At 62.7% G+C, this 55,977-nt stretch carries 54 protein-coding genes, 4 tRNA genes and 1 riboswitch (1 of these 59 only partly in view); of the genes, 30 read left to right on the top strand and 28 right to left on the bottom strand.

Annotated features, from left to right (window positions below; all coding sequences use genetic code 11):
• The 16 genes in view from C8K18_RS00285 to C8K18_RS00210 are tightly spaced (at most 5 nt apart) and all read right to left on the bottom strand, a layout consistent with a single transcriptional unit that may run on beyond the window.
• A protein-coding gene (locus C8K18_RS00285) for a beta-ketoacyl synthase (protein ID WP_107710720.1) crosses the window boundary here: on the bottom strand, positions 1-847 show its 5' portion. Its footprint begins 407 nt before the window's first position; 847 of the gene's 1,254 nt are visible here — the first part of the coding sequence; the start codon lies at positions 845-847; the stop codon falls past the left edge of the window.
• The gene (locus C8K18_RS00280) at positions 844-2,070 is read right to left on the bottom strand and encodes a beta-ketoacyl-ACP synthase (RefSeq protein WP_107710719.1); all 1,227 of its coding nucleotides are present in this window, start codon (positions 2,068-2,070) and stop codon (positions 844-846) included. Before C8K18_RS00280 ends, C8K18_RS00285 begins: the two co-directional genes overlap by 4 nt.
• Positions 2,070-2,795: a 3-ketoacyl-ACP reductase FabG2 gene (locus tag C8K18_RS00275; protein WP_006050206.1), complete on the bottom strand. Its 726-nt coding sequence runs from the start codon at positions 2,793-2,795 to the stop codon at positions 2,070-2,072. Before C8K18_RS00275 ends, C8K18_RS00280 begins: the two co-directional genes overlap by 1 nt.
• The gene (locus tag C8K18_RS00270) at positions 2,792-3,277 is read right to left on the bottom strand and encodes a hotdog family protein (RefSeq protein ID WP_107710732.1); all 486 of its coding nucleotides are present in this window, start codon (positions 3,275-3,277) and stop codon (positions 2,792-2,794) included. The genes C8K18_RS00275 and C8K18_RS00270 overlap by 4 nt, the downstream gene beginning before the upstream one ends.
• Before the next feature lie 5 nt (positions 3,278-3,282).
• Positions 3,283-4,479 (bottom strand): beta-ketoacyl-[acyl-carrier-protein] synthase family protein, encoded by a 1,197-nt coding sequence (locus tag C8K18_RS00265; RefSeq protein ID WP_107710718.1) that lies wholly within the window; start codon positions 4,477-4,479, stop codon positions 3,283-3,285.
• Positions 4,476-6,941: an MMPL family transporter gene (locus C8K18_RS00260; RefSeq protein ID WP_107710717.1), complete on the bottom strand. Its 2,466-nt coding sequence runs from the start codon at positions 6,939-6,941 to the stop codon at positions 4,476-4,478. The genes C8K18_RS00265 and C8K18_RS00260 overlap by 4 nt, the downstream gene beginning before the upstream one ends.
• The gene (locus C8K18_RS00255) at positions 6,941-7,621 is read right to left on the bottom strand and encodes an outer membrane lipoprotein carrier protein LolA (protein WP_107710716.1); all 681 of its coding nucleotides are present in this window, start codon (positions 7,619-7,621) and stop codon (positions 6,941-6,943) included. Before C8K18_RS00255 ends, C8K18_RS00260 begins: the two co-directional genes overlap by 1 nt.
• A complete protein-coding gene (locus C8K18_RS00250; RefSeq protein WP_107710715.1) occupies positions 7,609-8,040 on the bottom strand; it encodes a thioesterase family protein in 432 nt (143 codons plus the stop codon). Before C8K18_RS00250 ends, C8K18_RS00255 begins: the two co-directional genes overlap by 13 nt.
• Positions 8,037-9,650: a histidine ammonia-lyase gene (gene hutH / locus C8K18_RS00245; RefSeq protein ID WP_107710714.1), complete on the bottom strand. Its 1,614-nt coding sequence runs from the start codon at positions 9,648-9,650 to the stop codon at positions 8,037-8,039. Before hutH ends, C8K18_RS00250 begins: the two co-directional genes overlap by 4 nt.
• Positions 9,637-11,361 carry a glycosyltransferase gene (locus tag C8K18_RS00240; RefSeq protein ID WP_107710713.1) on the bottom strand — a complete coding sequence of 575 codons (1,725 nt, stop codon included), beginning with the start codon at positions 11,359-11,361 and terminating at the stop codon, positions 9,637-9,639. The genes hutH and C8K18_RS00240 overlap by 14 nt, the downstream gene beginning before the upstream one ends.
• The gene (locus C8K18_RS00235; RefSeq protein ID WP_107710712.1) at positions 11,361-13,067 is read right to left on the bottom strand and encodes an AMP-binding protein; all 1,707 of its coding nucleotides are present in this window, start codon (positions 13,065-13,067) and stop codon (positions 11,361-11,363) included. Before C8K18_RS00235 ends, C8K18_RS00240 begins: the two co-directional genes overlap by 1 nt.
• Entirely contained in the window at positions 13,067-13,729 is a 663-nt protein-coding gene (locus C8K18_RS00230; protein WP_107710711.1) for a hypothetical protein, read from the bottom strand. The genes C8K18_RS00235 and C8K18_RS00230 overlap by 1 nt, the downstream gene beginning before the upstream one ends.
• Complete coding sequence (locus C8K18_RS00225) at positions 13,729-13,986, bottom strand: acyl carrier protein (protein ID WP_006050196.1); 258 nt, start codon at positions 13,984-13,986, stop codon at positions 13,729-13,731. Before C8K18_RS00225 ends, C8K18_RS00230 begins: the two co-directional genes overlap by 1 nt.
• Positions 13,983-14,282, bottom strand: coding sequence for a phosphopantetheine-binding protein (locus C8K18_RS00220; RefSeq protein WP_006050195.1), 300 nt, complete (start codon positions 14,280-14,282; stop codon positions 13,983-13,985). The genes C8K18_RS00225 and C8K18_RS00220 overlap by 4 nt, the downstream gene beginning before the upstream one ends.
• Positions 14,257-15,051: a 1-acyl-sn-glycerol-3-phosphate acyltransferase gene (locus tag C8K18_RS00215; protein ID WP_006050194.1), complete on the bottom strand. Its 795-nt coding sequence runs from the start codon at positions 15,049-15,051 to the stop codon at positions 14,257-14,259. Before C8K18_RS00215 ends, C8K18_RS00220 begins: the two co-directional genes overlap by 26 nt.
• Positions 15,035-15,739 (bottom strand): beta-ketoacyl synthase chain length factor, encoded by a 705-nt coding sequence (locus C8K18_RS00210; protein WP_107710731.1) that lies wholly within the window; start codon positions 15,737-15,739, stop codon positions 15,035-15,037. The genes C8K18_RS00215 and C8K18_RS00210 overlap by 17 nt, the downstream gene beginning before the upstream one ends.
• A gap of 522 nt (positions 15,740-16,261) precedes the next feature.
• Positions 16,262-16,479, top strand: a riboswitch (yybP-ykoY riboswitch).
• Between the two features lie 11 nt (positions 16,480-16,490).
• Between C8K18_RS00210 and C8K18_RS00205 the strand changes: the two genes are divergently transcribed.
• Complete coding sequence (locus C8K18_RS00205) at positions 16,491-17,063, top strand: TMEM165/GDT1 family protein (RefSeq protein ID WP_006050192.1); 573 nt, start codon at positions 16,491-16,493, stop codon at positions 17,061-17,063.
• A 76-nt stretch (positions 17,064-17,139) separates the two neighbouring features.
• On the opposite strand, the gene C8K18_RS00200 is transcribed toward C8K18_RS00205, so the two are convergent.
• Positions 17,140-17,835 carry a DUF4136 domain-containing protein gene (locus C8K18_RS00200; RefSeq protein WP_107710710.1) on the bottom strand — a complete coding sequence of 232 codons (696 nt, stop codon included), beginning with the start codon at positions 17,833-17,835 and terminating at the stop codon, positions 17,140-17,142.
• Between the two features lie 270 nt (positions 17,836-18,105).
• Between C8K18_RS00200 and pepN the strand changes: the two genes are divergently transcribed.
• From pepN to C8K18_RS00175, 5 genes are all read left to right on the top strand, one after another.
• Positions 18,106-20,811, top strand: a complete 2,706-nt coding sequence (pepN, locus tag C8K18_RS00195; RefSeq protein WP_107710709.1) for an aminopeptidase N — start codon at positions 18,106-18,108, stop codon at positions 20,809-20,811.
• 197 nt (positions 20,812-21,008) lie between these two features.
• The gene (locus C8K18_RS00190; RefSeq protein WP_029967972.1) at positions 21,009-21,290 is read left to right on the top strand and encodes a type II toxin-antitoxin system RelE/ParE family toxin; all 282 of its coding nucleotides are present in this window, start codon (positions 21,009-21,011) and stop codon (positions 21,288-21,290) included.
• 16 nt (positions 21,291-21,306) lie between these two features.
• On the top strand, positions 21,307-21,762 hold the full coding sequence (locus tag C8K18_RS00185) for a HigA family addiction module antitoxin (RefSeq protein ID WP_107710708.1): 456 nt from the start codon (positions 21,307-21,309) through the stop codon (positions 21,760-21,762).
• 178 nt (positions 21,763-21,940) lie between these two features.
• The gene (locus C8K18_RS00180) at positions 21,941-22,957 is read left to right on the top strand and encodes a class 1 fructose-bisphosphatase (protein ID WP_006050187.1); all 1,017 of its coding nucleotides are present in this window, start codon (positions 21,941-21,943) and stop codon (positions 22,955-22,957) included.
• A 54-nt stretch (positions 22,958-23,011) separates the two neighbouring features.
• Positions 23,012-23,087 (top strand) — tRNA-Thr (locus tag C8K18_RS00175).
• A 126-nt stretch (positions 23,088-23,213) separates the two neighbouring features.
• Here the strand turns inward: C8K18_RS00175 and C8K18_RS00170 are convergent.
• Positions 23,214-23,414: a hypothetical protein gene (locus tag C8K18_RS00170; protein ID WP_171800576.1), complete on the bottom strand. Its 201-nt coding sequence runs from the start codon at positions 23,412-23,414 to the stop codon at positions 23,214-23,216.
• A 675-nt stretch (positions 23,415-24,089) separates the two neighbouring features.
• On the opposite strand from C8K18_RS00170, the gene C8K18_RS33155 reads away from it, so the two are divergent.
• Positions 24,090-24,239 (top strand): hypothetical protein, encoded by a 150-nt coding sequence (locus tag C8K18_RS33155; RefSeq protein ID WP_006050185.1) that lies wholly within the window; start codon positions 24,090-24,092, stop codon positions 24,237-24,239.
• A gap of 277 nt (positions 24,240-24,516) precedes the next feature.
• The gene (locus tag C8K18_RS00165; protein WP_029967978.1) at positions 24,517-25,113 is read left to right on the top strand and encodes a chorismate mutase; all 597 of its coding nucleotides are present in this window, start codon (positions 24,517-24,519) and stop codon (positions 25,111-25,113) included.
• A 91-nt stretch (positions 25,114-25,204) separates the two neighbouring features.
• Here the strand turns inward: C8K18_RS00165 and C8K18_RS00160 are convergent, their stop codons facing one another.
• Together C8K18_RS00160 and C8K18_RS00155 are read right to left on the bottom strand one after the other, a co-directional pair.
• Positions 25,205-26,359 carry an exonuclease domain-containing protein gene (locus C8K18_RS00160; protein ID WP_107710730.1) on the bottom strand — a complete coding sequence of 385 codons (1,155 nt, stop codon included), beginning with the start codon at positions 26,357-26,359 and terminating at the stop codon, positions 25,205-25,207.
• A gap of 191 nt (positions 26,360-26,550) precedes the next feature.
• Entirely contained in the window at positions 26,551-26,754 is a 204-nt protein-coding gene (locus C8K18_RS00155; RefSeq protein WP_107710706.1) for a cold-shock protein, read from the bottom strand.
• A gap of 428 nt (positions 26,755-27,182) precedes the next feature.
• Between C8K18_RS00155 and C8K18_RS00150 the strand changes: the two genes are divergently transcribed.
• Positions 27,183-27,446 (top strand): hypothetical protein, encoded by a 264-nt coding sequence (locus tag C8K18_RS00150; RefSeq protein ID WP_006050181.1) that lies wholly within the window; start codon positions 27,183-27,185, stop codon positions 27,444-27,446.
• A 538-nt stretch (positions 27,447-27,984) separates the two neighbouring features.
• Positions 27,985-29,130 (top strand): porin, encoded by a 1,146-nt coding sequence (locus C8K18_RS00145; RefSeq protein ID WP_006050180.1) that lies wholly within the window; start codon positions 27,985-27,987, stop codon positions 29,128-29,130.
• A 124-nt stretch (positions 29,131-29,254) separates the two neighbouring features.
• On the opposite strand, the gene greB is transcribed toward C8K18_RS00145, so the two are convergent.
• Positions 29,255-29,824 (bottom strand): transcription elongation factor GreB, encoded by a 570-nt coding sequence (gene greB, locus C8K18_RS00140; RefSeq protein WP_029967984.1) that lies wholly within the window; start codon positions 29,822-29,824, stop codon positions 29,255-29,257.
• A gap of 120 nt (positions 29,825-29,944) precedes the next feature.
• Between greB and C8K18_RS00135 the strand changes: the two genes are divergently transcribed.
• Together C8K18_RS00135 and C8K18_RS00130 are read left to right on the top strand one after the other, a co-directional pair.
• Positions 29,945-30,021 (top strand) — tRNA-Arg (locus tag C8K18_RS00135).
• 68 nt (positions 30,022-30,089) lie between these two features.
• Positions 30,090-30,166, top strand: a tRNA-Arg gene (locus tag C8K18_RS00130).
• A 132-nt stretch (positions 30,167-30,298) separates the two neighbouring features.
• Here C8K18_RS00130 and C8K18_RS00125 read toward each other — a convergent pair.
• From C8K18_RS00125 to C8K18_RS00105, 5 genes are all read right to left on the bottom strand, one after another.
• Positions 30,299-30,790 carry a phage protein NinX family protein gene (locus C8K18_RS00125; RefSeq protein ID WP_006050178.1) on the bottom strand — a complete coding sequence of 164 codons (492 nt, stop codon included), beginning with the start codon at positions 30,788-30,790 and terminating at the stop codon, positions 30,299-30,301.
• Positions 30,791-30,882: 92 nt separating this feature from the next.
• Positions 30,883-33,246, bottom strand: a complete 2,364-nt coding sequence (locus tag C8K18_RS00120; RefSeq protein WP_006050177.1) for a bifunctional (p)ppGpp synthetase/guanosine-3',5'-bis(diphosphate) 3'-pyrophosphohydrolase — start codon at positions 33,244-33,246, stop codon at positions 30,883-30,885.
• 129 nt (positions 33,247-33,375) lie between these two features.
• On the bottom strand, positions 33,376-33,579 hold the full coding sequence (gene rpoZ, locus C8K18_RS00115) for a DNA-directed RNA polymerase subunit omega (protein ID WP_006025620.1): 204 nt from the start codon (positions 33,577-33,579) through the stop codon (positions 33,376-33,378).
• Between the two features lie 60 nt (positions 33,580-33,639).
• The gene (gene gmk, locus C8K18_RS00110) at positions 33,640-34,323 is read right to left on the bottom strand and encodes a guanylate kinase (protein WP_006050176.1); all 684 of its coding nucleotides are present in this window, start codon (positions 34,321-34,323) and stop codon (positions 33,640-33,642) included.
• 17 nt (positions 34,324-34,340) lie between these two features.
• Positions 34,341-35,264, bottom strand: coding sequence for a YicC/YloC family endoribonuclease (locus C8K18_RS00105; RefSeq protein WP_107710705.1), 924 nt, complete (start codon positions 35,262-35,264; stop codon positions 34,341-34,343).
• A 220-nt stretch (positions 35,265-35,484) separates the two neighbouring features.
• Here C8K18_RS00105 and rph point away from each other — a divergent pair, with 220 nt between their 5' ends.
• The 5 genes from rph (at position 35,485) to C8K18_RS00080 (ending at position 38,765) form a co-directional block, all read left to right on the top strand.
• On the top strand, positions 35,485-36,225 hold the full coding sequence (rph, locus tag C8K18_RS00100; RefSeq protein ID WP_006050174.1) for a ribonuclease PH: 741 nt from the start codon (positions 35,485-35,487) through the stop codon (positions 36,223-36,225).
• Positions 36,218-36,865, top strand: a complete 648-nt coding sequence (gene rdgB, locus C8K18_RS00095) for an RdgB/HAM1 family non-canonical purine NTP pyrophosphatase (protein ID WP_107710704.1) — start codon at positions 36,218-36,220, stop codon at positions 36,863-36,865. The genes rph and rdgB overlap by 8 nt, the downstream gene beginning before the upstream one ends.
• The gene (gene hemW, locus C8K18_RS00090) at positions 36,862-38,091 is read left to right on the top strand and encodes a radical SAM family heme chaperone HemW (protein ID WP_006050172.1); all 1,230 of its coding nucleotides are present in this window, start codon (positions 36,862-36,864) and stop codon (positions 38,089-38,091) included. The genes rdgB and hemW overlap by 4 nt, the downstream gene beginning before the upstream one ends.
• Positions 38,092-38,146: 55 nt before the next feature.
• A tRNA-Ser gene (locus tag C8K18_RS00085) sits at positions 38,147-38,236 on the top strand.
• 157 nt (positions 38,237-38,393) lie between these two features.
• A complete protein-coding gene (locus C8K18_RS00080; protein ID WP_006050171.1) occupies positions 38,394-38,765 on the top strand; it encodes a DUF3800 domain-containing protein in 372 nt (123 codons plus the stop codon).
• Positions 38,766-38,788: 23 nt separating this feature from the next.
• Here C8K18_RS00080 and C8K18_RS00075 read toward each other — a convergent pair whose 3' ends face one another.
• Together C8K18_RS00075 and C8K18_RS00070 are read right to left on the bottom strand one after the other, a co-directional pair.
• Entirely contained in the window at positions 38,789-39,019 is a 231-nt protein-coding gene (locus C8K18_RS00075; RefSeq protein ID WP_006050170.1) for a hypothetical protein, read from the bottom strand.
• 162 nt (positions 39,020-39,181) lie between these two features.
• Positions 39,182-40,402 (bottom strand): Bcr/CflA family multidrug efflux MFS transporter, encoded by a 1,221-nt coding sequence (locus tag C8K18_RS00070; protein ID WP_107710703.1) that lies wholly within the window; start codon positions 40,400-40,402, stop codon positions 39,182-39,184.
• 250 nt (positions 40,403-40,652) lie between these two features.
• Here C8K18_RS00070 and C8K18_RS00065 point away from each other — a divergent pair, with 250 nt between their 5' ends.
• From C8K18_RS00065 to C8K18_RS00005, 13 genes are all read left to right on the top strand, one after another.
• On the top strand, positions 40,653-41,228 hold the full coding sequence (locus tag C8K18_RS00065) for a hypothetical protein (protein ID WP_107710702.1): 576 nt from the start codon (positions 40,653-40,655) through the stop codon (positions 41,226-41,228).
• A gap of 166 nt (positions 41,229-41,394) precedes the next feature.
• Positions 41,395-42,678, top strand: coding sequence for a glutamate-1-semialdehyde 2,1-aminomutase (gene hemL / locus C8K18_RS00060; RefSeq protein WP_006050167.1), 1,284 nt, complete (start codon positions 41,395-41,397; stop codon positions 42,676-42,678).
• 58 nt (positions 42,679-42,736) lie between these two features.
• A complete protein-coding gene (ribD, locus tag C8K18_RS00055) occupies positions 42,737-43,894 on the top strand; it encodes a bifunctional diaminohydroxyphosphoribosylaminopyrimidine deaminase/5-amino-6-(5-phosphoribosylamino)uracil reductase RibD (RefSeq protein ID WP_107710701.1) in 1,158 nt (385 codons plus the stop codon).
• Between the two features lie 15 nt (positions 43,895-43,909).
• Complete coding sequence (locus C8K18_RS00050) at positions 43,910-44,545, top strand: riboflavin synthase (RefSeq protein ID WP_107710700.1); 636 nt, start codon at positions 43,910-43,912, stop codon at positions 44,543-44,545.
• A gap of 746 nt (positions 44,546-45,291) precedes the next feature.
• Positions 45,292-45,669, top strand: coding sequence for a hypothetical protein (locus C8K18_RS00045; protein WP_107710699.1), 378 nt, complete (start codon positions 45,292-45,294; stop codon positions 45,667-45,669).
• Complete coding sequence (locus C8K18_RS00040) at positions 45,666-48,158, top strand: Hsp70 family protein (protein ID WP_107710698.1); 2,493 nt, start codon at positions 45,666-45,668, stop codon at positions 48,156-48,158. The genes C8K18_RS00045 and C8K18_RS00040 overlap by 4 nt, the downstream gene beginning before the upstream one ends.
• A 3-nt stretch (positions 48,159-48,161) precedes the next feature.
• The gene (locus C8K18_RS00035) at positions 48,162-49,598 is read left to right on the top strand and encodes an ATP-binding protein (protein ID WP_107710697.1); all 1,437 of its coding nucleotides are present in this window, start codon (positions 48,162-48,164) and stop codon (positions 49,596-49,598) included.
• A 453-nt stretch (positions 49,599-50,051) separates the two neighbouring features.
• Positions 50,052-50,465, top strand: a complete 414-nt coding sequence (locus C8K18_RS33000) for a hypothetical protein (RefSeq protein ID WP_132384525.1) — start codon at positions 50,052-50,054, stop codon at positions 50,463-50,465.
• An 80-nt stretch (positions 50,466-50,545) separates the two neighbouring features.
• Positions 50,546-52,174 carry a hypothetical protein gene (locus tag C8K18_RS00025; protein WP_132384524.1) on the top strand — a complete coding sequence of 543 codons (1,629 nt, stop codon included), beginning with the start codon at positions 50,546-50,548 and terminating at the stop codon, positions 52,172-52,174.
• 111 nt (positions 52,175-52,285) lie between these two features.
• Positions 52,286-53,422 (top strand): bifunctional 3,4-dihydroxy-2-butanone-4-phosphate synthase/GTP cyclohydrolase II, encoded by a 1,137-nt coding sequence (ribBA, locus tag C8K18_RS00020; protein WP_107710694.1) that lies wholly within the window; start codon positions 52,286-52,288, stop codon positions 53,420-53,422.
• A 48-nt stretch (positions 53,423-53,470) separates the two neighbouring features.
• Positions 53,471-53,977 (top strand): 6,7-dimethyl-8-ribityllumazine synthase, encoded by a 507-nt coding sequence (gene ribH / locus C8K18_RS00015; RefSeq protein WP_006050161.1) that lies wholly within the window; start codon positions 53,471-53,473, stop codon positions 53,975-53,977.
• Positions 53,974-54,408, top strand: coding sequence for a transcription antitermination factor NusB (gene nusB, locus C8K18_RS00010; protein ID WP_006050160.1), 435 nt, complete (start codon positions 53,974-53,976; stop codon positions 54,406-54,408). The genes ribH and nusB overlap by 4 nt, the downstream gene beginning before the upstream one ends.
• Before the next feature lie 152 nt (positions 54,409-54,560).
• The gene (locus C8K18_RS00005) at positions 54,561-55,757 is read left to right on the top strand and encodes a pyridoxal phosphate-dependent aminotransferase (RefSeq protein WP_053858632.1); all 1,197 of its coding nucleotides are present in this window, start codon (positions 54,561-54,563) and stop codon (positions 55,755-55,757) included.
• Positions 55,758-55,977: the final 220 nt, after the last annotated feature.

The raw sequence follows: 55,977 nt of genomic DNA, 5'->3' as shown, positions 1-55,977 counted from the left end.
GCATCGCCCTCGCGATGCCCGCCGCGCGCGGCGTGACCATGCCGGCGTCGGTGCAATCACCGAATCCCGTCAGCTCCGCGTAGATGCGTGCGCCGCGCGCCAACGCGTGATCCAGCGCCTCCAGCACGAGCACGCCGCCGCCCGACGCGATCACGAAGCCGTCGCGCTCGCTGTCATAAGGACGCGACGCACGCTGCGGCGTATCGTTGAAGCGGCGCGACAGCGCGCCCATCGCGTCGAACATCAGCGTCATGTTGTCGTGCAACGACTCGCTGCCGCCCGCGAGCACGATCTGCTGACGGCCGGTCTGGATCAGTTGCATTGCCTGGCCGATCGCGAGCGCGGACGTCGTGCACGCCGACGACGGCGAATAGCTGACGCCTTCGAGCCCGAACACCTGCGCGACATTCGCCGACGCGGTGCTGCTCATTGCATGCGGCACCGTATAGGGCGGCACTTTTTCGACGCCGCGCGTGTTCGCAACGGCCATCGCCGCGTCGTAACTCGACATGGTGCCGACGCCCGAGCCGATCACCGTGCCCGCGTGCGGCGAGCGCAACATCGCGGCGTCTACGCCGGCATCGTGAATCGCTTTCTTCGCGGCGTGACACGCGAAACGCGCGGTATCCCCCATGAAGCGCTCGAGCTTGCGCTCGAACGGCGGCTCGCTATCGACCGATGCAACGCCCGCGACCTGCGAGCCGAAACCACGCTCGCGCCATGCGTCGATCCGCTCGATGCGCGACGTGCCTGCACGCAACGCGGCCGACACTTCGTCGAGCGTATTGCCGAGGCACGACACGATGCCCATGCCCGTGACCACGACGCGTTGCAGCTTCACGCTCATCGAACGCGCCTGAAAATCAGCGACGTATTGATGCCGCCGAACGCGAAGTTGTTGCTCATCACGAGTTCCGCGTCGATCTCGCGGCCCGTGCCGACGATGTAGTCGAGCGGCGCGCAAGCCGGATCGACATTGTTCAGGTTCAGCGTGGGCGCGTACCAGTTGCGCTTCATCATCTCGATGGTCCACCACGCCTCGAGCGCGCCGCACGCGCCGAGCGTATGCCCGACATAGCTCTTGAGCGAACTGATCGGCATGCGTTCGCCGAAGGTCTGCGCGGTCGCGTGGCTTTCGGCGACATCGCCGCGATCCGTCGACGTGCCGTGCGCGTTCACATACCCGATTGCGTCGGGCGGAAGCTGCGCGTCGTTCAGCGCGAGCTGCATTGCGAGCGCCATCGTTTCGGCGGTCGGCTGCGTCATGTGTGCGCCGTCCGAATTGCAGCCGAAGCCGACAATCTCCGCGTGAATCCGTGCGCCGCGCGCGAGCGCGTGTTCGTATTCCTCGAGGACCAGCGTGGCCGCGCCTTCGCCGACCACGAGGCCGTCGCGTGCGGCATCGAAAGGACGCGGCGTGAAATGCGGCTCGTCGTTGCGCGTGCTCGTCGCATACAAGGTGTCGAACACGGCGACGGCGGGCCCCGACAATTCTTCGGCGCCGCCTGCAAGCATCAACGTCTGCTTGCCCGTCTGAATCGCTTCATACGCGTAGCCGATCGCCTGGCTGCCCGACGCGCACGCGCACGAGGTCGGAATGATGCGCCCCTTGAGGTCCCAGAACAGGCTCACGTTGACGGCCGTGGTGTGCGGCATCATCTGCACGTAGCTGTTCGATGTGACGTCGCTCATCGAGCCGGTTTCAAGCATCGTGCCGAACGCGCGGATCGGCTGCACCGAACCCGACGACGAACCGTAGGCGACGCCCATGCGGCCGTCCTTGATGCTGGCGTCGTCGGCGAGGCCCGCATCGGCGAGCGCGAGTTCGCTTGCGCGCACCGAATACAGCGACACGGGGCCCATCGAACGCGTTTTCTTGCGCGGATAATGCGCGGGCGCGACGAAGCCCGGCAACGGACACGCGAGCCGCGTATGCAGCGATTCGAAGTAATTCCACTCGGGCATGCGCCGCACGGCATTCACGCCGCTTTTCAGGCGCGCTTCGATGGCATCCCAACTATCGCCGAGCGCGGTGACGCCGCCCATGCCGGTAATGACGACTCGCTTCATCAGATCATCCCGCCGTTGACGCCGATCACCTGGCGCGTGACATACGAGGCCGCATCCGACATCAGGAAGCTGACCACCGACGCGACTTCCGCAGGCTGCCCGACGCGGTTCATCGGCACCGTCTTCAGCGCGTGTTCGAGCTGCATCTCTTCGAGCATGCCGGTTTCGATCAGACCGGGCGCCACGCAATTGACGGTGATGTTGCGCGTCGCCAGTTCGACCGCGAGCGCCTTGGTCGCGCCGATCAGACCCGCCTTCGCCGCGCTGTAGTTCACCTGGCCGCGATTGCCCATCACGCCCGACACCGATGCGATGGTGACGATGCGCCCGCCCTTGCGCGCGCGGACCATCGGCATCGTCAACGGATGCACGACGTTGTAGAACGAGTCGAGGCCGGTTTCGATCACGATGTCCCAGTCTTCGTCGCTGAGCGCGGGAAACGCGGCGTCGCGCGTGACGCCCGCGCTGCATACGATGCCGTAGTACGGGCCATGCGCCGCGACATCGGCTTCGAGCACTTCGCGGCACACCGCGCGCTCGCGCACGTCGAACTGCAGCACGCGCGCGGTGCCGCCCTGCGCGGCGATGCCCGTCGCGACCGCTTCGGCCTCGGTGCGTCCGGTGCGGCAATGCACGGACACCGCGAAGCCGTCGGCGGCCAACTGGTACGCAATCGCGCGGCCAATGCCGCGGCTTGCGCCGGTAACGAGAACACGCCGGCTCATGAACTGAAACTCCCCTCAATGAATGACTGAAAATCGGCTGGCTGAAACACCTTGATCACGGCCTCGGCGCAGCACACGTCGCCGTCGTGAATCGTGCATTCGTACGCACCGTGGCCTTCCTCGCTGCGCAAAAGTTCCGTTGCGTGAACCAGCAGTTGCGCGCCGCCTGCGAAGCTCGGCTGCAACGCCTTGTAGCTGCGTGAACCGAGCAGCACGCCGGGCCGCGCACGGCCGCCGCCTCGCATGGCCAGCAGCGCGACATGCGCGGCAATGGTCTGCGCCATCAGTTCGATGCCGATCCACGCGGGCATCGCGCCTTGCGCGTCGGCGTACCATGCGTCGGCGTGAACGGTCGCGCGCGCGGTCAGCGTCTCTTCGCTGAACGTGTTGACCCCGTCGATCAGCAGCATGGTGCCGCGATGCGGGATGATCGCTTCGATCGGTTGCTGCAGCAGTTCGTCGATAGTTCGCGTGTCGTTCATCGCGCTCATCCTGCAAGAATCAGGCTGACGTTGCTGCCGCCGAATGCAAACGAGTTGCTCATCGCGTATCGGGTGGCTCCCTGCGTGGCCGCCTCGCGCGGCAAGAAACGTTCGGTTTCCACGAGGTCGAGCGCGGGCAGCGCCGGGTCGGCCGCGCCGTCCCACAGATGGCGCGGCAGCGCAACGTCCTGACGCGCGAGCGTGAGCCATACGAAGCCAAGCTCCGTCGCGCCCGCGGCGCCCAGTTGATGACCGGTCAGCGGCTTTGTGCCGCTTGTCGCGACACCTTCGGGAAAGACGCGCGACATCAGGCTCGCTTCCATCTCGTCGTTCTTGCGCGTCGCCGTGGCGTGCAGATTCACATAGCCGATGGACAACGGCGCGATGCCCGCATCGGCCAGCGCCTCGCGCAACGCGAGTTCGCCGCCCACGCCTTGCGGATCGGGCGACGAAATATGATGCGCGTCGCTCGATTCGCCGACGCCGGCGAGACGCACCGCCGCTTCGTCGCGGCTCATCAGGAACACGGCTGCGCCTTCGCCGACATTGATGCCGCAGCGATTGCGGCTCATCGGATTGCTGCGCACGCTGCTCGTCGATTCGAGCGACGCAAAGCCTTGCACCGTGAGCTCGCATAACGAATCGACGCCGCCCACCACGACCGCGTCGCATAGTTGCAACTGCAACAAGCGCCGCGCCGATGCGAACGCCTTCGCGCTCGACGTGCAGGCGGTCGAGATCGTATACGCCGGCCCTTTGACGCCGAGCGCCGCGGCCGCGAACGGCGCGGCCGTGCCGATCTCCATCTGCCGGTAATTGAAGCTCGACGGCAGCGCGCCGGCTTGTGCCTGATAGACGAACGCGGCTTCCGCCGCTTCGATGCCGGACGTGCTCGTGCCGAGCACGACGCCGATTCGATGCGCGCCATAGCGCTCGCGCGCTGCATCGACGGCAGGCGCGATCTGCGCGAGCGCCGCGAGCAGCAAGCGGTTATTACGGCAGTCGTAGCGCGCGAGATCCGCGGACGGCGCGAGTTCGAGCGGCGTCACGACGCTGCCGACAAACGCGTCGCCGATACCGGTGTGCATGCTTGCCATGCCGCTCGCGTCGCCCGCCGCGAGCGCCGGCACGATGCTGTCGAGGTCGCCGCCGAGCGCGTTGATCATGCCGAGCGCGTGCAAATAAACTGATGGCGCTTTCATGCGGCCCTCCTTGTTTCCGATGGCATGCCGATCGGTGCAAGCAGCACCGATACCGCGATGCCGAGCGCGAGCGTCGCGCCGAAGCTCTTCAACGCAGGCATCGCGCTCATGCCGAGCATGCCGAACGACAGCAGCGTGGTCGCCGCCGACAACAGCACGCCGGTCCACACCGCGCCGAGATCGGCGTCCGCGCGCAGGCATCCTTCGCGCAGAAACACCGCGTAGTTTGCGCCCACGCCGAGCACGAGCATCAGCGCAAGCCAGTTGAACAGATTGAGCGGCACCCGCGCATAACCGAATGCGGCGAGCGTGACGCCGACAGCGAGCAGCACCGGCAACGTCACCGCGACGCCGCCGCGCACGCGCTCAAGCAGAGAGACTGCGCCGCCTGCATTCGGTGAGACAGAGCGACGCGCAGCGTAACGCACGATCAGCAGAACCAGAACGAGCGTCAGCGCGCCGCCGAGCCACCAGCCGCTATCCACGCGATACGCGCCGAACAGCTTCGACACGCTCGCGGCTTTGTCGACGAACGCGACACCCGGCAGCGCCTGCGCGATGGCGATCAACGCGGGCTCGTTGCGCGGCGTCACGCCTTGCGGAATCACGACGGCCGCATACGCATGGCTCGCCGCGTCGACCTGACCGAGCCACAAATGCCGATACGGTTGCGACCACGGCGCGGCGAGCCATGAGTCGATACTCAACAGCGCTTGCGGCTTCGCTTGAGCGGCGATCCACGCGTCGGCGACTTCGTCTTTGAAGCCTGCTTGCAGCAGCGTCGCGCGCAACGCGGCCGGGTCGTTAAACAGATGTTGCGCGAGCAACGCGCGGTCTTCATTCTGCCGACGCGCGGACGGCACGAATTGCGCAACCGACTGATAACCGCCCGTCTTGTCCGCCGTGCCGTTCAACGCATCGAGTTTCGCGCCGAGCGCTTCGGCCCGCTGCAACACGACGTCCGCCGTCTCGCCGCGCACGACGAAAAATTGCGCGCTGTTATCCACGCCGACCGCTTCGCGCACCTTGTCTTCCTGCGCGACCAGCGACGCATCGCGCTGGATCAGCAGATGGATGTCGTCGTCGCTCGTGAGGCGCAGCCAGCCAGGAATGGCGGCAATCAGCAGCAGCGCGGCGACGAACCACGCGCGCTTGCCGCCGATCATGCGATGCCACACGCCGAGCAGGCGCGCGGCGCGCTCGAACAGACGCCGCGGGCTGCGCTTCGGCGCGTGCGGCAGCAACGCCGGCAACAGCCACATCACCGAAGCGAACGCCGTCACGATGCCCGCCATCGCAAAGCACGCGATCTGCTTGAGCGCGGGAAACGGCACCCATGTCAGGATCGCGTAGCCGAGCAGGCTTGTGGCAAGCGCGACGCTCAACGCGGGACGCACCGCGCGTGCGCCGCGCCGCGCATCCCAGTCTCGCCCCGCGCCGAGATAGACGACGAAATACTGGATCGAATAATCGACGGCTTCGCCGATCAGGCTCGCGCCGAACACGAGCGTCAGCAGATGCAGCTTGCCGAATACGAGCAACGTGACCGCAAGCGCGCAGACAATGCCGAGCGCGGTCGAGACGAAACCGAGCAGCAGCAGGCGCGGCGAGCGGAAGACCCACATCATCAGCAACGCAATGCCGACGAGCGACGCGATGCCGATCGCGTGTACTTCGCGCTCCGATGCGCTGCGTGCCGATTCGGCATAGAACACGGCGCCGGTGCGCGCCACCGACACGTCGGGGAACGCGTGCTTCAGCGCGCTTTCGCCTTGCGCCAACGCGCCGAGCACCGCGTGCTGCGTCTTCGTTTCATAGGCCGAGCCGGGCAGCGTCGCGACGATCAGCACGCTTGTCGCATTGCCTCGATGCGAGACGAGCAGACCGTCCTCGAGTTCGAGGTTCGACGTGGCAAGCGGCAGATTGCCGAGCCAATGTTCGAGCCAGCCGAACGGATCGTCCGATAGCGAGGTGGTGAGGCCCCCGCGCAGCGGACTGTAGATGCGCTGAGCCAGCGCATCGCGCAGCGTCGAATCCGCTGCGTTCGCGCCGGCGATTGCCGCACGATCGGCAGGCGTCAGCAAGCCGAAGCGATACGGCATGTACAGCGCCGCGATTTGCGACAGATCGAACGGCGGCAATTCCGCCGTCACCGAAGCGAACGCGCCGCTTGCCCGCAGCGATGCGCCGAGCTGTTTCGCCGCCGCTTTCGCGTGCGCGTCGTCGTGGCTCGTGACGAGAAAAACGGTGCGGTCGCCGAGCGCGCTCGCGAGCATATCGACGGCTTTTTCCGCGACGGGGTCCGCTTCGGTCGCGGGCAACAGCGCGAGCAAATTGGTCTGCAACGGTGACGGTCCCGCGAAACGCCAGCCGCAATACAGCGCTGCGACGAGCGCGAGCGCGAGCCACGCGGCGCGCACGCCCCATGTCTGTCTCGCGGATCTGTGTCGCAGCAAATCCATTACGGCGTCCCGAACAGGCTGCGTTCGGCCGGCGCGAGTTCGCTCACCGCCTCGCTTTTACTGAACTCGAGTTGCGTCGTATCGCCGTTGGCGAGCGCGATGCGCAAGCTCTGCAGATAATCGCCGCCGCTCATCTGCAAGCCTTTGATGGACTGCGCGATTTGCGGCTGGTTCGGCGTGAGTCGCATGCGCCAGTGCGCGGCGCTGCCTTCGGCCTCTACGTCGAATTGCGAATACAGCGCGGACAGATCGCCGCCGAGCATCGCGCGCATCATCTTCGAGACTTGCGCGACGCCGCGCGTGCCCTGCGCGCTGTGCGTGGTGACACGCTGACCGTTGGCGTTGACTTCGGCGACGCCTGCATCGGTAATCACATACGTGGCTTTGTACGGCGTCGCGATTTGCCAGATCACGCCGCGCTCGCGCACGAACAGCAGCGAGCCGGTGCTGACGAGCGGCTGCTTCATCGCGGCGAGTGTCTGCGTCTGCGTGAACTGCGCGCGCACGCCCTTGGCCGCGGCAAGGTGCGATGCGATCTGCGAGACGAGTGCGGGGTTGCCGTCCGCGGATGCTGCCGAAGCCGGCGATGCGGCCACGCTGAATGCGCCCGAAAGCGCGAGAGCGCATAGCGCGTTGCATAGCGCTTTGCTTAGTCGCCCGTAGCAATTCATGCTGCCCATACGCGCTCCAGTTTTTCGAACACGACGGGCGGCGACACGAATTGCAATTCCTGCGTCGCGGCATCGACAGCCACCTGAATCGTGTAGCCCTTCGTGAGCCGCGCGCCCGACGCGCAATCGACGATTTCATAGCCTATTTTCAGGCGGTTTTCGTGTTCGAGCAGTTGCGCGCGCACGTCGAGTTTCTGGCCGTAGGTTGCCGGACGCACGTACTTCAAGTGCGCTTCGACAATCGGCCACAGATAACCCGACGCCTGCATTTCGCGGTAGTCGTAATCGAACGCGCGCAACAGCGCCGCACGGCCGATCTCGAAGTACTTCAGATAATGGCCGTGCCAGCACACGTTCATCGCGTCGACGTCGTGAAACGGCACTTCGACCGCCGCACTCGCGCTCAATACCTTGCGGGCGGCGCTCATGCTTCTGAGCCTCCGCGATAGTCGTGCAGCAACTCGCAGGCGGCGATGCGCGCGGTCAGTGCGCGCAGATCGGATTCGAGCGCGCGGTCATCGTCGACGAAAGGCGATTGTGCGCCGACGTTTTCCACGAACGTTTGCAACGGCGCGGGCACCGGCGTCGCACTGTCGATTCGCAGGCGCAACTGCGCCGCCTGCACGGTGGCAAGCGTATGCGCGGCCGCGACCTGCTCGGTCAATTCGAGCACACGCAGGCAGTCGCGCGCGGCGATCGTGCCCATGCTGACCTTGTCCTGATTGTGAGCTTCGGTCGAACGCGAAAACACGCTGGCGGGCATCGTGTTCTTCAGCGCCTCCGCCGTCCACGCGGACGACGAAATCTGCACGGCCTTGAAGCCGTGATTGATGGCCGCACGCGCGGGCGCTGCGCCGCTCAGGTTGCGCGGCAAACCGTTGTTGAAGTTCACGTCGACGAGCAGCGCCAGTTGCCGGTCCATCAGGTCGGCGAGATTCGCGACGGCCACTTTCAGCGAGTCCATCGCGAACGCAATATGGCCGCCGTAGAAGTTGCCGCCATGCAAAACACGTTCGTTGTCGGGGTCGATCAGCGGGTTGTCGTTCGCGCTGTTCAATTCGTTTTCGATGTCGCGGCGCACCCAGCTCAGCGCATCGCGCCCGACGCCGATCACATGCGGCGCGCAGCGAATCGAATAGCGGTCCTGCAAGCGATGACCCGGCGTATCGTCGCGTCCTTCGAGATCGGCGCGAATCCAGGCGGCGGCTTCGGCCTGGCCCGCATGCGGCTTCACTTCGAAGAGCGTCGCGTCGAAATGCGCGGCGCGGCCGTCGAGCGCGACGGTGCACAGCGCGGTCAGGCGCGCGGCGAGCCGCGTCAGATGGTCGGCGCGCGCGAACGCGAGGCACGCGAGTCCGGTCATGACCGCCGTGCCGTTCATCAGCGCGAGGCCCTCTTTGGGCGCGAGTGTGAGCGGCGTGTGTCCGAGTTCGCCCCACACTTCGCGCACGTCGCGCAGGCGTCCTTCGAACATGACTTCGCGTTCGCCCGCGAGTGCGGCGGCGACATATGAAAGCGGCGTGAGATCGCCGCTCGCGCCGACCGAGCCTTCGGCCGGAATACGCGGCAGCACGCGATGATTGACGAGGTCCGCGAGACGTTCGAGCAGCACGGGGCGCACGCCCGAAAAACCATACGCGAGCGAGTTCAGACGCGCGGCGATGACGGCAAGCGTCTCGCCGTCGTCGAGATAGCGGCCCATGCCGCAGCCGTGATAACGCGTGAGTTGCAGTGGCAACGCTTCGACGAGTTCCATCGGCACATCGACCACGCAGGCGTCGCCGTAACCGGTGTTGACGCCGTACACCGTCGCGCCCGCCGCGAGATGGCGGCGCAAGAAATCCGCGCCGCGTTGAATGCGCGCGCGCCACTCGGGGTCCGTATTCAATGCGACCGGCGCGCGATGCTGCGCGATCGCGACGACGTCCTCAATAGTCAGCTTGCGTGCGCCGATCACCACCGGAGCCGCGTTGCCGCCGCGATTTGAAACCGCTTGCACGCCGGCATCCGGCGCGTCGATCAGATCATGTTCGGCCATTCGCGCCTCGCTTGGGGCTGGCCCAGAAATCGAAGAAGTTGAACCATTGATAAGGTGCCTTGCGGCAATAGTGTTCGAGACGCGCGGCATAACGCTGCGCCCACGCGGCGAGATGCTGCGTGCGTTCGCGCCGCGGCAATTCGATGCGCTCCGCGAACGGCTCGAAGTAAAGACGATAACCGCCCTGCTCTTTCAGGCAGAAGAAGAGATACACGGGACAGCCGAGCGCATGCGCGAGCACGTACGGTCCCTGCGCGAAGGGCGCATCGGCGCCGAGAAAGCGCGCCTGGGTGGTGCGGCCCGCTTCGTGCGCGGGCACGCGGTCGCCGACAATCACGAGCAGTTCGCCGGCGTCGACACGCTGCTGCATCAGCATCGCCGTTTCAGGCCCGAAGTCCGCGACTTCGAGCAGATGCCGCGCGAACTCGCTGTTCGCCGACGCGAGCACGCTATTGAAGCGCCGCGCATGTTCCGTATAGACGACAGCCGTGACTTTCGCGTAGGCGCCCTGCGCGGCGAGCGCACGCGTCATCTCCAGATTGCCGAGATGCGCGCCGATCACCAGCGCGCCCTTGCCGCTCGCGACCAATGCTTCGAATGCCGAAGGATCTTCGAACTTGACGTCGGCATTGTTGACGCGGCCGGACCACGCGGCGAGCTTGTCGAAGCCCGATTGCGCGAACGCCAGCATGTGTCGATACGCGGACAGCCAGCCGGGTCGCGGCGTCTCGCCATGCGGCGCGGCCTCGCGCAAACGCGTGAAGTAATTGGCCGAGGCCTCGCGCGCGGCACGTCCCGTCAGCAGAAAATACGCGACGATCGGATGCAGCCATAGCGCGGTGAAACGTCGGCCGAACAGCTTGCAACTGAGCGCGAGCAACGACATGCCGAGGTGACTGCCGCGCTCGGCGATACGCCACCAGTCCTGCGCGTTCGCCTCGCTTTGCACGTCCGCGAGCACGGCGCGGCGCGGCATGAACTTGTGCGCGACGAGCATCGGCAGACGCAGCAGCATGCCGCACACGAGCCGCGTGTGACTGCGGCTGATGCGCACGTTGTCCCACAGCACGTCGAAATGCGAGACGCCGTCGCTCGCATACGTGACGCGCGTGGGAATCGCGCGAAACGCTGCGCGCCGCCAATACAGGCGCACCAGAATCTCGATGTCGAAGTCCATCCGCGTGGGTAACTGCACGCTGTCGATCAACTCGCACGCGAGCCCAAGCGGATAGAGGCGAAAGCCGCACATCGAATCGCGGATGGTGAGCGACAGCGTTTCGATCCACACCCACACGTGCGTCAGATAACGGCCGTAGAGTCGCGCTTTCGGCACGCTCTCGTCATACACCGGACGGCCCAGAATGACTGCGCCGGGTTCGGCGCGCGCGGCTTCGATGAAACGCGGCACGTCATTGGCGTCGTGCTGGCCGTCCGCGTCGATCTGCAATGCGTGCGTGTACTTCGCGTTGCGCGCGGCGCGCAGGCCCGCCATCACAGCCGCGCCTTTGCCGCCGTTGACCGGCAGACGCAGCAGCGAGACTTGCTGCACGTATTGCTGTGCAAGCTCGGCGAGCACCTGTTGGGTGGCTTCGTCGCTGCCGTCGTCGACGATGAAAATCGGCAAGCCGTGCACCGCGAGATGCGCGACGGTCGCGCCGATCGCGTCCTTGTGGTTGTAGATCGGGATCACGATGCAGGGAGCGAAATTCATCACGCGCTCTCCCGATAAACGATCACGCCCGATGCGCAATCGCGCTCGTTCACGCGGTACGCGAACTGCACGCGCTGACGCGCGCTATCGTGCGCGAGCGTGAGCTTCAACACCGAACCCGGCGACACCGGCGCCATGAACTTCAACCGGTCGACCGACGCGACGCTGTGCGCGCACGGCAGTTGTTCGGCGGCCAGACGCACCGCCCAATCGACTTGCACGACGCCCGGCAGAATCGGCAGCCCGGGAAAATGGCCGGCGAAATGAATCAGCGTGGGCGGCACGCGCAGTTCGTAGTGCAGCGTGTCGCCTGCGCGCGCTTCGGCGAGCAGCTCGAAACCTTCGGCGCGCGGCTCGAACGCCGCGGCAACCGCCGACACCGGCAGCTTGCCGCGCGCGTCGAACGGCAACGCGAGACGAAAGCGCCAATGGCGCGGCAACACGACAGCGTCGAAGTAGTCGGCGAGATGGCGACGCAGATTTTGTGCGAGGACCACGCGGCCTTCGTCGCGCAACGCGTCGTTGCCCGCTCCCGTCAACGCGACGACCGCGCCGACGCGCTCACGCGCGCCGCCTTCGAGCGGCGCGATTGCCGCTTGCATCACATACGGATGCAGCGCGAGACGCGCTTCGAGTTCCGGCAGCGACACACGCTTGCCGTCGAGCTTCAGCACGCGATCGAGACGGCCTTGCAAACGGAAACGGCCTTGCGCGTCGAACGCGATCTTGTCGTCGGTGCGATGCCAGCCGCCATGGTCGAGATGCGGCGAGCGCACGTTGAGCGCACCGTCTTCGTCGCAACGCACTTCGATGCCGGTCGTCGCTTGCCATGCATCGGTCTGGTCCTGACGACGCCATGCAATGCCGCCCGTTTCCGTGCTGCCGTAGATTTCGAGCGGCGCGGCGCCGTAAGCCGCCGCATATTGCTGCGCGGCTTCGAGCGCGAGCGGACCGCCCGACGAAAAAACCGCGCGCGGCGCGGGCGTCAATGCGGCGAAGCCTGGCAGCGCGGGCCAGCGCGACAACTGCGCGGGCGTCGATACGATCACGGCTGCGCCGCATTGCGCGATCTGCGTTTGCAGATGCAGCGGTTCGATGCTGATCTCGCGATCGAATGCGCGGCCGGCGGCAAGCGGCCACATCACGCGAAACAGCAGACCGTAGATATGGTGATGCGGCACGCTCGCGAGCATGGTCGCGTCGCCGACGAGCGCGCCCCACTGCTTCTCGAGCGTGTGCACTTCGGCGTTGAACTGCGCGAGCGTTTTGCGGATCGGCTTCGGACGGCCGCTGCTGCCCGAGGTGTAGAGCGTGAGCGGCGCTTGGGGGTCGATGTTTTTGTCGAGCGCGGACGCGGCTGCCTCGGCTTGCGCATCGGCTTGCACATGCAACTGCAGCGTCGCGTCGGTCAGCACGACGTCGTACGCTTCGGCGAGATCGGCAAGATAGCCGGGCGTCGCGTTCGCCGGAATCACCGGCTCCTTGCCGCACGCGAAGAGCGCGAACAACGCGCACGCGAAATCGAACGGATCGTCGATACACAGTGCATAGCGTTGCGCCGCTTGCGATTGCACCAGCGCAACGAGCGCCGCGACGCGCGCGCGAAACGCGGCGCGATCGAGCAGCGCCGTGCGATCGCGGCAAACGGCAACGCGTGAAGCGGCGGCATCGAGCGGAACGGACAACAGGTCGTGCAACGCGATCATCACGCCGCCTCCGAACGCGCGGCTCGCGGCAGCACAACGAGATAGCGCCACACGACCTCGGCGATCAGCAGCACACCGATCAGCAGATAGGCAATCGCGCCGTTATACAGCGACCAGCTTGCGCGGCTCCAGTAGAGCGCGGTATACGCGGAAAAAGCACCGTTCAGTAGAAAGAACACACACCACACCTGAGTGACGCGCCGCGTGTGGCGCACTGCGCCCGGCGACAAATCCGGTTTGCCGAGGCGCGCAAATTTTTCGATCATCGACGGACCGCGCACGAGCGTCGCGCCGAACGCGATCAGGAGCCCGAGATTGACGAGCGACGGATAGAGGCGCAACAGCAGCTCGCTGTTGGTGAGCACGATGGCCGCCGACGCGCAGCTCAGCAAGCCGACCACGGTCCAGTCGATGGCGGAAAGACGCCGCAGCGAAGTCGCGACCGCACCGCTGCCGGCCCAGCGCTGCAGCCACAGAATCGCAAACAGCATGCAGCCGACGTAACGCGGCGTGTCCCAACGCCACGCGCACAGAATCAACGCGGGATACGCGAGCTTCACCAGCACTTGCACGATCGCCTTCAGCCAATGGCGTTCAGCCGCGGACGAAGCGCTTGCGGCGGGCTGATCGGCCGCCCGTGTGCGCGAACGCACTGCCGGCATCAGCCTTGAGCCGCCAGCAGCGATTCGACCGCGCCGATCACGTCGCCGACCGTGCGCACCGATTTGAACTCTTCCGGCTTGATGCGGCGCCCGGTCATTTCCTGGAGCTTGATCGCGAGATCGACCGCGTCGATGCTGTCCAGATCGAGGTCTTCGAACAGATGCGCGTCGGGTGTCACGCGTTCCGGCTCGATTGCGAAGTTCTCTTTAAAGATGGCGCGGATGCGTTCAAGAATCTCTGCCTCGGACACGGTCATTCCCCTTTGCTGTTGGTTTCGTTCGCGGCGTGCGCCGCTTCGCGCTGACTTGCCACCAGCGCGGCCAGCGTGCTGATGGAGCGAAAGTGCTCGCGCGTGCGGTCGTCGTTTGCCGCAATGGTCAATTGATATTGTTTGCGCAGCACGATGCCGATTTCCAGTGCGTCGATCGAATCGAGACCGATACCGTCGGTATCGAACAACGGTGCATCGTCGTCGATATCGGCGGGGCTCAGGTCTTCCAGATCGAGTGCCTCGATCAGAAGCTGCTTAATTTCCAGTTTTAAAGAATCCATAATCGAACAGGTGCCGGGTAATGTGTGCTTCGACGGCGCTCGTCACGCTGCGCGCAGCGAGAGCCGGTGTTGTGTCGTCTGCTGCGAGCCGCTCGACGCCGAGCGGCTCCAGCACGTTCACGCGCATGCGGAACGCTCGCGCCGGCACGTCGTACCAGCGCATCTGTTTCGTGAACGCGGGCGGATCGCAATCCATCAGCACCGGCACGATCGGCGCGTCCACCTTCAGCGCCATGTGCGCGAAGCCGCGCGAAAACGCATGCAGCCGGTTGCGCGCGGGACTGCGCGTGCCTTCGGGAAAAATGATCATCGTATAGCCTGCCGCGAGCTGCCTTGCGCCTGCTTCGACGAGCTCCGCCGGATCGGCGTTGCTCACGTATTCCGCCGAACGCACGATGCCCCAGAAACACGGGTTGCTCCAATGCGCGTTTTTCACGACGCAGCATGCGTGCGGCGTGAGCGAAAGCAGCACCATCACGTCGAGGTAGGTCGGGTGGTTGGCCACCACGATCGACGGACCGCGCGCGCGCAGCGCCTCGCCGCCCGACACTTCGAGCTTCATCACGCCGATCAGTTGCAACGCGCCGACGAGCGCGCGGAAAAACCAGTGGATGATGCTCGTCACCGCGAACTGCCGCGACGCGCGATGCGGCCACAGCCACGCGAGCGGAAACACCAGCACCGAAAACAGCACGCCGCAGATGCCGAACACGACGAAAGCCATGCCCGTGGCGAAGAATCGCCACGTGTAGTCAAGCCGCGCGGTCATGCCACTCCCACTGCCAAAGGACGCCGGCGCCCTGCCAGGCCGCGGGCTCGCCGGTTTCGAGACAATGCAGCAGCGCCTGGCTTTGCGTGGCGAAGCGGCTTGCTGCGGGCTCCTCCTGGTCGTGCAGGCCCGGCGATGCGGACCGTGTACAGACCAGATGGCCGAGCGCCGTTTCGTTACTCAAGAGCAGCGCGATCGCGCCGCCCTGCACTTCATCGTCGATCGTTCCGTATGCGGGGTCGGCCGGTTCGTCGGCGTAGACCAGCAGGACCGGTGACGCCGATTGCGTTGCGTGTTGCGCATACGCCTCGAGCAGCGCATAACCGAGCGTTTCCGGGCCCGCCGAAATGGCGCTCGCCGCCGAGCGGTCGCCGCGCGCGATGCCGAACACGCCCGTCATCGCATTGAGCACCGAGAGGCTGAAGGCCGTCGGCGACACCGGCTCGCCGGATCTGATGGCGCGCAGGATCTCCGTGGTGCGGCGCAGTTCGCCGTGCCGCGACGCGAACACGACGCGCGCCTCGTCGGCCCCGACGCAATCGTGCGCCACCTTCAGCGCGGCTTTCGAGAGCGTGCTGAGACGCCGCCGCACGATCGGTTCGATAAAACCGATGTCGGGTGCGGCGGTGGCGGCAGCAGGCCAGCTAGACCAGCGAGCGACCGGAATGGTCCAGTGCGGATCGGGCATATCGGTGTTCGCGCGTTGAAGCAAGGAGAGGCTGAAGCGCCTGACGGAATACGCAGCCGTCACAGCGTATGCGCGCCGCGCGGACCGGCAATTTCCAGCCGGGGGACAATCCAGACTTCTTTTGTAGGGTTCAGCGAATTAACGGCACTTTGGCCCGATTATTTAGGCCATTGACGATTGGCCGTGTAGTTTGGCTCAGGCTTCCTTAGTCGCCGGAATCATACTGAATATTCTGAATTAAATCAGCCACAAAAGACGTATCCATCTGTATCCGTCTCGCGTTTACGACGCTAATTTGAGTGCTATGGCGATTTGCAGAAATTTCCCATCTGGGCCTGGGAATATCCCTACATCTGTAGGTTTTTGGGAATTCGACTGTCAGACGGTCGCGTTCGCAAAGAGAATCCCCTAGATGCTTTCAATTAACTTTCTGCGACGACTGTTGCAGTCGAATACATGCGATCCGATTTCACGCGAATTCTGCTCCCGGCAGAACGGTCGCGCGGCGACGCCTGCTATAATCCGTCCCTCATTGGGGAGTAGCCGCCCCGCGCCACGTTCGCCCGGCATCTAGCCGGGCTCGCAACAACGTGCGCTCGCGGGGGCGCCTGTCAACAGACTTGGCCGTCATGGCCGTGGCAGCCGCAGCCTCTGGCCTGGCGAGACCGATGACCCACACCCCGCCGCAATTGGGCCCGGCGTGTCGTGGGTCGTCGCTCGTTCATTTCCCGGCCCGCGGATTCCAACCCACGTGTTCCACGCTTTCCTCATTTCCACCGGAGCGGTCGCGCTCGCCGAAATCGGCGACAAGACGCAGCTGCTGTCGCTCGTGCTCGCCGCGCGTTATCGCAAGCCGATGCCGATCATCCTCGGCGTGCTGGTCGCGACGCTCGTCAATCACGCGGGCGCGGGCGCGCTCGGCGCGTGGCTCGGCTCGCTGCTCACGCCGGCCATCATGCGCTGGGCGCTGGCCATTTCATTCATCGGCATGGGTTTGTGGATTCTCGTGCCCGACAAGCTCGACGACGAAGAAGCCAACACGAACCGCACGCATCTTGGCGTGTTCGGCGCGACTGTCGTGGCCTTCTTCCTCGCGGAAATGGGCGACAAGACGCAGATCGCGACGGTTGCGCTCGCCGCGCGCTTTCACGACTTCTTCGGCGTGGTGGCGGGCACCACGCTCGGCATGATGATCGCCAACGTCCCGGCGATCCTGCTCGGCGACCGCTTCGCGCACCGTCTGCCGACCGGCATCGTGCACGGCATCGCCGCCGTGCTGTTCGTGGTTCTCGGAACGATGGCGCTGTTCGGCGGCGGGCTCTGACGACGTGCGCGCGATGCCGGCATTTGCCGGATCGCGCTCTTGTCACGCTTTTATCGCGCTTGCGGTCGCGTCGCGGTCATTGCACGGCTTTCGCGCCCGACGCGGCAGCCGGCGACGCTGCAGCCGGCACCGGCGTTTCGTTGGAAGCACCCGCGCTGTTGCCAAGCGGAATCTTGACCGTGCGCACGACGCCGTTGCCAAGCGGGAAGTCGGCAAGCGCACTGCGCGCCAGATACGGCATGGCCCTCACCAGCGACGACTCGCCGCCCGAGTTGCGCGCGGTCACGTTGTAGACCTCCTTGCCCGTCGCGCGCTCGGTGATCCGCACGCCGAGCAGATGCGTGAAGATCGGATAGCTCTGGTTCACGTAGCCTGCGGGAAACGGACCCCACGGCCCCCACGGATCGTACGGACGGCCCCAGCCCCAGTAAGGCGCCGGCCACGGGTTGTAGTAGACCGGCTCGGCCACCGTCACCATGTCCGAGCGGATTCCATACGAGAGCCCGACGAGATAGCGCGCGTCGTTGCCGTCAACCTGGCGGAACGCATGCGTGGCGAGTTCGTTGGCGATGATGCGCTCATAGGTGGTCAGCTCGAGATTGTTCCGCTGGTCGGGCTCGCGTGTGAACGCGTAGGTGCGGGCCGCGTCGCCGCCGCTCCAGTCGGAGAACGCGGTGACCTGCGTGGTCACGTAGGTCGTGCAGCCGGACAGCAGCACGCTCAGTGCCGCGAGCAGCAGCATGGCCCGGCGCGTCCAGATATTCGTTGTCATGGTCTACCTCGTGAAGCGTTTCTGTTCGTTCGTCTTTCATTGTACGTATGACCGTCGATCGCGCCGCGCCGTTCCGCTCCCTTCCGCTCCCACGCCGCAGGAGCTTGAGCGTGAGCAAGAGCGGTGCGGGCGTCCGAGCGCGCATCGGCCGAACGGCTATCTGAAAAGCGCGCGCCGCACGATTGCCCGAGGCTTTGTACAATGGCTCGACAAGCCCGGCTCGCGCGTCTTCGTGCGCCGGCCGCTCGAGTCCCATCACTACAGAACGCCATGGCCGATACCGCAACGCCCAATGTGATCCGCCGCGCCGATTATGCGCCGCCCGCTTTTCTGATCGACACCGTCGCGCTCGAGTTCGATCTGCTGCCCGAACGCACGGTCGTAAAGAACACGATGCGCGTGCGCCGCAACCCGGACGCCGCGCGCGCGCCGCATCTCGAACTGATGGGCGAACAACTGGAGTTCGTCGGCGCGACGCTCGACGGTCAGCCGTTCGCCAACGCGCATCCGCACGAGCACGGGCTGGTGCTCGACAACGTGCCCGACAGCTTCGAGCTCACGCTCACCAGCATCTGCAATCCGGCGGCGAATACGACGCTCTCGGGCCTGTATGTGTCGAGCGGAAACTTCTTTACGCAGTGCGAGGCCGAGGGCTTTCGGCGCATCACCTATTTCCTCGACCGGCCGGACGTGATGTCGACCTACACGGTCACGCTGCGAGCCAGCAAAGCCGATTATCCGGTGCTGCTGTCGAACGGCAATCTGCTCGAGGAAGGCGATCTGCCGGACGGCCGTCATTTCGCGCGCTGGGAAGATCCGTTCAGGAAGCCGAGCTATCTGTTCGCGCTTGTCGCCGGCAAGCTCGTTGCGCTCGAAGAGCGTGTGAAAACCGGCTCGGGCAAGGAAAAGCTGCTGCAGGTGTGGGTCGAGCCGCATGATCTCGACAAGACCCGTCACGCGATGGATTCGCTGATCAATTCGATCCGCTGGGACGAACAACGCTTCGGCCTCGAACTCGATCTCGACCGCTTCATGATCGTCGCGGTGAGCGACTTCAACATGGGCGCGATGGAAAACAAGGGGCTCAACATCTTCAACACGAAGTACGTGCTGGCGAACCCGGAAACGGCGACCGACACGGACTTCGCGAACATCGAGGCGGTGGTCGGCCACGAGTATTTCCATAACTGGACCGGCAACCGCGTGACCTGCCGCGACTGGTTCCAGTTGAGCCTGAAGGAAGGCCTGACCGTGTTCCGCGATCAGGAATTCTCCGCCGACATGGCCGCCGGACTGACCAGCAGCGGCGACGAAGCGGCGCGCGCGACGAAGCGCATCGAAGACGTGCGCGTGCTCCGCCAGATGCAGTTCGCCGAAGACGCCGGCCCGATGGCTCACCCGGTGCGCCCGGAAAGCTACGTCGAGATCAACAACTTCTACACGATGACCGTCTACGAAAAAGGCTCGGAAGTCGTGCGGATGTATCAGACGCTGTTCGGCCGCGACGGTTTTCGCAAGGGCATGGACCTGTACTTCAAGCGTCACGACGGCCAGGCCGTGACGTGCGACGATTTCCGTCATGCGCTCGCCGACGCGAACGGCCGCGACCTCGCGCAGTTCGAGCGCTGGTACAGCCAGGCGGGCACGCCGCGCGTGTCGGTGCGCACCCGTTACGACGCGGCGGCGCGGCGCTACAGCGTGACGCTCACGCAGGGTTATGGCGACGCCGCGCCGGCCGCGCGCGAAACGCAAAAGGGACCACTGCTGATTCCGTTCGCCATCGGTCTGATCGGCAAGGACGGCAACGATCTGCCGCTGCAACTCGAAGGCGAAGCGCGCGCTTCCGACTCGACCACGCGCGTGCTCGAATTGACGCAGACCGAGCAGACGTTCACGTTCGTCAATGTCGAAGACGAGCCGTTGCCGTCGCTGCTGCGTAATTTCTCGGCGCCGGTGATCGTCGAATACGATTATCCGGCCGAACAGCTCGCGTTCCTGCTCGCGCACGACAGCGATCCGTTCAACCGCTGGGAAGCCGGCCAACGCCTTGCCACGCGCGAGTTGCTGACGCTCGCCGGACAGGCGGCGAACGGCGCGCAACTGCAACTCGACGACTCGGTGGTCGCCGCGTTCGCGCGCGTGCTCACGGACGAATCGCTGTCGCCGGCGTTCCGCGAACTCGCGCTGATGCTGCCGTCGGAGGCCTATCTGGCCGAGCAGATGACGGAGTCGAATCCGGCGGCCGTGCATGCGGCGCGGCAGTTCGTGCGCAAGCGTCTCGCGAATGCGCTCAAGGGCGAATGGCTGAGCATCTACGAGAAGCATCGCACGGCGGGTCCGTACGAAGCCACGCCGGCCGCGGCCGGACATCGCGCTCTGAAGAATCTCGCGCTCTCGTATCTGACCGAGCTCGACGATCCGGCGGAAGCCGTGCGGCTCGCGTCGGCGCAATACGAGGCCGCGAACAACATGACCGACCGCGCCGCGGCCTTGTCCGCGCTGCTCAACGCCGCAGCGGCCAATGGCGGCAGCGCCGAGGCGCAGCACGCGCTCGACGACTTCTACCGGCGTTTCGAGAAAGAGCCGCTCGTGATCGACAAGTGGTTTGCGTTGCAGGCCACGCAGCGTGGCAGTGCGCAGCGCCCCGTGATCGAAATCGTGCGCAAGCTGATGACGCATCCCGCCTTCAATCTGAAAAATCCGAATCGCGCGCGCTCGCTGATCTTCAGCTTCTGCGCGGCCAACCCGGCGCAGTTCCATGCGCAAGACGGCTCGGGCTACGCGTTCTGGGCCGACCAGGTGATCGCGCTCGACGCAATCAATCCGCAAGTGGCCGCCCGCCTCGCTCGCTCGCTCGAATTGTGGCGCCGCTTCACGCCGACGCTACGCGATGGCATGCGTGCGGCGCTGGAGAAAGTGGCGTCGCAAGTGAAGTCGCGCGACGTGCGCGAAATCGTCGAGAAGGCGCTCGCATGATGCGCGTTTGAGCGGTTCTCAACCCCGAAAGCCGGCACGCGTTGCCGGCTTTTTTTCGCCCTTGTGTTGCGACGACCCGGTGGCAGGTTCACGTCGACGTTAGCCATTTGGCCGACTGTTCTTAAGCGCCGCATTGAGGGAAAGTAAACGCATTCAATTAACGGTTTACGTTTAACGCGATGCGTTATATCATTCCCATGATCACAACATTTGGCGACAAGGCTACGGCAAGAATTTTTCAGGGCAGGTTCGTGCATGCGCTGCCGCGTCATATCCAGGCGCTCGCGTATCGCAAGCTCCTGATGATCGACGCCGCGGACACCGTCCATAGTTTGCATGCGCCGCCCGGCAACCGGCTCGAAGCGTTGCAGGGGCAGCGCAGCGGGCAGTGGAGCATCCGGATCAATGCGCAATGGCGCATCTGTTTTCACTTTATCGACGGCGAGGCGCTGAATGTTGAGATTGTCGACTATCACTGATTATTGGGAGACCGACATGGTCATCAAACGCTCCGATCTGGACAGTACCGATTTCTCCGGCATCGACACCGGAGACAGCATCGAGGAAATCCATCCGGGGGAGATTTTGCGCAGCGAATTCCTCGAACCGCTCGGCATGTCCGTCAATGCGCTCGCGCTTGCGTTGCGCGTACCGGCGCCGCGCATCAACGACGTGGTGCGTGGCAAGCGCGCGATCTCGGCTGACACCGCGCTGCGGCTCGAGCGCTACTTCGGCGCGAGCGCGCAGTTCTGGCTCAATCTGCAAATCGCCTACGACCTGCGCGTCGCCACGGCCGCGGCGGGCGCGCAGATCGAACGCGAGATCGAACCCATGCCGAAGGCCGATCGCCCGAAGCTGCCCAAGGTTTCCGCGGAACATGCGCGCGCCGCGGCGCTCGCAGCGAGCGTGAGCGGCAGCGCCGCGGCGGGCAAGGTCCGGCGCAAAGGCTGACCGGCCGGTTGTGGTTTGGGTTGTGCTTTGGGTTGTGCTTTGGCCGCCGGTTATGCTCGTTGCTGCTCACTGGCCGCGTCGCGCGCGTTTTTCATCTCTCCACCGACAGCAAAAGCACGGGGCAGACACACCGAGCGGTTAAAATCCGGATATTCCTCAAGCCTCCTGGAGTACAGCAATGTCCTTGCAACGTCGTACCACTCTCACGAAGTACCTGATCGAGCAGCAGCGGGAAACCAATAACCTGCCGGCCGATCTGCGCCTTTTGATCGAAGTTGTCGCGCGGGCCTGCAAGGCGATCAGCTATCACGTCAGCAAGGGCGCGTTGGGCGATGCGCTCGGCACCGCGGGCAGCGAAAATGTGCAGGGCGAAGTACAGAAGAAGCTCGATATTCTGTCGAACGAGATCCTGCTCGAAGCGAATGAATGGGGCGGCAACCTGGCAGGCATGGCATCGGAGGAAATGGAGCAGTTCTTTCCTATTCCCGCGAACTATCCGAAGGGCGAATATCTCCTCGTGTTCGATCCGCTCGACGGCTCGTCGAACATCGACGTGAACGTGTCGATCGGCACCATCTTTTCAGTGCTGCGCTGCCCGGACGGCCAGCAGCCTACCGAGCAGTCGTTCCTGCAGCCGGGCACGCAGCAGGTCGCCGCGGGTTATGCGGTGTATGGGCCGCAAACCGTACTGGTACTGACCACTGGTAACGGTGTGAACTGCTTCACGCTCGACCGCGAACTCGGTTCGTGGGTGCTTACGCAAAGCGACATGCGCATTCCGGTCGAGACGCGCGAATATGCGATTAACGCGTCGAACGAGCGGCACTGGTATCCGCCCGTCGAGCAGTACATCGGCGAACTGAAGCAAGGCAAGGAAGGTCCGCGTCAAAGCGACTTCAATATGCGCTGGATCGCGTCGATGGTCGCGGACGTGCATCGTATCCTGAACCGCGGCGGCATCTTCATGTACCCGGCCGACAAGCGCACGCCGGACAAGCCGGGCAAGCTGCGTCTGATGTACGAAGCGAACCCGATGGCGTTTATCGTCGAACAGGCAGGCGGCGCCGCGACCAACGGCGAGAAACGCATTCTCGATATTCAGCCGAAGAGCCTGCATGAGCGCGTCGCGGTGTTCCTCGGCTCGAAGAACGAAGTGGACCGCGTGACCCGCTACCATCTCGAAACAAAAAATTGACCGAGGGGCTTGCCAAGCCAATAAAGAAGTCCCTATAATCTCGCTTCTCCTGATGCCGGAATAGCTCAGACGGTAGAGCAGCGCATTCGTAATGCGAAGGTCGGGGGTTCGATTCCTCTTTCCGGCACCATCAAGATTCAAGCAAAAAGCCCAGTCCTCGTGACTGGGCTTTTTGTTTTGGCGATGCGTTTATCGAGGTTGGGACAACACGCGTCTTGCGGTTACTAGTTGGCTTTGGCTATCCGCAAAAGTCCGCTCAGTCGCCGTGCAAGCGCGCGATCGTGACGAGGTTGCGCGCGACGACGGAATCGTTTGTCGCGACGCCCTGCTCGACGTTGCTGCGTTCGTCGCCGCAATACGCAGCGACCGCTTCCTGCGGCGCTGACGGAAACCACGAGATGCGGCCGTCGCATTCGATGCCGACCTGACGTCCCTTCCAGTACACAGCGTTTTCCATGACCCACTCTCTGAAGGCGAAGACGACCATCTTCCGCATCGGCAGACGCGCGTCCGTTGCCCAACGCACTCTCGGTTGCCGATACGTCTCCACATCATAGAAGCCAGGATCGCGGCTGCCGGCGTTGTCATCGAGCGATGATGTTTTGTCGCGAAATGCGCGAGCTGGAATGCAACGCCGGCCGAATGCTTAAACCATTCAGTGAAACTCCTAAAAAGTCTTAAGTCGCGTTTGAAAAAAGAGGCCGTGGATCGTCAACGGCGCGACACGTCGCTCGTTTACAAAGAGGTAAAGCTTTCTCGCGATATAAGGTCCGGGTCGGTAATAAACGAACGTTCGCCTTTTAGCGCGGAAAACGATTCCGATGCGGCGGCGCACAAGAAGCTTTGAATCGGGGAATACCCGGAATGAACAGGAGCGGACTCGCGAGACCGAGAGGCGGCAGTGCTTGGGCGGCCCGCCTGACAAGGCGCCAGGGAATCTACCGATGAATTGATGCGCTGAACGTACGCAAGCCCACAGAACAACACAAGCTGCGAACCTATAAATTTAATCAGAAGACTCTGCTGAAATGGTGCGCTGTGCCGTTAAAGCAACAAAGAACGCGTGATGTTAATCGGGCACTGGTGCTAATCGGGGCCCGAGGGAATAATGAGTTTGTAAAGGAGAAAGATCATGGATGCCAAACCACCGAAGATTCCGACCCCGGACAAAGTTTTCAGCCCGGATCCGGAACCTGTCGGCGTCGAATTTTTGGGTGCGGAACTGCCGGAGCACGTGCGCGCCTTTTTCGACGAACAACGTAAGTCGTGCGACGCAAAGTAACTGTGCAGTGGCGCAACGCAGCAGCGGTCTTCGTGTCTCGTGCATGAGGTCTGGTGGCTCGCGCGCTCCCCGATCGCTTTCGTTTGGACGCTACCAATAGACGGACTGCCGCCGCGTAGTGCCGGCGCCTGTCGTTGCGCTTGCGCGCTTCCGCTGCGCGAGCATCGGTTGTGCTCTGCTTCCAGCAGCGGCTGCGCCCGGGAGCGCGCCTGTGCGATCGTAGATCGTCTATTCTTCTGGTTTTTCCTTCCGGGCCACCCGGCCGACCGTTGATCCCATGAATCGATTGTTTCGCTTCGCTGCGCCGTGCGCGCTGGCGCTCTTCGCCTGTGCCGCGTTCGCGCCAGCCCCCGCCTTTGCCGATGGCGACGATACCGCGCTAACCAACGTGATCGCGCTTGCGTCGCAACGCCTTGCGCTCGCGGAGCCGGTGGCGCGCTGGAAGTGGGCCAACCATCAAGCGATCACCGACACGCCGCGCGAACAGGCACTGCTCGCCGATGTGGAAAAGCGAGCCGCGGCGGCCAACGTGGATCCGGCGTTCGCGCGCGCTTTCTTCCAGGATCAGATAGACGCCAGCAAAGAGGTGCAAAACGCGCTGTTCGCGAACTGGCGCGCGACTCAGCCGCCACAAGAACCGGCGCCGGACCTCGCGACGAGCACGCGCCCTCAGTTGGACCGCTTGACGCAGGCGCTCGTCGCCGGCCTCGCCCGCGTGCAACCGCTGCGCGCGGCGCCGGACTGTCCGTCGCGCGTCGCTCAGGCGCTTGCTAACTGGAAGTCGCTGACCCGCTATGACTCGACCCGGTCGAATGCGCTAACTCATGCGCTTGGACACGTGTGCGAAAGCGGCGGCGTCGGCGCGACGGGCTGACGGCGGACGCCAGGAGGAAGGCGTGGACTGATCGCGCTGCCGGGCTTGCACGATCGGGCGGAACGAGCGGGTGAATGTGCAGGCGAAGCGGTCAGGCAACGCCCACGACAGGCTCCGCGTTCACGACCGTCAGCGGCGTCATCCGCAAACCGCGTGCGAGATGGCTTTGCAAAATCCGATACGTCGAAAGTTCAAAGCCGCTGCTATCCAGACGCGACGTGTGCAACTCGGTCGCCTGCTCCAGCGACGGCGCATGGCCGATATAACACCAGCGGTCGACAACATGAAAAGCGCACGCCTCCGACGCCTGTTCGCGCTCCTCGAAAACGACAGGCCCGACAAACGGCCACGGCGCGTCGATGGGATCGCTCTTGGCGACGCGCGGCGCGCGATTGTGCCCAGGCCGCAGCGCCGCGATCCACTGTGCCTCTGTCAGCATTGCGCCCAGCTCGCCGCCCGTCGCGCGCCATTCGACACGCCGAACCTGCTGCGCAAGCCGTATATCCTTCGACGAACGGCGCTCCCCTGTCAGATGCGCGCGAAGCCGCTGACGGACGCGTACGCTTCGTCCGACATACAGCGGCAAGTCGTCGTCTCCATAGAACGCGTAGACGCCGCAGCCCGCAGGCGCCGTCTCGAGCAGATCTTCAGTGATGTTGCCGGCCAGCCGGTAGCGCCGGGTCGTGCGCTCGATGTGCGCCCGTAAAACGTCGAGCGGCACGAGGCCATGCAGGCGCTGCCAGAACTGCCAGATCAGATCGGCGTCGGCGAGCGCGCGATGGCGATCCGACGGCACGAGCGAATGACGCTCGACCAGCGCATCGAGGCCGTGACGCTTTTCCGACGGAAACAGCGCGCGAGACAGGCGCACGGTGCACAGCACGTCCGGGTCGAATGAAATACCGGCGCGCCGGAATTCGCCACGCAAGAAACCCCGGTCGAAGCTCGCGTTATGCGCGACGAACAGTTTGCCGTTCAGGCGGGCAAAGAGTTCGGGCGCGATGGCGTCGAATGTCGGCGCGCCGCGCACCATCGCATTCGTGATGCCGGTCAGCTGCTGAATGAAGGACGGAATCGGTTGCTGCGGATCGACGAGGCTGCTCCAGCGCGTGACGCCGGCCGGCCCGACTTCGACGACGCCGACCTCGGTAATGCGGTGCTCGCTGGTCGAGCCGCCGGTGGTTTCAAGATCGACAAAGACGATGGGCTCTGCGAAGGCCGGTTCGGCCAAAAACTGTTCGGACATGGAGAGAATGCTTGGACGCGTGACTTTGCGCCAAGTATGCACTAGTTGGCGGCCGCCGACCGTGCGTAGATCGCGCCAGCCGGACCACACGCCCGACCGAAGCGAATAAAAACAAAAGCCCCCGCGATGAATCGCGAGGGCCTTTAGCAGCGGACCCTGCCCCGCGCGCTACGGGGCAGCGGCACTACTGCTTACAGCGGCTGGATATTCGCCGCCTGCTTGCCCTTGGGGCCGGCCTTGACGTCGAAAGATACACGCTGGTTTTCCTTCAGCGATTTAAAGCCTTCGCTGCGGATTTCCGAGAAATGCGCAAAGAGATCTTCGCCACCCAAATCGGACGTAATGAAGCCAAAACCTTTAGCATCGTTAAACCATTTGACGATACCTGTTTCCATTTTCCAGTTTCCCTCAACGAATTATCAAATCGGGCAATGCCCTCAACGCCTCAATCCATTGCCATCTTATCCATAAGGAATATCCCTGAGGCATTGCGCACTCGGAGCGGCTACTGAATTCAGCTTTGCCGTTATACGGGGCGCGGTGAATCACCGTCAAGTGAATTTTTAATAGTCCTTAAGTACGGCATTGGATAAGCGAAAAGTTAGCCGAATGGCGGAAATAACCGGCGTTTGGATACTCGCGCTCGCGTCAAATTTACTCCTCCTTTAACGCGAGCACAGAAAAAGAGAAAGACTTCCCGAAATGCACGCGACGTTTGTAACGATTTGTGACTTTGGTAAGTGTTTCTCCGACTTGTTCGCCTCGCCGAGCGAACCGCATCATGAAGCTATGTATTTGCAGTAATGCGCATCAGGAGATTGCCATGCAGTTCCATACCATCCGCCTCATTCTTGCCCGGCTCATCCCTCATTTCGCTCAATCACCGTCGCAAGCATCTCGCACTTCCAGTGCCGAAGCAGACCGGCAGAACTCGTCGGCCCTCGAATTCGACCCGGTATGGCACGGCGATCATTGGCAAAACCTGCTGTCGTCGCCGATGGACGCCCGGCGCTACGTCATGGAGGACTGGAGTTCCTCGACGCCGACCGAACGGTGGAACACCGACTACGCCGCACCGGCGCATTGAGCGGAAGTCACGCGCCAAATCGGGCTTCGCAGTTCTGAGCGCGCAAAAAAAAGCGCGACTGGGAAGTCGCGCTGACAAAGGTTTGGAGATCTTTTTCGACAACGAAAAAGTCCGCTTCGGAAAGCGGTAATTCAGTATAGCGCTTATTTCCGAGTCCGATTATTCACACAAATAACAATCGTCTATTGCATTAACAACAACAATAACTTCGCATAGCCGCTCTTGTTGTTTTTTTGCATCGGATAAGCGTCGTATATAAGCAACGCCAATTCCTCCGCACCCCTTGCATGAGCCCTTGGTACTCTCGAAAGCCTTAACCGGCGGGGCTTTCAACGCGTCCGCATATCGTTTCGAATGGCGTAATACTCTATTGCGCAAACAGAAACGCCCATTGATTAGACGGTCTCTCTACACTTTGCGTAACCGGAAAACAGCGCCGCATTCAGACGCTCTTCTCGCGGATACGCCTCTCGCAGCGTCCGCGTGAAGGTTTTCCGAAGCAGCATTCACCGCCAATTCTTGCTTTCGGAGTAACAAGATGAAAAAGACTCTCATGGTCGCAGCCCTGACGGGCGTTTTTGCCACCGCGGCGCACGCCCAAAGCAGCGTCACTCTGTACGGCTTGATCGACGCCGGCATCACGTACACCAACAACCAGCACGGTCACAGCAACTGGCAGCAAACCAGCGGCTCGGTGAACGGCAGCCGTTGGGGCTTGCGCGGCGCTGAAGACCTCGGCGGCGGCCTGAAGGCAATCTTCACGTTGGAAAACGGCTTCGGCATCAATGACGGTTCGCTGAAGCAAGGCGGCCGCGAATTCGGCCGTCAGGCATTTGTCGGTCTGTCGAGCAACCAGTTCGGCGCCGTGACCCTCGGCCGTCAATATGACAGCATGGTCGATTTCGTCGGCCCGCTGGCATTGACCGGCACGCAGTACGGCGGCACGCAGTTCGCCCATCCGTTCGACAACGACAACCTGAACAACTCGTTCCGCATCAACAACTCGGTCAAGTACACGAGCGCGAACTACGGCGGCTTCAAGTTCGGCGGCCTGTACGGCTTCTCGAACCAGGCTGACGGCTTCGCCAACAACCGCGCTTACAGCGCCGGCGCATCGTACAACTGGGGCGGCCTGAATGTCGGCGCAGCGTACCTGCAACTGAACAACAACGGCGCGACGGGCGCGGCTGCGGCGTTCAACGCCGGCGGCGCAGTGTCGAGCGACAACACCTTCTTCGCTAGCCGTCAGCAGACGTGGGGCGCGGGCGCGAGCTACGCGTTCGGTCCGGCAACCGTCGGTCTCGTGTACTCGCAGACGAACCTGTCGGGCCTCGCCGGCATCGGCGCAGGCGCGTCGGGCCAGACGGGCGGCGTCGCCTTCGGTGGTGACAGCGCGCACTTCCAGAACTTCGAAGCTAACGCTCGCTACGCTCTGACGCCGGCTGTCAGCATCGCCGGTTCGTACACGTACACGCGCGCCAGCCTCGCCGGCACCCGTCCGCACTGGAACCAGTTCAACCTGCAAACGGCATACGCACTGTCCAAGCGCACGGACGTCTATCTGCAGGGTGAATACCAGCAAGTCAACGAGAACGCGGTTGTTAACGCGGACATCAACGGTCTGGCTGCTTCGAGCAACAACAAGCAGATCGCTGTCACGGCGGGCCTGCGTCACCGCTTCTAAAGCGGCAGGCAGGACTCGCGACATGGAAGGCGCCGCTTGCGGCGCCTTTTTTATTGCCTGCGCGGAACGCCGCGCGAAGGCGATGGACGCGGCAGGCTCGAACGGACGCAGCCGGGATAGAACACTAGCCGCCGTTATCGGGCGGCGGATATTTGACGTCGAGTATGTCGATCGGCTGCGGTCCGGCAGGCGTATACAACGTCACCGTATCGCCGACCTTCGCCTTCAGCAGCGCTCGCGCGATCGGAGAAATCCAGCTCACGTGCCCGATGTCCAGATCGACTTCGTCGATACCGACGATCGTCACCGTATGCTCGTCGCCGTCTTGCGTCGCATATTCGACCGTGGCGCCGAAAAAGACCTGATCGACATTCTCCTGTTTGCTGCTGTCCACGATCTCCGCGAGATCGAGACGCTTGGTCAGAAAACGAATGCGCCGATCAATCTCGCGCAGACGACGCTTGCCGTAAATGTAATCGCCGTTCTCCGAGCGGTCGCCATTCGACGCCGCCCACGACACGAGCTTGACCACTTCCGGCCGCTCGACGTCGATCAGATGCAGCAGTTCGTCGCGCATGCGGCGGTAGCCCGCCGGCGTGATGTAGTTCTTGGTACCCGCTGGGATGTCCGGCTGGGCGACGTCGAGATCGTCGTCGTTATCTTCGCTCGACTCTTTGACAAAGGCCTTGTTCATGATGATCCATAAGCTGCAGCAAACGACTGCCTCACTAGGGTACACGATCATGGCAATGAGACAAATCGCAGTTACACGCTTCCCTTTTTTGAAACCTTTGCTATAATCTCGTTTCTGCGTGCGGCTGTAGCTCAGTTGGATAGAGTACTTGGCTACGAACCAAGGGGTCGTGGGTTCGAATCCTGCCAGCCGCACCACTTATTCGAGGGCCTTCCTCCGGGAAGGCCCTTACGTTTTACCCAATTTCGCTTTACCAGTTTCGCGTGCGGCTGTAGCTCAGTTGGATAGAGTACTTGGCTACGAACCAAGGGGTCGTGGGTTCGAATCCTGCCAGCCGCACCACTTTTCAAGGGCCTTCCAATCGGAAGGCCCTTTGTTTTTTCGACGCCGTTTTTCGACGCCGCCGTTTTACTCCGATTATTCGATTCGACCAGCCACTCGTGGCCGCGGCGCGATTCACCGCAGCCCACTTATTTACGGCCGCGGCGGCGACTGAATATCGCCGATATGTCCGTCCGGGCTCGGAACGTCTTCGAACGTATCGCCCGCCGTCGCCTCGGCAATGCGCCGCGCGCTAACGCCCATCAGCAACTGCGGTTCATGCAGCACGTCGCCGACGCTATCGCCAAACCGGCTTTCGACAAACGCCCGCAGCAGTGCCACGCGCACCGAGTCCGCGCGCCCTTCCACCGGTCCGCGACCGCCTTCAAATTCCGCGACGCACTGTGCCGGCCCCTCTTCGCTGCGCTCGCGCATTTCGATCCGACGCGCGCGCTCCAGCACGACCGCCGCGGCATCCCACGACTTGCTCGGCGTGAAGCGGCCGTCCCACGGACGACCGCGGTCGTTGCCGCGAATCGAGACGGTTTCGCCGCTGTCGGTGAACTGGATTTCGCGCACGAAGTCGTGCAGGCTGCGGGCCACCCAATAGTCGAGTGCGAGGCCCTCTAGGTCAGCTACTTTCATCAGCGTTCTCCCTGAGTTTTCAGGTCAGACTCGCCTATCGCCGGTGTGTTCCTGCAGAAGAAACGACATTTGCTTCACCAGCACGCGCCGGATCAGTAATCGGCCCGCTCGCGCTCGATCCGCATGCCGCTGCCGCCGTCATGCCGATGATGCCCGTCGTCGCTCGGCCGTTCGCGCGCAATGCGCATCACGTCGGGATTCGTGCGCACGCGGCGCATGACGTTGGCAAGATGGACGCGGTCGCTGACCTGGATCACGAAGCGCAGAACCGTGGATTCCTGCGACAGATCTTCGTCCATCGCGATGTGCACGATGTTGGCGTCCGCCGACGTAATGTCCGCGGCCACGCGGGCGAACACGCCCTTGGTGTTCTTCACCAGCACCTTCACCGCGACGTCGAAGAGACGCCCCGGCTGCGGCGCCCAGGCCACGTCGATCCAGCGCGCCGGATCGCGCCGGTGAATGCGCTGGGCAACCCGGCAATCGGTGGTGTGGATCGCCATGCCGAGGCCGATGCCGATGTAGCCCATGATGTCGTCGCCGGGAATCGGACGGCAGCACGCGGACAGTTGCACCGACATGCCCTCGGTGCCGGTAATCACGACCGGCGGCGCATGAGGCGCCGAGCCGGAATCGGAGCGCGAGTCGTCGTCGGCGTCGCGACCGCTCATCAGCACTTCGATGCGCTTGGCCATGACCGCCGCCACGCGCCGGCCGAGACCGATGTCCGCGAAGATTTCCTGGCCGTTCTTGTTGCCGGTCCACTGAACGAGCTTTTCCCATGCCTCGGGCGTCACGTCCGACAGCGCGAGACCGTAGCCCTTCAGCGCCTGATCGACGAGGCGCTCGCCAAGCTGCACCGATTCGTTCAGGCGCATCGTCTTCAGATAATGGCGAATCGCCGAGCGCGCCTTGCCGGTGCGCACGAAACCGAGCCACGCGGGATTCGGCTTCGAATACGGCGCCGTAATGACTTCGACGATATCGCCGCTCTTCAACTCCGTGCGCAGCGGCAGCAATTCGTTGTTGATCTTGACCGCGACGCACTGGTTGCCCAGGTCGCTGTGGATCGAATACGCGAAGTCGAGCGCGGTGGCGCCGCGCGGCAGCGCCATGATTTTCGACTTCGGCGTGAACACGTAGACCGCATCCGGAAACAGATCGATCTTGACGTGTTCGAGGAATTCGCTCGAATCGCCGGCTTCGCTCTGAATGTCGAGCAGCGACTTCAGCCACTGGTGCGCGCGCTTTTGCACGTCGTTGAGATCGGCGCTGCCGTTCTTGTACAGCCAGTGCGCGGCCACGCCGGCTTCGGCGATTTCGTGCATCTTGCGCGTGCGCACCTGAAACTCGATCGGCGCGCCGAACGGGCCGACGAGCGTGGTGTGCAGCGACTGATAGCCGTTCACCTTCGGAATGGCGATGTAGTCCTTGAACTTGCCCGGCACGGGCTTGTACAACGCATGCAGCGCGCCGATGCAGGTGTAGCACTCGAGCGCGCTGTCGACCACCACGCGAAAGCCGTACACATCCAGCACCTGCGAGAACGACAACTGCTTGTCGCGCATCTTCTTATAGATGCTGAAGATGGTTTTCTCGCGGCCGGTGACTTCCGCGTCGATCTTCGCGTCGGCAATGGCGCGCTGCACCGATTCCAGAATCTTGCCGACCACTTCGCGCCGGTTGCCGCGCGCGGCCTTGACGGCTTTTTCGAGCGTGGCGTACCGATGCGGATTGAAGTTCGCGAAGCTCAGGTCTTGCAGCTCGCGATACGTATTGTTCAGACCGAGCCGGTGTGCAATCGGCGCGTAAATATCGAGCGTTTCGCGCGCCACGCGGCGGCGCTTTTCCGGCGGCACCGCGCCGAGCGTGCGCATGTTGTGCAGCCGGTCGGCGAGCTTGACCAGAATCACGCGGACGTCGCGCGCCATTGCGAGCAGCATCTTGCGGAAGTTTTCCGCCTGCGCTTCCTCGCGATTGCGAAACTCCATCTTGTCGAGTTTCGACAAACCGTCGACCAGTTCAGCGACCTTCGCGCCGAAACGCTCGGCGAGCTCGGCCTTGGTCACGCCCTGGTCTTCCATCACGTCATGCAGCAGCGCGGCCATGATGGCCTGGCCGTCCAGATTCCAGCCGGCGCAGATTTCCGCGACGGCAACCGGATGCGTGATGTAAGGCTCGCCGCTCTGGCGATACTGGCCGAGGTGAGCTTCGTCGCTGAAATGGAAGGCCGCCTTGACGTCCTTGATTTCCTCCGGCTGCAGATAGCCGGACAAAGCGGACGTCAGCTTGGCAATGGAAACGACGTCATGCCGGCGCGGTTGCTCCGGCGTGGCGGTCGGGCCGAACAGATGGCGAAACGACTGTTCGAGGACCGCGTCGATGTACTTGCGTGCGGACGAAGGTGAATCGGCGTCGTGCTCCGCTTCCGTGGCGGTGGGCGGGGTGGTGCTCATGTTCGCCTCCGTAGCGGTTAGGAGTGGACGCCGGTCTGCACGTTGATGCAATCAGGTAAAGCAGGTGTGACTGGAAAACGCGCCAGAAACATGTGGCGAATCAATAATCAGAAGCGGGGAAGGCGCGCCTTAAACCGGCACCTTCTTCAGCATTTCGACACCGACCTGGCCGGCAGCGATCTCGCGCAGCGCGACGACCGTGGGCTTGTCGCGGCTTTCGATCTTCGGCGTGTGACCTTGAGCGAGCTGACGCGCGCGATAGGTCGCGGCAAGCGCGAGTTCGAAACGGTTCGGGATCTGTTTGAGACAGTCTTCGACGGTAATGCGGGCCATGTTGGGTTCCTTCTCAGTATGTTGCTTATTCTACCTTATGTGCTCGAATCGCCGCCGCGCTCAGGGGTGCGGAAGGTGAATGCCGAGTTGCACAAAAAGCTGCGTATGACGCGCGTATTGCGAGGCGAAGCGTGAACGCGTCGCGGCCACCAGACACTGCAATTCGCTGAGCGCGCGATCGAAGTTCTCGTTGATCACCACGTACTCCGCTTCGGCCGCATGCGCCATCTCGCTGCCCGCTGCGAGCAGACGTCGCGTGATGACGTTCGGCTCATCCTGACCGCGCTTTTTCAGACGCTCTTCCAGCGCTTCGAGCGACGGCGGCAAGATGAAAATCTCGACCGCGTTATGAAACTGCTTCTTCACCTGCTGCGCGCCCTGCCAGTCGATTTCGAGCAGCACGTCATGGCCGCTTTTCATCTGCTCCTCGATCCACACGCGCGAGGTGCCGTAGTAGTTGCCGTGCACTTCTGCGCTTTCGAGAAACTCGCCGGCATCATGACGCTGCATGAAATCGTCGACGGTGGTGAAGTGATAGTGCTCGCCGTCCTGCTCCTTCGGACGCGGCGGGCGCGTCGTGTACGAGATCGACAGACGGATCGCTTCGTCGCGGGCGAGCAGCGCATTCACGAGCGTCGACTTGCCGGCGCCCGAAGGCGCGACGACCATGAACAGGTTGCCGGGATATGCGCCGGCATACGGGTTGCGCGGCGCGCCGCTGTCGCGTGTGTGATGATCGGTCATGTTGTGATGCTCCCGCCTTATTCCAGATTCTGTACCTGCTCGCGCATCTGTTCGATGAGCAGCTTGAGCGTCATCGACGAATCTGCCAGTTCTTTCGCCGCCGCCTTCGAGCCGAGCGTGTTCGCTTCGCGATTCAGCTCCTGCATCATGAAGTCGAGCCGCTTGCCGACCTTGCCGCCCTTCTGGATCACGTGACGCGTTTCGTTCAGGTGAGCCGTGAGGCGCGACAGTTCTTCGGCGATGTCGATACGGATGCCGTACATCGTCACTTCCTGGCGAATCCGCTCGTTGATCTCTTCGCGCGACACGATCGTCGCGGCCGTATCCGGCGCCGCAATGCCGAGCGCTTCCTGCAAGCGCTCGACGATCTTCTGCTGATGCTTCGTAATCAACTCCGGCACGAGCGGCGTGATCTTCGTGACGATCGCTTCCATTTCCGTGACGTTGGCGAGCAGCATCGTCGCGAGTTGCGCGCCTTCGCGGGCCCGCACGTCGATCAGATCGGCAATCGCCTGCTTGCCGCACGCGAGCACCGCGTCGCGCAGCACGTCCGGTGCCACGCCCGTCTCGGCGAGCACGCCCGGCCAGCGCAGAATTTCGCCGCTGCGCAGACGGCCCGCTTCCGGAAACGTCGCGAGCACGGTGCGCTCGAGCAGCGCCAGTTGCGTCAGTGCGTCATGATTGATCGAACCCGCGTTCGCCGTCTGTTCGCTGCGCTGCAGATTGATGCGAATATCCACTTTGCCGCGCGACAGCTTGTTCATCAGCATTTCGCGCAGCGTGGGTTCGCACACACGCACGTCTTCCGGCATACGGAAGTTGAGGTCGAGAAAGCGCGAATTCACCGTGCGCAATTCGACCGACACGCTCACGCCGCCCGTGCCCGAAGCCGCGACGAGTTCGCGTGTCGCGCTCGCATAGCCAGTCATGCTGTAGATCATCGTATTTCTCGCGATGGTGGCCTTGCGTAAAAGCATGGCCGAAGAGTCGAATCGCCCGGCGTGTACGAGACGCGAGGCGGTGAACAGGCATTATCCCATTTTTGTCGATGAGACCCCTTGTAGAGCCCCGGCCGACGCGCCCAGCCGCCGGACGCATGCGCGCCCCGATCGGCTGTAAAATCCTGCTTTCCCCTCCCGCTTTCTTCCTGACCCAATCCACATGACCGACACCACTCAACGCCCCAGCGGACGCCTCGCCCATCAGTTGCGCGACGTGCGCATCACGCGCCACTACACGAAGCACGCGGAGGGCTCGGTGCTGGTCGAATTCGGCGACACCAAGGTGATCTGCACGGCGAGCATCGCCGAGACCGTGCCTTCGTTTCTGCGCGATCGCGGCCAGGGCTGGCTCACCGCCGAATACGGCATGCTGCCGCGCGCCACGCATACGCGCAGCGACCGCGAGGCCGCGCGCGGCAAACAGACCGGGCGCACGCAGGAAATCCAGCGTCTGATCGGCCGCGCGCTGCGCTCGGTGTTCGATCTCGAGAAGCTCGGCGCACGCACGCTGCATATCGACTGCGACGTGATCCAGGCCGACGGCGGCACGCGCACGGCCAGCATCACCGGCGCGTTCGTCGCCGCGCACGACGCCGTGAGCAAACTGCTGGCCGCGGGCCGCATCGAAAGCTCGCCGATCAGCGATTACGTCGCGGCCATTTCGGTCGGAGTGTACGACGGTCTGCCGGTTCTCGATCTCGATTATGACGAAGACTCGCAATGCGACACCGACATGAACGTCGTCATGACCGGCGCGGGCGGCTTCGTGGAAATTCAGGGAACCGCGGAAGGCGTACCTTTTTCGCGCGATGAAATGAACGCGCTGCTCGATCTAGCGAGCGACGGCATTGCCACGTTGATCGCGAAGCAGAAAGAAGCATTGGAGTATCGAGGTGAATGAAGTTCGTGAAGCCAACGGCGCGGCTAGTTCCAGTTCGTCGTTGAACAAGGTCGTGCTCGCGTCGAATAACGCGGGCAAGCTGCGCGAGTTCGCAGCGCTGCTCGACGCGGCCGGCATCGAGTTGATTGCTCAAGGCGCATTGGGCGTGCCGGAAGCGGAAGAGCCGCATCCCACGTTTGTAGAAAACGCTTTGACCAAGGCGCGGCATGCCGCGAAGCTCACGGGCCTGCCCGCCCTCGCCGACGATTCCGGTCTTTGCGTGCGCGCGCTGCGCGGTGCGCCGGGCGTTTATTCGGCGCGTTACGCGCAGCTAGCCGGCGGCGAGAAAAGCGACGCGGCAAATAACGCGCGGCTCGTTTCGGCATTGCAAGGCGAGAGCGATCGACGCGCGTATTACTACTGCGTTCTCGCGCTCGTGCGTCACGCGGACGACCCCGAGCCGCTGATCGCCGAAGGCCGCTGGCACGGCGAGATTCTCGATGCGCCGCGCGGCTCGAATGGCTTCGGCTACGACCCGTACTTCTTTTTGCCGTCGCTGAACGCGAGTGCCGCCGAGCTCGAGCCATCGGTGAAGAACGCCAGCAGCCATCGCGCGATTGCGTTGCGCCAACTGCTCGCGCGTCTGACGGAGGAAGCGTGATTCCGATCAAGCCGACGCCCGCCGATGTCGGCAATGGCGTCATCAAGGCATTCACGTCGCCAGGCAGCATACGGCTGACGTCGCTGCCGCCGCTTTCGCTGTATGTGCATTTTCCGTGGTGCGTGCGCAAGTGTCCGTATTGCGATTTCAACTCGCACGAATGGAAGGGCGACACGTTCCCCGAGAACGATTATCTCGATGCGTTGCGCGCCGATCTCGAGATGGCGCTGCCGCTGGTGTGGGGACGGCAGGTGCATACGGTGTTTATCGGCGGAGGCACGCCGAGCTTGCTGTCGGCGGCGGGACTCGACCGGATGCTGTCGGACATTCGCGCGCTGCTGCCGCTCGACGCCGATGCCGAGATCACGCTCGAAGCCAATCCCGGCACCTTCGAGGCCGCGAAGTTCGCTCAGTTCCGCGCGAGCGGTGTGAACCGGTTGTCGGTGGGCATTCAGAGTTTTAATGAAGCGCATCTGAAGGCGCTCGGCCGGATTCACGATTCGACGCAAGCGCGTCGTGCCGTCGAGGTGGCCGCGTCCACGTTCGATAACTTCAATCTCGATCTGATGTTCGCGCTTCCGCAGCAGACGCTTGCCGAGTGCCAGGCCGATATCGATACCGCGTTGTCGTTCGCGCCGCCGCATCTTTCGCTTTATCACTTGACGCTCGAACCGAACACGCTGTTCGCAAAGTTTCCGCCCGCCCTGCCCGACGACGATGCATCCGCCGATATGCAGGACTGGATTCAGGAACGCACGTCGGCTGCGGGATATGAGCGCTACGAAGTGTCCGCGTATGCGAAGCCACATCGGCAGAGCAAGCACAATCTGAACTACTGGCGTTTCGGCGACTATCTGGGCATTGGCGCCGGCGCGCATACGAAGCTGTCGTTTCCGAATCGCGTGCTGCGCCAGGCGCGTTATAAGCATCCGGCTACGTTTATCGAGCAGGCCAAAGCCGGCGCGGCGGTGCAGGAAGAACATGAAGTCGGACCGCGCGATCTGCCGTTCGAATTCATGCTGAATGCGCTGCGGCTGGTGGAAGGTTTTCCGGTGCATCGGTTTATCGAACGCACGGGTTTGCCGATGACGTCGATCGAGCCGGCTTTGCAGGAAGCGGAGCGCCGCAAGCTGATCACGCGCGATCACGAGAAGATTGCGCCGACGCCGCTTGGGCAAGCGTTTCTGAACGATCTACAGGCGTTGTTTCTGAAAGATCCGCAGTGAATGCGGATGGCTCGAGCGCCGCAGCGAGGTTTTTTCAGGTTACAATTTGCGGCTTGGAGGTGTGGCCGAGTGGTTTAAGGCACCGGTCTTGAAAACCGGCGAAGGAGTGATCCTTCCGTGAGTTCGAATCTCACCGCCTCCGCCAGGACTTGTCTTATACGAAACGGGCCGCCAGGCCCGTTTTTCGTTTGCGCCGATAAAAGATCTCATTGCCGAATGCATAGCGACTATATCGTTTTCGTTGACGAAAGCGGGGACCACAGCCGTACGTCTATCGACACGGATTACCCACTATTCGTGCTGTGTTTCTGCTCATCAAGAAAAGTGACTATGCAGACATCCTGGTTCCGCGGATCAAGAGGTTGAAGTTCGAGACGTTCGGCCACGATTGCGTCGTTCTGCATGAGTCCGACATTCGCCGCAAGCGCGGGGCGTTTGCCCGACTCAGCAAGGAGCCACGAGAAACGTTCCTTGAACGTTTGACCTCGATAATCGACGACTTACCCTTAACGGTGATTGGTGTCGTTATCGACAAACGTAAATTGAAGGACAGATACACCAATCCGTACAATCCTTATCACATCGGCATTCAGTACGGCCTGGAACGCGTGCGTCAATATCTGCGAATGAAGACCTCCAGCACCCGCCGATCCAACGCGCGTAGATCTGATTGAAGCCGCCTCGCGTCATCCTCGCATCAAACACTCACCGCCTCGACCCTCTCCCGCGCGTCCGCACAACGCCGGTTGAGATCGCGATGCATCAACTGACTGTCGAGCAGCGTCGATACATCGGTCAAGCCATAATCAAAGCGCAATACGTATTCGATATCCGTGTAATCGTGATAGGCGCCACTGTCGGCCAGCTTCTGCGCTTCGGCGAATGCCGCATGTTGCCGCTCGCCGTTCATCAAATCTCTGATCGCCATGATTGCCGCTCCGAGGAACAGTGACCTCATCATAGCAATGCAAATTGAAACGCAAGGTCGCGTGCGCGCAACACCTGGTGTTTTCCGCTAGATGCACGCTGCACGCCGGCGCCGCCGACACACAGCCAAAGTCAATAACACGCCGTCACCATGACGCCGCATTCAAACGACAGCCACGGGTGCCTTCGTTCCATGCCATCTGACGACCAGAATGCGGCCGACATAACACAGCGTCCCCGCCACGCCGACCACAATGCCCATGCCCTTCGGCGAGACATCGGTCCAGAGGCCGACCGCGAGACTCGACAGCGCGCCGAGCGCCAGTTGCATCGCGCCGAACACCGCGGCCGCCGCGCCCGCGTTGGCCGGATAGCGATGCATCAGATCGGTCGTGCAATTGGCCGACAGTAAACCCACCACGCCGACCACGAAGAAGAGCCCCGCTACGATCGACCACAACCCGCCCCAGCCCGTCAACGAGACGAGGCAGACGAACAGCGACGCGATGCAACTCACGGTCGCGGCAAACGAAATGATCGGCAATGACCCGAGTTGGCCGACGAGCCGCGTATTCATGAAGTTGCCGAACATGATGCCGACGATGTTCAGCGCAAACAAAAAGCCATAGTGCTGCGCCGACACGTGAAAATATTCGATGTACACAAACGGCGTCGCCGTGATGTACGCGAACATCGACGCGAACGCCATGCCGCCGCACAACATGTGTCCCCACGCGACGGGATCGCGCAACAGTCGGCCGTACGCGGCAAACGACTTGTGAAGCACCGAGTGCGCACGCTTTTCGCGCGGCCAGGTTTCCGGCACCTTGAGGAACGCGGTTATCGCGCAGACGGTGCCGAACAGCGTCAACGCGACAAACACGACGCGCCAGCCGCCAAGCAGCAGCAATTGCCCGCCAATCAGCGGCGCGAGCAACGGACCGATCGACGTGACGATGGCAAGCATCGACAACACGCGTGCCGCGTCGGTCGGACCGTACGCATCGCGCGCAATGGCGCGAGCGAGCACGGAGGCCGCGCCTGCCCCCAGCGCCTGCACGAAGCGAAAGATGACCAGCGCGCCGATCGAGAACGACAGCGTGCACGCAATGCTCGCGAGCGCATACATGATGATGCCGCCGAGCAGCACGGGCCGGCGGCCATAGGTATCCGAGAGCGGCCCATAAAGCAGCATGCCGATCGAAAAGCCGAACATGAAACTGGTGAGCGTGGTCTGCGCCGCGCTCGTGCCGATCGCAAATGCCTGCGCGATGGTGGGCAAGCTCGGCAGATACATGTCGATCGAAATCGGTCCGCAGGCGGCAAGCGCGCCGAGCAACAGAATCAGCCGGCCATCTGGCCGGCGTCCGGTGACATGAGACATGGGAATCCAGGTGAAGCGCGCGTCCTTAACGAGGCGGCGCGGTGATACGAAAGACCGGCATTGACCGGATGAATTGTACGCGACGCTTACCGCGTGTGCCGCGCCTGGCACGCGACGCGAGCAGCAACTCGCACTCGACGAAGCCTCGCGGCAAGCGTGCCGCCGATCGGTTAAGCTGCCGCGTGAACCCTTGAGCGTCGTACGAAATTCCCTCGACGCCTTCAAAACGTGACTGATCTGCAACGCTGAAATGACTGCCTTTCTGTTGATCTGGAGCCCCAAAAAATGGCCGTGGCCGGAGTTGCCCGACGTGGCGAAACGCGTCGCCGCGGGCATCGCGGTCGCCGACGTCTGGGGCTGCGGATTTGCCCGCGGCATCCTGCCTGGCGATCGCGTGTTTCTGCATCGCGTCGCGATGGAACCGAAGGGCATTTTCGGCTCGGGCTACGTGACGCGCGCGCCCTACGAGGTCCCCGATTCCGCGACGAAGCGCGGCTATCGTTTATGCATCGACTTCGTGTATGACCGGCTCGTGGATGCGCATCAGAACGTGGTGATTCCTCGCGACATGTTGCGCGTACATCCATTCTCAGTGCAGACGTGGGACGCGCAAAGTTCCGGCACAGTCATCAAACCCATCGCCGAAGGAGCGCTGGAAAAGCGCTGGGCCGAACTCACGGGAAAGCGCAAGCCGCCTGCACTCGACGCGCCATCCGGTCCAGTGCGTTCGAGCAAGACGACGGCGCACGCTGCGCACGCGAAGCTAGCCGGCGCCAACGCGCCGCCTGCCAGGACGCCGGCCCGCAAGCGCCCGTCGCAGCGCTGAGAGTGCGCCTGAACGCCGCGCCCGCGCGCAAAAGCCGCGCAAAGTCCGCACAGCCGCCCAAAGCCTTCAGACACCGACTCCGGTACAATTTCCTCACCTACTCCGGCGCCGCGCGACTCGCCCGCAAGCAAACCGCGCCGCCGCGCAACCCAATCCAGTCATCGCCATGTCCAAAAATCAAACCCTTTTCGAGCGCGCGCAACGCACCATTCCCGGCGGCGTGAATTCGCCGGTCCGGGCATTCCGCTCCGTCGGCGGCACGCCGCGCTTCATCGAACGCGCGCAAGGGCCTTACTTCTGGGACGCCGACGGCCAGCGTTATATCGACTACATCGGCTCCTGGGGCCCGATGATCCTCGGTCATGTTCACCCGGAAGTGCTCGAAGCCGTGCAGCGCGTGCTGGCCAATGGCTTCTCGTTCGGCGCGCCCACCGAATCGGAAATCGAAATCGCCGAGGAAATCTGCAAGCTCGTGCCGTCGATCGAACAGGTGCGCATGGTGTCGAGCGGCACCGAGGCAACCATGAGCGCACTGCGTCTCGCGCGCGGCTTCACGAATCGCAGCCGCATCGTCAAATTCGAAGGCTGCTATCACGGCCACGCGGACAGCCTGCTCGTGAAAGCCGGCTCGGGCCTTTTGACGTTCGGCAATCCGACGTCGGCGGGCGTGCCGGTCGACATCGCGAAGCACACCACGGTTCTCGAATACAACAACGTCGCGGCGCTCGAAGAAGCGTTCAAGGCGTTCGGCAACGAAATCGCGTCGGTGATCGTCGAGCCGGTCGCGGGCAACATGAACCTCGTGCGCGCGACGCCCGAGTTCCTGCAAGCATTGCGGCGCCTGTGCACAGAGTACGGCTCGGTGCTGATTTTCGATGAAGTGATGTGCGGCTTTCGTGTCGCGCTCGGCGGTGCGCAACAGGTCTACGGCATCACGCCGGACCTGACGTGCCTCGGCAAAGTGATCGGCGGCGGCATGCCGGCGGCGGCCTTCGGCGGACGGCGCGACATCATGGCTCACCTCGCGCCGCTCGGCGGCGTCTATCAGGCGGGCACCTTGTCGGGCAATCCGATCGCGGTGGCCGCGGGCCTGAAAACGCTGCAACTGATCCAGGCGCCCGGCTTCTACGACACGCTCGCCGCGCGCACTGCCCGTCTCGCGCAAGGTCTGACGAAAGTCGCGCGCGAAGCCAACGTGCCGTTCGCGGCGGATTCGCTCGGCGGCATGTTCGGGCTTTACTTCACCGAGTCCATTCCGACGAGCTTCGCCGAAGTCACGAAGAGCGACGTGCCGCGCTTTAACGCGTTCTTCCACAAGATGCTCGACGCGGGCGTCTACTTCGCGCCGTCCGCGTATGAGGCGGGCTTCGTTTCGATTGCTCACGACGACGCTATCGTCGACGCCACGATCGAAGCGGCGCGTGGCGCATTTGCGTCGCTGACTGCCTGAGCTGAACGTACTGACCACACACGCCACCGCCCCGTCACCCGCACTCAACCAGGCACCGATGTTCTCGCAAACCGACTTCGTCCACATGGAACGTGCGCTCGCGCTGGCCAGGCGCGGCATGTACACGACCGACCCGAATCCGCGCGTGGGTTGCGTGATCGTCAAGAACGGCGAAGTCATCGGCGAAGGATTCACTCAGCCGGCCGGCCAGGACCACGCTGAAATCCGCGCGATGAAAGACGCGCGTTCGCGCGGTCACGATCTGCGCGGCGCGACCGCTTACGTCACGCTCGAGCCGTGCAGCCATTTTGGCCGCACGCCGCCTTGCGCGAACGCACTGATCGAAGCACAGGTCGCGCGCGTGGTCGCCGCGATGGAAGACCCGAATCCGCAGGTGTCGGGACGCGGCCTCGCGATTTTGCGCGATGCGGGCATCGAGGTGCGCTGCGGCCTGCTCGCGAACGAAGCGCATGAGCTGAACATCGGCTTCGTGTCGCGCATGACGCGCGGCCGGCCGTGGGTGCGCATGAAAGTGGCGGCCTCGCTCGACGGCCGCACCGGCTTGCCTTCCGGCGTCAGCCAGTGGATCACCGGCGAAGCGGCGCGTGCCGACGGCCATGCATGGCGTGCGCGAGCATCGGCGATTCTGACCGGCATCGGCACCGTCAGGGAAGACGATCCGCGCATGACGGTGCGCGCCGTCGACACGCCCCGCCAGCCGCAACGCGTGCTGATCGACAGTCAGCTGGAGGTGTCGCCGCACGCGCAGATTCTCGCCGGCGCGCCGACGCTGATTTTCTGCGGCAACCTGGATGAACGGCATCGCGAACGCGCAGAGGCGCTGCGCGAGCGCGGCGCGGAGATCGTCCAGATGGCCAACGCAGCCGGCAAGGTCGATCTGCCCGGCATGCTGAAAGTGCTTGGCGAGCGCCAGGTGAACGAACTGCACGTCGAGGCGGGCTACAAGCTGAACGGCTCGCTGCTGCGCGAAGGCTGCGTCGACGAACTGCTCGTGTATCTCGCGCCGAGCCTGCTCGGCATCGACTCCATGAGCATGTTCAATCTGGGCGCGCCCGAAACACTCGAAGGCCGCGTCAAGCTGGCGTTTCACAACGTCGAGCGGATCGGCGAGGACCTGCGGATTCTCGCGCGCCTCGTGGCCGCCGGCGCCACGGCAAGCGACACCGACGCCGCGTCCCCACCCGTTTCGTTTTGATCGAGGATTAGTACGATGTTCACAGGAATCGTCGCGGCAGTGGGCCGCATCGAGTCAGTCAAGCCGCTCGGCACGAACGGCGACGCGGGCGTGCGTCTGAGCGTGGAAGCCGGCGGCCTGGACCTCGCCGACGTGCAGCTCGGCGACAGCATCACCATTCAGGGCGCGTGCATGACCGTGGTCGCGAAAACCGACCATTCGTTCGAAGTGGACGTGTCGCGCGAAAGCCTGAACTGCACGGCGGGCCTCGGCGAAATCGGCGAAGTGAACCTCGAAAAGGCGCTGCGCGCGCATGACCGGCTGGGCGGCCACATCGTCTCCGGCCACGTGGACGGCCTGGGCACGGTCACCCACTTCGCGCCGGTCGGCGAATCTCACGAACTGCGCGTGCTGGCGCCGCGCGAGATCGGCCGCTATCTGGCGTACAAGGGTTCTATCACTGTCAACGGCGTGAGCCTGACCGTCAACTCGGTTAAAGATCGCGACGATGGCTGCGAGTTCTCGATCAATCTCATTCCCCACACGGTGGAAGTTACCGCGCTCAAGCATCTGCGTGAAGGTACGCCGGTGAATCTGGAAATCGATCTGATTGCGCGGTATGTGGAGCGGATGTTGAACGCGCCTCGGGACGGCTATCAGCCGTCGGAATGATTTGAGGTCGGCGAATCTGGCGCTTATCACCGTCTCACTGAGACCCGCCACGGCTACGATTATGTGACGATATCTGTGACGGTACACTGCCGTTTTCTGCGGTTCGTATACCGTCACTCCTTGGGGAGAACGCCGCCTCAAATCCGGAACCTTCGGATTCTCTGAATGCCATCTGCCTCGAGCGAACGAGCGGAATGCTCGCAACTGCGAAATTCAAATCTGACCTAAGCCGGCCAATTGTGTTGAAAAAGCAAACCGCGGGTACCGTGGCTAATTCGACAAGCTGAATAAGCGGACCCATTCGCGCCATCAGAAAAAATCTACTTTCCCATTTAATGTTTGCTCGCTACCAGCAGGTGGCGGAATGACTGGCCGCAAACAAGAAACTGATAGCACCTTTACAGATTGCTACAGAATTGCGGTCAACCGCAGATAAGATCCCTCTTCAGATCGACAGAGCTACGAACGGGACACTGGGTCGACCCTTCTATCCCGAAGCCATGAAGACTAAGCCAATTCTTGTTTCGTCTTAAAGCGCAATCGATAGAGCAGATTGCGAGCTTCTACGCGTTTCACGGCTCGTCAAAACGGAGGTGCGAGGGATACCGTCCTCGCGCGGGTATTAATTCGCTCAGAAGCCAGTGCCCAGATAGAGGGCGCGATTCTGGCAACAATGATTAACAAAAATTGTATGCACGAGCAGGCTGCGACTCTCCGCGGCGCCGGCTTTCTGCTGCGGGGACGATATGGACACTGAGATCGAAAGCGCGACGGTCGATGGGCGGCAACCACTGATCGACATCGCTGTAGAGAGTTGGCGATTCGCAAAAATCTTTGCCAAGGTTCTCACAAAACTGGATGCCGGCGAGGCCGGTAGATATGTCAATCAGCTTCGCTACTTCCAGAAGAGGCTCGACGACAGCCTCCAGGTGGCTGGGCTACGCCTTGTGAATCTTGAGGGCCAGGACTACGACCTTGGAATGGCCGCCTCCGCGCTCAACATCGGCGACTACGGCACGGATGAACATCTTTACGTCGAACAGATGGTCGAGCCGATCCTCATGGGCGCCAACGGCGTCGTCAAAGCAGGAACCATGTTGCTCGCGAGCAGGAGCCGCATATGAAGCATTACGTCGGAATCGATCTCGGCACGACCAACAGCGCGATCACCACCTACGACGGCGAGAACGTAAGGCTTTACAAAAGCCCCGAGCAAAATGACGTGACGCCTTCGGCGATCTTTGTCGACAAGCGCGGCAATAGATATTTCGGCCAACGAGCGTACGAAAATGCAGCGCGCAGTCCCGACAACGCGGCAAAGCTTTTCAAACGCCTGATGGGGACAAGCACGCCGATCAACCTGTCGGCGGTTGGACTGGTCACGACGCCCGAAGATTGCTCCGCGCAGATTCTGCGCGTGCTATTCGGCTATCTCCCGGAGGAGGTTCGAAACGACCCGGACACGGGAACCGTCATCACGGTGCCAGCGGCGTTCAACCAGATGCAGAAAGATGCGACGCTGGCGGCAGCGGAATCCGCAGGGCTTGGCAAAGTCGCACTAATGCAGGAGCCGGTAGCCGCTGTGATGAGCGTGATGCGTCAACGCAAGTCTGACGGCATCTTCCTCGTGTTTGATTTGGGCGGCGGCACGCTGGATATCGCCATAGCGGAAAGCATTAACGGCCGCGTCAGCCTGCTGGCGCATGGCGGCGTCGCGATGTGCGGCGGACGCGATTTCGATCGTGCTCTCATGGACAACATCGTAAAGCCGTGGTTGGTGAAGAAGTTCGACCTGCCGGATAACTTTTCGCTGGACAGCCGATATAGCGCGTTACGCCACATGGCAGAGTGGGCAACCGAGCGGGCGAAGATCGAGCTTTCGGCCAGGGACGAGGCAATCATCAGCCTCGACGACAGTGAGCTACGCATCAGGGATAGTTCGGAGGCCGATATCTATTTGGACATTCCCGTCACCCGCGCCGAATATGACGATCTGATCGCCGATAAACTCGAAGAGGCGATCCAGGCCGCACGGGATACGCTCGACAAGGCAGGACTCACCGCACACGACGTGGGACGCGTGGTATTCGTGGGCGGACCAACCCAATACAAGCCGCTGCGCGACAAGGTTGCGTTTGAGCTGGGTATCGCCGCATCGACGGATGTCAATCCGATGACTGCGGTGTCGGAGGGTGCGGCGGTTTTCGCAGAATCCATTGATTGGACGAGCCACAGTCGAGGACGCAAGAGCGGACGTGGAGAACTCGCATCCGGCGGCGGTTTGAACCTCACTTTCAACTACGTTGCGCGTACGCCGGACACGAAGGCGCGCGTCGTCGCGAAGGCTGCGGGCCAAGTCGTCGCCGGCGCAGCATTCCAGATCGACAGCCTCGACACTGGATGGTCATCTGGAAGAGTCGAGCTCAGGGACGGCGCTAACCTCGAGGTGCCTCTGGCCAAGCCCGGCGAGAATGTTTTCAAGGTCTTCGTTTTCGATGGAGCCGGAGGGCACATCACGCTGCCGCAAGACAAGATCGTCATCTCGCGCACGGCCGCGCAAATCGACGCCATTCCCGCGTCGCATTCTATCGGGGTTGAGGCACGCGAGAAGCTTGGCGGGCGCATGATCATGGCGTATCTCGTGCGCGAGGGCGATCATCTTCCGAAGAAGGGAAAAGTCACGTTCCGCGCGGACGAGTCGCTACGAGCCGGAGCTCCGGGTTCTATCAAGTTCAAGCTGTTCGAAGGCTCGATCGACGAGCCTCCCACGGACAACCGCTTCATAGGGCTTTTCGAAATACGGGGCGCCGATTTCTCTGACGGCGTTATCGTCAAAGGCGCGGAGTTGCTCGTCGACTACGAGGCACATGACTCCGGAGCGATCGTGCTCGATGTCATGGTCCCGTCCATCGGCGCCAACTTCAACAGCGGCCGCAATTTCTATTCGCGCCAGGACGGACAGATCGATTACTCCAACGCCGCGAAACTGATTGAGGACGACGCGGAAAAAGTGGAATCTCGCATCGAGGCCATTACGAAAAAAATCAACGATCCTCAACTCGACCGCGCGCGAGTGAAGCTTCAAAACGCGAAAACCAACGCGGCAAAGGGTGATCCTGAATCCGCCAAGCAAGCGATGGACGACGTGCAGGAAGCGAAGAAGCTGTTGGCTCTTACACGCAAAGCAAACTTGCGGGACATCCGCACGATGGACCTCGAGAGTTGCGTGTCGACCTTCGATGAAAGAGTCAGACAGCATGCACGGCCCGCAGAGAAATCTGCGTTCGACAACCTCGCGATCACCGCGCGGCGCGCCATCGCCAACAACAGCGGCGACTTCGAATCGCACTTGCGCGAGATGCGCGGAAAGAACTGGGACATTCTCGCCCGCCAGGACTGGTTCATCATCGACCGATTCAAGTGGCTAGCGAGATCGCCGCACTTTTTCCACAATGCCGGAGAGCATCAGCAACTCGCGTTGGCGGGCATGGCCGCTCTCGAGAAGAACGATGTCGAGCAGTTGCGAAACATCGTTGACCATTTGGACTCGATTCGCATCAGCCTGGGTGGGGACGATCAGATGCTGACCGGTTCAAACATTCTTCTCGGGTAGGCTATGACGATAGAAGCCTGGCTGCCGATCGGCCACGAATTGCCTGACGGAGCGCGCTGTGGAAAACCGCTCCACGGTGGAAATGGCTGGCAAATCGTCACGACTGCTGGTGGCGGCCGAGCGCTTATCGCCGACGAACCTCTCCATTCCAGGTGGGTCGCCTCGCGGCTTATTGACGGCTCCGCATTGAAGCCTCTGTCGTTCGGCTCCGCCAGGCTTCATGCGCTCTCGAGTGCTCCGAGCAAGATGTTGGCCCCGATCAACGAGTGCCGATCGCCAAACAACAAATCCGAGGCTCTGAGCTTCGCCCTGGCGCTAAAAGCGACGCGCGAAGCGGATGCCGAGTCACCGTTGCAAGATGCGATTTACGTCGAACCCATCAGTAGGCTGCTGCCCACCTACGCGATTACATCGCGCGTCGATGACGATGTGGTCCTCGGGTATTGGCTTACGGGGGGCGCGAGGGTGTCAGCCAAAGCTGGCCGGCGCTTATCGCAGATGCTCAGCTGGATGGGTTCGGCGAACGTAACCGATGTGGTGTCGGCATCTGGCGTGGTGGGGCTAGCCAGGCTGGCGCAGGACCACGAGGAGCAAGCCGATTTTCTCGAGGCGGAGATTGCCGATCAAAGCCCGAAGCCCAGTGGCAATAGGCCCATCGACTCGGATACACCGTTTTCCTTGCCCGGGCGGCCAATGCTTGAAGAGTTCTTCAACGAGCACATCATCGACATCGTGAGAAACGAGGAGCGATACGCAGCCTTGGGGGTCGGCTTTCCATCGGCCATCGCTCTGCATGGACCGCCTGGCTGCGGAAAGACATTCGCGATCGAGCAGCTCGTAGAGTTTCTGGGGTGGCCGTCTTTCCAGATCGATGCATCGAGCGTTGCAAGCCCATACATTCACGAGACCAGCAAAAAGATCGCGGAGATCTTTGACAAGGCGATGAGGAGCGCTCCTTCCATGCTAATCATCGACGAGATGGAGTCTTTCCTCGCCGACCGGGAGGCGGGGTCTGGCGGAAGCCATCATCGCGTCGAGGAGGTCGCAGAGTTCCTGCGGCGAATCCCCGAGGCAGGGAAGAACCATGTCCTTGTCGTAGGTATGACGAACCGGATCGAGATGATCGATGCGGCCATCATGCGGCGTGGGCGCTTCGACCACGTGATCGAAGTTCCGCCCGCCACCGAGGAAGAAGTGTCTGCACTGCTCGACAAGCTTCTATGCGATCTTCCGAAGGACTCTGGCGTGGATCACGCCCCTCTCGCGAAACGCCTGGCAGGCAGGCCACTGTCTGACGTCGCGTTCGTCGTTCGTGAGGGTGCCCGACTTTCGGCACGTGCGGGCAAATCGAAGATTGATCAGGCGTTCTTGCTTTCGGCCTTGGATAGCGCGCCGTCACGCGCAGACCAGGGCCAAGGTCGGCACATCGGTTTTGTATAAGGTGGTGTGGGAATGAGCACAAACGGAACAAAGGACAAAGTGCGCGGGTTCGCAGGCTTGGCGGATTTGGCGCCTCCGCCTCCGTCCTCTCCGCCGCGCCCCGCCGCGCCGCCCGCGTCGAATGGCCAGAAGCGGGAACGGTCGGCATTCAAGTCACAGCCCGAGACGCAGAGCGATCCTGAAAACACAAACGATGTTAGCAAGGCGCTATGCATCATCGGTGCAGTCGTGCTCGCCGCCTTTCTGATCTACTCGGCAAACAACGTTGGGTCGGCGCCAGACTCTTCCTCTTCCGCATCCGCATCCGCATACGCGTATCAGCCGCCGGCTTCGCCTCCGATAGCGCCCGCATACGCGCCCCCTACTCCCGCTGCTGAGTCCACACCCGTGCCCGCCCCGCCCTACACTCCCGAGCGAGTTGCAGAGTCGCTCCCTCCGCAAGGTGCCGGCCTGTTGTTCAACGATTCGCAGATAGGCTACTGCATCGCGCAAAAAATCCGTTTGGAAACCTGGAGAAGCCTGACACAGGTGACAAATAGTCTTGACGTCGGCCGGTTTAACGCACAAGTCAACGACTTTAACTCGCGCTGCTCAAGTTACAGATATCGACAAGGTGCACAAACACGCGTAGCTGGCGAAATGGAAAACGAGCGCTCTCGCATCGAAAGCATGGCACGCGCAAGCTGGCTCGCAGCTATGCCATCCGCGCCGGCCCCGACCTATATTCCCGACTTGACCAGCCGCTACGACACGCCGGCTCCCGTGTATCCGCCCATTGCCCCAACTCCTTCGACATCCGGCGACGACAGCGAAGGCGGCGATGGCAGCGGCAACAATGGCGAAGACAGCGGAAACGCAAACGAATAATCAAAAAAATAACAGCACAGATCATCATGAGTACATCACCCGACACGGACTGGCAGGACGCACGCCCAAGGGCCATAAGCATGACAAACATGCACGCTAATTCGTTTTGGGTGATCGGAGCGACTACTCGAGACGACCGGCGGAAGATTGTCGAGCTCGAGGAGGCGAAGTCTTTGGAATCAGCGGGCGACGAGGCACAAAAAGCACGTGCAGCATTGACCAATCCCAAAGGCCGCCTCGCGCAAGAAGTCTCGTGGCTCCCTGGCGTCGCACCAAAAAAAGCATCGCAAGCTGTAGCGTCGATTGAGAAGCGCGGTCTGGCGGTTGCGTATGACGAAGGCCTCCCGCCGCTTGCGCGAGCGAATCTAACGGCGGCAGCGTTCGAACTCGCTCAGGATGTGGTCCCGCACCAAATGGCCGCGTTTGTAATCAAGCTGGCCGAACTCGTCGATGCGATCGATCTAGCAACAACGATGCTCGATATCAACGAAGATCGCGCGGTCGCAGGATTTCCGGAGGTGTTAGACGAAGCCGCCGTGGAAGCGGAACTCGGCGACCGTCGCAGCGCGTACAAGTCGGCAATCAAAGGTGCACTTGACCGCATGGAGTCAGCGCACCTGGTCGAATCGATGCTGCTGATGGTCCGCCAGGCGACAGACGAAGGCAGGAGGCCGGCCCCGGCATTGATCGATGACCTGGTCGACACCTACGCGCTGGAAGTTGAGCCGATTCTTTCTTCACGCGCCGAGAGAATCGCTTTGGAAATCCAGAACGCGATCGGGTTCGCTCCGCAAGGAAAAGCCAAGGTCAGCGTTGCGATCAACACTATTGAGGAGATGAGCCGTGTCTGGTGCACGATCGCGAAGCCCATTCAATTAAGCGCGAAGGCGCGCGGCACGACCGATCAATCCAGCTTCCGGTTGGGCGCAAAGATCCGGTCATTAGGGATCACGCTCAACAACGATCACAACATGATTGAATTGGCAGAGCGCACGACCGCATTGGTGCGGGAGCTGTTTGCCGATTTGCCCGAGCTCGCTGAAATCGCTGACCTTGATGCAAAAAAACTCCTGAAGCTCAAACAAAGTGCGATCGATGCAACACAGAGAGACGATCAATGGGCGAGTTCCATCACTTTCCGCTCGGAAGTTGGCATCCTCTTCAAGGACGAACTTGCCATCAGCCCGGAGGGAGTCAAATGGAAGGGACGGACATACCCGCTTTCCTGGATAACCGCGGTGCGCTGGGGCGGAGTCCGCCAATCGGTCAACGGCATACCGGCAGGGACCGACTACACAATCGGCATCGGCACGCAGATCGGCTCGATGGTCATCCAGTTGAAAAAAGAAGCGACCTATACGAAGTTCCTCGACTGCCTGTGGCGTGCGGTCTGTGTTCGCCTTATTGTCGAGATGACCCAGGCACTCAAAGCAGGCAAGACGCTATCTTTCGGCAGCATTGAAATAAGCGACACGCACGCGTACCTCGTGCGTTCGAAGCTGTTTGGCTCCGGTGACCCAGTGAAGCTCGATTGGAGCCATGTCCACATCTGGTCGGACAACGGTAAAGTCGTCATGGGCTCGCGCAACGACAAAAAAGTGTCCGGTACCGCTTCATACATCGATCATTGGAACGCGCATATTTTGGAGCATGTTGTGCGCGGCGCTTTCAAAAAGGGCGTCGGAAAACTGAGCGACTACTTGACCTGACACCATGTTCCCCCGACCGGCCAGTCGGCCAAACGGCCTATGCCATCCGGCGGAGGCGACTTGGGACCGCGCGTGGCGTAAAATACGCGCTTTCCCGAAAAACTCGCCACCATGACGCTCGCCTCCACTCCAGAGATCATCGCCGAACTCAAAGCCGGCCGTATGGTGATCCTCGTCGACGAAGAAGACCGCGAAAACGAGGGCGACCTCGTGCTCTCCGCTGAATTCGTCACGCCGGAAGCGATCAATTTCATGGCCCGCTACGGCCGCGGCCTGATCTGTCTGACGCTCACGCAGGAACGCTGCAAGTCGCTCAATCTGCCGCTCATGACGTATCGCAACGGCACGCAGTACGGCACCGCGTTCACCGTGAGCATCGAGGCGGCGGAAGGCGTCACGACGGGCATTTCGGCCGCCGACCGCGCCCGCACCATCGCCGCGGCCGTCGCGCCGGACGCGAAGGCCGAGCACATCGTGCAGCCGGGCCACGTGTTCCCGATCATGGCCCAGCCAGGCGGCGTGCTGGTGCGCGCGGGCCACACCGAAGCTGGCTGCGACCTGACCGCGCTGGCCGGTCTCACGCCGGCCGCCGTGATCTGCGAAGTCATTAACGACGACGGCACGATGGCGCGCCTGCCCGACCTGATGGAGTTCGCAAAACAGCACAACCTGAAAGTCGGAACGATCGCGGATCTGATTCACTATCGCAGCCGCACGGAGTCGATCGTCGAGCGCATTTGCGAGCGCACCATGCAGACGGCGCACGGCGCGTTTCGCGCGGTCATGTATCTGGACCAGCCGAGCGGCCAGCCGCACATCGCGCTCGTACGCGGCACGCCGACGCCCGAGCAGAACACGCCTGTGCGAGTGCATGAGCCGCTTTCGGTGCTCGATCTCCTCGAAGTCGGCGAATCCACGCATTCCTGGACACTCGACGCGGCCATGAAAGAGATCGCCTCGCGCGAACTCGGCGTGATCGTGCTACTCAATTGCGGCGACTCGAAAGAGCATTTGATCGACGTGTTCAAGGCGTTCGATTCGAAGGAAAAAGCAGACGCGCTCAAGCGGCGGCCAGTCGACTTCAAGACATACGGCATCGGCGCGCAGATTTTGCGCGAGCTCGGCGTCGGCAAGATGCAGGTGCTGTCGAACCCGCGCAAGCTGGGCAGCATGTCGGGGTACGGTCTCGAAGTCACCGGTTTCGTACCCATGCCCGGCGGTATCGCAGAGACTCCGCAACAAGGCTGATCCGGCCACTTACGCGCCTCGCGCCCACTCAAACACTACGGAATTCACATGGAAATCGGACAATACCAACCGAACCTCGACGGCGACGGACTGCGCATCGGCATCGTCCAGGCGCGTTTTAACGAACCGGTCTGCAACGGCCTCGCGGACTCGTGCATCGAGGAACTGGAGCGCCTCGGCGTGACGGGCGAAGACGTGCTGCTCGTCACGGTGCCTGGCGCGCTCGAAATCCCGCTCGCGCTTCAGAAGCTCGCCGAAAGCGCGCAATTCGACGCGCTGATCGCGCTCGGCGCGGTCATTCGCGGCGAGACGTATCACTTCGAACTGGTGTCGAACGAAAGCGGCGCGGGCATCACCCGCATCGGCCTCGACTTCGGCATCCCCGTGGCCAATGCCGTGCTGACCACGGAAAACGACGAACAGGCGGTCGCCCGCATGACCGAAAAGGGCCGTGACGCGGCGCGCGTCGCCGTCGAAATGGCGAATCTGGCGGTCGCGCTCGAACAGTTGGGCGGCGACGACGAAGAAGAAGACGAAGAAGAGGAAGAGGCATGAAGAGCGCACGCCGACGCTCCCGCGAACTGGCCACGCAGGGGCTTTATCAGTGGCTGCTGTCGGGTTCGCCCGGCGGTGAGATCGACGCGCAACTGCGCGGCGCGCAGGGCTTCGACAAAGCGGACCATGAGCATCTGGACGCGATTCTGCACGGCGTGATCCGCGATTCGGAGGCGCTGTCGGCCGACATCGCTCCGTGTCTCGACCGTCCGATCGAGCAGTTGTCACCGGTCGAACGCGCGGTGCTGCTGGTCGCCGCATTCGAGCTGAAGAATCACGTCGACATTCCTTATCGCGTGGTGATCAACGAAGCCGTCGAGCTCGCCAAGACGTTTGGCGGCGTGGACGGCTACAAGTACGTGAACGGCGTGCTGGACAAGCTGGCTGCCAAGCTGCGCGCGGCGGAGATCGAAGCGGCTCGCAAGCGCTAGGCGTCGGAATGCGGCGGGCTTAGGTGCGCAACGCCGCTGCCGCAGCCGCGCATCGGCCGGATTGGAACGAATCGCTGTAAGGACGCCGCCGTGCGCATGTGTCAACGCGCGAGGCGCCGTCCGGTTTCTGCTTTTGAACTGGATTTAATCGAATGAACTCCGTGACCGAACCTCTTATGCGGCTCGCCGCACGCGTCGACTCCATTCAGCCTTTCTATGTGATGGAGCTGGCCAAAGAGGCCGCGCTTCTCGAGCGCGAGGGGCGCGACATCATTCACATGGGGATCGGCGAACCGGACTTCACCGCGCCGGAACCGGTCATCGAGGCAGCCGCGAACGCGCTGCGCCGCGGCGTCACGCAATACACCAGCGCGCTCGGCCTGCACACACTGCGTGAAGCGATTTCGGCGCACTACGCGGAGGTCTACGGCGTCAACGTCGATCCTGCGCGAATCGTGGTGACCGCGGGCGCGTCGGCGGCGTTGCTGCTGGCGTGCGCGGCCCTGGTCGACCGCGACGACGAAGTGCTGATGCCCGACCCCTGCTACCCGTGCAACCGCCATTTCGTGATCGCCGCCGAAGGCAAGCCGGTGATGGTGCCGAGCGGCCCTGCCGAACGCTTCCAGTTGACCGCCGCCGACGTCGAACGGCTCTGGAACGAGCGCACACGCGGCGTGCTGCTCGCGTCGCCGTCCAATCCGACCGGCACGTCGATCGAACCGGCCGAACTCGAGCGCATTGTCAAAGCGGTGCGCTCGCGCGGCGGCTTCACGATCGTCGACGAAATCTACCAGGGCTTGAGCTACGACGCGAAGCCAATCTCCGCGCTGTCATACGGCGAGGATGTGATCACCGTCAACAGCTTCTCCAAGTACTTCAACATGACAGGCTGGCGCCTCGGCTGGCTCGTGGTCCCGCCGGGCATGGTGAGCGCGTTCGAGAAGTTGGCGCAGAACCTTTTCATCTGCGCGTCGGCGTTGGCGCAGCACGCGGCGCTCGCGTGCTTCGAACCGCAAACCATCGCGACTTACGAAGCGCGCCGTCTCGAGTTCAAGCGACGCCGCGATTTCATCGCGCCGGCCTTGCAATCGCTCGGCTTCACGGTGCCGGTCATGCCCGACGGCGCGTTCTACGTGTACGCCGACTGCGGGACCGTCAATCACCCTGCCGCCGGCGACAGTTCGGCGCTCACCAAGGCGATGCTGCACGACGCAGGCGTCGTGCTGGTGCCGGGGATGGACTTCGGCACCCATGCGCCGAAGCAATATATCCGGCTGTCGTATGCGACCGCGTATCCGAAGCTCGAGGAAGCGGTCGAGCGCCTTGCGGGGCTTTTTGGGCGAAAGTAGCGAGATGCGGCGGCTGATGTAGGCGCGTCGGTCGCGTAGTTGCGAGGTCAGTGGCAGCAGCCATCTAACCGCCAACCCCACAACCAGCCCTCCAAACGCAAAAAAGGACACTCGCAAGTGTCCTTTCAGACTGCTGACAAAGTACCCCCCAAAGCCTGGCCACGCGCCGGGCTTTGTCGTTTAATGGGCGTCATGCTCAGGAAACCGACACCCATGCAGC

The sequence above is a fragment of the Paraburkholderia sp. GV068 genome, assembly GCF_003058125.1.
Classification (GTDB): Bacteria; Pseudomonadota; Gammaproteobacteria; order Burkholderiales; family Burkholderiaceae; genus Paraburkholderia; species Paraburkholderia graminis.
Note: the sequence above shows the minus strand (reverse complement) of the source record. Positions and strands in the feature narration are given on the sequence as shown.

Excerpts from the sequence above, each read along its gene's own strand:
- C8K18_RS00280 (WP_107710719.1), bottom strand. The coding sequence starts at position 2,070 with ATGAAGCGAGTCGTCATTACCGGCATGGGCGGCGTCACCGCGCTCGGC.
- C8K18_RS00275 (WP_006050206.1), bottom strand. The coding sequence starts at position 2,795 with ATGAGCCGGCGTGTTCTCGTTACCGGCGCAAGCCGCGGCATTGGCCGC.
- C8K18_RS00270 (WP_107710732.1), bottom strand. The coding sequence starts at position 3,277 with ATGAACGACACGCGAACTATCGACGAACTGCTGCAGCAACCGATCGAA.
- C8K18_RS00265 (WP_107710718.1), bottom strand. The coding sequence starts at position 4,479 with ATGAAAGCGCCATCAGTTTATTTGCACGCGCTCGGCATGATCAACGCG.
- C8K18_RS00260 (WP_107710717.1), bottom strand. The coding sequence starts at position 6,941 with ATGGATTTGCTGCGACACAGATCCGCGAGACAGACATGGGGCGTGCGC.
- C8K18_RS00255 (WP_107710716.1), bottom strand. The coding sequence starts at position 7,621 with ATGGGCAGCATGAATTGCTACGGGCGACTAAGCAAAGCGCTATGCAAC.
- C8K18_RS00250 (WP_107710715.1), bottom strand. The coding sequence starts at position 8,040 with ATGAGCGCCGCCCGCAAGGTATTGAGCGCGAGTGCGGCGGTCGAAGTG.
- hutH (WP_107710714.1), bottom strand. The coding sequence starts at position 9,650 with ATGGCCGAACATGATCTGATCGACGCGCCGGATGCCGGCGTGCAAGCG.
- C8K18_RS00240 (WP_107710713.1), bottom strand. The coding sequence starts at position 11,361 with ATGAATTTCGCTCCCTGCATCGTGATCCCGATCTACAACCACAAGGAC.
- C8K18_RS00235 (WP_107710712.1), bottom strand. The coding sequence starts at position 13,067 with ATGATCGCGTTGCACGACCTGTTGTCCGTTCCGCTCGATGCCGCCGCT.
- C8K18_RS00230 (WP_107710711.1), bottom strand. The coding sequence starts at position 13,729 with ATGCCGGCAGTGCGTTCGCGCACACGGGCGGCCGATCAGCCCGCCGCA.
- C8K18_RS00225 (WP_006050196.1), bottom strand. The coding sequence starts at position 13,986 with ATGACCGTGTCCGAGGCAGAGATTCTTGAACGCATCCGCGCCATCTTT.
- C8K18_RS00220 (WP_006050195.1), bottom strand. The coding sequence starts at position 14,282 with ATGGATTCTTTAAAACTGGAAATTAAGCAGCTTCTGATCGAGGCACTC.
- C8K18_RS00215 (WP_006050194.1), bottom strand. The coding sequence starts at position 15,051 with ATGACCGCGCGGCTTGACTACACGTGGCGATTCTTCGCCACGGGCATG.
- C8K18_RS00210 (WP_107710731.1), bottom strand. The coding sequence starts at position 15,739 with ATGCCCGATCCGCACTGGACCATTCCGGTCGCTCGCTGGTCTAGCTGG.
- C8K18_RS00200 (WP_107710710.1), bottom strand. The coding sequence starts at position 17,835 with ATGACAACGAATATCTGGACGCGCCGGGCCATGCTGCTGCTCGCGGCA.
- pepN (WP_107710709.1), top strand. The coding sequence starts at position 18,106 with ATGGCCGATACCGCAACGCCCAATGTGATCCGCCGCGCCGATTATGCG.
- C8K18_RS00190 (WP_029967972.1), top strand. The coding sequence starts at position 21,009 with ATGATCACAACATTTGGCGACAAGGCTACGGCAAGAATTTTTCAGGGC.
- C8K18_RS00185 (WP_107710708.1), top strand. The coding sequence starts at position 21,307 with ATGGTCATCAAACGCTCCGATCTGGACAGTACCGATTTCTCCGGCATC.
- C8K18_RS00180 (WP_006050187.1), top strand. The coding sequence starts at position 21,941 with ATGTCCTTGCAACGTCGTACCACTCTCACGAAGTACCTGATCGAGCAG.
- C8K18_RS00170 (WP_171800576.1), bottom strand. The coding sequence starts at position 23,414 with ATGGAAAACGCTGTGTACTGGAAGGGACGTCAGGTCGGCATCGAATGC.
- C8K18_RS33155 (WP_006050185.1), top strand. The coding sequence starts at position 24,090 with ATGGATGCCAAACCACCGAAGATTCCGACCCCGGACAAAGTTTTCAGC.
- C8K18_RS00165 (WP_029967978.1), top strand. The coding sequence starts at position 24,517 with ATGAATCGATTGTTTCGCTTCGCTGCGCCGTGCGCGCTGGCGCTCTTC.
- C8K18_RS00160 (WP_107710730.1), bottom strand. The coding sequence starts at position 26,359 with ATGTCCGAACAGTTTTTGGCCGAACCGGCCTTCGCAGAGCCCATCGTC.
- C8K18_RS00155 (WP_107710706.1), bottom strand. The coding sequence starts at position 26,754 with ATGGAAACAGGTATCGTCAAATGGTTTAACGATGCTAAAGGTTTTGGC.
- C8K18_RS00150 (WP_006050181.1), top strand. The coding sequence starts at position 27,183 with ATGCAGTTCCATACCATCCGCCTCATTCTTGCCCGGCTCATCCCTCAT.
- C8K18_RS00145 (WP_006050180.1), top strand. The coding sequence starts at position 27,985 with ATGAAAAAGACTCTCATGGTCGCAGCCCTGACGGGCGTTTTTGCCACC.
- greB (WP_029967984.1), bottom strand. The coding sequence starts at position 29,824 with ATGAACAAGGCCTTTGTCAAAGAGTCGAGCGAAGATAACGACGACGAT.
- C8K18_RS00125 (WP_006050178.1), bottom strand. The coding sequence starts at position 30,790 with ATGAAAGTAGCTGACCTAGAGGGCCTCGCACTCGACTATTGGGTGGCC.
- C8K18_RS00120 (WP_006050177.1), bottom strand. The coding sequence starts at position 33,246 with ATGAGCACCACCCCGCCCACCGCCACGGAAGCGGAGCACGACGCCGAT.
- rpoZ (WP_006025620.1), bottom strand. The coding sequence starts at position 33,579 with ATGGCCCGCATTACCGTCGAAGACTGTCTCAAACAGATCCCGAACCGT.
- gmk (WP_006050176.1), bottom strand. The coding sequence starts at position 34,323 with ATGACCGATCATCACACACGCGACAGCGGCGCGCCGCGCAACCCGTAT.
- C8K18_RS00105 (WP_107710705.1), bottom strand. The coding sequence starts at position 35,264 with ATGATCTACAGCATGACTGGCTATGCGAGCGCGACACGCGAACTCGTC.
- rph (WP_006050174.1), top strand. The coding sequence starts at position 35,485 with ATGACCGACACCACTCAACGCCCCAGCGGACGCCTCGCCCATCAGTTG.
- C8K18_RS00075 (WP_006050170.1), bottom strand. The coding sequence starts at position 39,019 with ATGGCGATCAGAGATTTGATGAACGGCGAGCGGCAACATGCGGCATTC.
- C8K18_RS00070 (WP_107710703.1), bottom strand. The coding sequence starts at position 40,402 with ATGTCTCATGTCACCGGACGCCGGCCAGATGGCCGGCTGATTCTGTTG.
- C8K18_RS00065 (WP_107710702.1), top strand. The coding sequence starts at position 40,653 with ATGACTGCCTTTCTGTTGATCTGGAGCCCCAAAAAATGGCCGTGGCCG.
- hemL (WP_006050167.1), top strand. The coding sequence starts at position 41,395 with ATGTCCAAAAATCAAACCCTTTTCGAGCGCGCGCAACGCACCATTCCC.
- ribD (WP_107710701.1), top strand. The coding sequence starts at position 42,737 with ATGTTCTCGCAAACCGACTTCGTCCACATGGAACGTGCGCTCGCGCTG.
- C8K18_RS00050 (WP_107710700.1), top strand. The coding sequence starts at position 43,910 with ATGTTCACAGGAATCGTCGCGGCAGTGGGCCGCATCGAGTCAGTCAAG.
- C8K18_RS00045 (WP_107710699.1), top strand. The coding sequence starts at position 45,292 with ATGGACACTGAGATCGAAAGCGCGACGGTCGATGGGCGGCAACCACTG.
- C8K18_RS00040 (WP_107710698.1), top strand. The coding sequence starts at position 45,666 with ATGAAGCATTACGTCGGAATCGATCTCGGCACGACCAACAGCGCGATC.
- C8K18_RS00035 (WP_107710697.1), top strand. The coding sequence starts at position 48,162 with ATGACGATAGAAGCCTGGCTGCCGATCGGCCACGAATTGCCTGACGGA.
- C8K18_RS00025 (WP_132384524.1), top strand. The coding sequence starts at position 50,546 with ATGACAAACATGCACGCTAATTCGTTTTGGGTGATCGGAGCGACTACT.
- ribBA (WP_107710694.1), top strand. The coding sequence starts at position 52,286 with ATGACGCTCGCCTCCACTCCAGAGATCATCGCCGAACTCAAAGCCGGC.
- ribH (WP_006050161.1), top strand. The coding sequence starts at position 53,471 with ATGGAAATCGGACAATACCAACCGAACCTCGACGGCGACGGACTGCGC.
- nusB (WP_006050160.1), top strand. The coding sequence starts at position 53,974 with ATGAAGAGCGCACGCCGACGCTCCCGCGAACTGGCCACGCAGGGGCTT.
- C8K18_RS00005 (WP_053858632.1), top strand. The coding sequence starts at position 54,561 with ATGAACTCCGTGACCGAACCTCTTATGCGGCTCGCCGCACGCGTCGAC.